The sequence below is a fragment of the Bacteroidota bacterium genome (assembly GCA_018698135.1).
In the GTDB taxonomy this organism is placed as follows: Bacteria; Bacteroidota; Bacteroidia; order CAILMK01; family JAAYUY01; genus JABINZ01.
Genome location: JABINZ010000161.1, coordinates 1 through 57671, shown reverse-complemented (window position 1 = coordinate 57671; position 57671 = coordinate 1). Strand labels below are relative to the sequence as shown.

Below are 57671 nucleotides of genomic sequence, written 5' to 3'. Positions count from 1 at the left end.
TCCTGATACCATGATTGGAAGACTAATTCCTTTTTCGGAAAAAATATTTTGAATGGCAATATAAGCTGCTTTTGCATTCAGCGTATCGAAAATAGTTTCAATAAGCAGTATATCAGATCCACCGTCAATCAATCCTTTTACTTGCTCTTCATAGGCAGCAACAAACTCATCGAAAGAAGCTTCTCGGAAGGCAGGATTGTTTACATCTGGCGACATAGATGCAGTTCTGTTCGTTGGGCCAATGGCTCCTGCCACAAAACGTGGTTTTTCCAGACTTTGTTTTGAATATTCTACACAGAGTTTTTTTGCAATTTTTGCCGATTCAAAATTCAACTCATATACAAGATCCACCATTTGATAATCCTGCATTGAAATTCCATTGGCATTGAATGTATTAGTTTCGATGATATCAGAACCAGCATCTAAATATTCTGTATGAATTTGTTTGATGATATCTGGCTGTGTAATAGATAGGAGATCGTTGTTTCCCTGTACGTCATTCTGAATATTTGTAAATCGACTTCCTCGATAATCTTCTTCTGAAAGCGTATATTTCTGTATCATAGTGCCCATAGCACCATCCAGAACAAGTATTCTGTTTTTAAGGATTTCTTTAATCATTTATTAATATTTCAATCCTTTAATTACTTCAACAACTGCTTTTGTGTCGTTCATGATATAATAATGCAAATAGGGAATTCCCTTATCTAATAAATCCTGACTTTGTTTTATAGCCCAATCAATGCCTATTTGCGTAACATGTTTTGGATTTTTTTGAACCTCGTCAACTAATTCTTCGGGTAAATCCACATAGAAATTTTTTGGAATGCTGGATAATTGTCTGGTCGAGTTTAGAATTTTAATCCCTGGAATAATAGGTGCATGAATGCCCGCTGTTTTACTTTGATCAACAAAAGAAAAATACTTTGAATTATCGAAAAACATTTGTGTGGTAATGTAATCAGCACCTGCATCTGTTTTTTCTTTGAGATGCATGATATCTGTTTTTAAATTGGGCGCTTCAAAATGTTTCTCTGGATAACCTGCAACACCAATTCCAAAATCCAAAGGAACGGAGTTTAATATTTCTTCGAGATATTCGCCCTTGCTGAGGTTTGAAATTTGTTTAACCAAATCGGATGTAAAATGGTTGATACTCTTGTTATTTTCGACTGGCTTTTTGTAATTAGTTTCATCGCCTCTCAATGCAAAAACATTATGAATACCCAGATAGTTTAATTCAATTAACGCATCTTCAGTTTCCTCTTTTGAAAATCCACGAATTAAAATATGAGCAACAGTATCTATATTGAAGCGGTTTTGAATTACTCCACAAATACCAATAGTTCCGGGTCTTTTTCTTCGAATTCTTCGTTTAATATTGCCATCATTCAATTCTTCATAATAGGCTTCTGCTGAATGACTGGTTACATCAATAAATGGGGGATGAAAGGCTTGCAATTCTTCAACAATATTGATGATATCTTGCCCACTACTACCCCTTGCTGGAGGAATAATCTCAAAACTAAATAATGGTTCTTTTGCTTTTTCAATGTGTTCGATTACTTTCATAATCCTATGTCAGTTTTATATTGGATTACAAAGTTACGATAAATAGACGGAGTCGCTATTTAGATTTGATCTTATTTTTGTAGGGTGAGAAAATAAAATTGCCTCCTTTTTCGGTAATCAGAAAAATGCAAATAAACTCTTTTGGATTTTTAAATACTTTTTTGAAATCGGCTGCTTTAGATTCTTCAACAATTCCATGTTCAATTAAGTCTTCAAGAACCGTGGCGTTGATTGTCCATTCTCTTTGATAATCAGCTTTATCCAGTATCACTTCACCTAGATTCACTTCATGCTGATGTGCAATAAAAATAGGGTATTTCGAAAAATTAGCATTAGTAATTTCCAATGCAACTTCCTTAATAGAATTATTATAAAATTCGATGTCTTTTTTTAAACTATCTAATAGAGGGTGTTTATCCATAATTCCTATTTAATTGCAATAATGATACATTCTCAACGTGCAAGGTATGTGGAAACATATCTACCGGTTGTGCTTTGATGAACGAATATGCAGATGTTAATAATTCTATATCGCGTGCTTGAGTAGCCGGATTGCAACTGACATATATTAGTTTTTTGGGTAAAAGATTTAAAATGGCTTCAATAACTTTTTTATGAATTCCAGGTCGGGGAGGATCAATTATTATGGTATCTGCTATGCCATATTTTTCAGCAAATTCAGGAGTTAAGAGATCTTCAACCTGTCCTGCAAAATACTGAGCATTATCAATTTTATTGAATTTCATATTTTCTTCAGCATCCAATACTGCTTCATCAACTGTTTCAATTCCAATTACCTTGTGAACATCTTTTGCAAGAAAAAGCCCGATGCTTCCAACACCAGAATATAAATCATAAATAACTTCATTTTGTTTGAATTGCCCGAATTCCTTAATCACTTCATATAATCGAACAGCTTGTAATGAGTTTGTTTGATAAAATGATTTTGGTCCTAACTTAAATTTCAGGTGATTAATTTTTTCAGTGATGAATTTATTCCCACTATAATGTTTTGCTTCAATGTCGTAAACCGAATCATTCTGTTTGGTGTTTACCATATAAAAAAGAGATGATATCTGTGGGAATTCGGTATGAAGAGTTTGAAGCAATTGTTCCATCTCATCTGTCAATTCTTCACCAAAAACTAGATTAATCATCAAATCCTGAGTTGTACTTGTTCGTACAAAGAGTGAACGTAATTGCCCCCTATGTTTGTATGGATTGAAAAAACTAAAATTCTTCTCTTTTGCATATTCCCGAATGAAGTTTCTGATCTCATTTGAGGGCGATTCCTGTAGATAGCAATGTGTAACATCAACTAATTTATCAAATCGTCCGGGTGCGTGAAATCCAACTGCATTTCTATTTTCAATAGCTTCTTCAGATTCGATTTCAGCCTGAGATAACCACCTGGAAGTAGAAAAGGAATATTCAAGCTTGTTTCGATAATATTCAGTTGTTTTATTGCCAATAATTGGTAAAATGTTTGGATTTTCTAACCCACCGATTCGGGTTAAACTATTTACAACTTGTTGAAATTTGAATTCTAATTGACTATCATAGGCCATATTTTGAATCTTGCAACCTCCGCAAATGTCAAAATGTGAGCAAATTGCAGTTTGTCGATTCTGTGATTTTGTATGCCATAATACTGATTTTGCATCATAAAATCCTTTCCTTTTACGAAGGATTTCTAAGTCAATAATATCTCCGGGTAAAGTATGATCAACAAAAACTACTGCATTATTTATTCGTGTAATCCCCTTTCCTTTAGCAGATAAATCTACTATTTCAATATGTTGAAATACTTCGTTTTTTTTCACCTGTATATATTAATTTGATTTCGGTAGGTATTAGCCTTTTTTTAGCCTCTTTTCAAGTCTTTCTTTTGCTTTTACACAATTGAAAAGCATGTATTTGAAAACTTGAGCTTCTTGAAAACCTGGCTCAACAAATATTTGTTTATTGTAAGGCATAATAAAAACCGTTGTTGGGAATTTAACCTTTGGATCTTCGGAATACATCGAATTAGTCGTAAGATATTTAATCAATTCTAATCCAGTATATGATTCATCACCAACTTGATACTTTATTCCTTCTCTTTTAGGATTAACCTTAGTGCAAATAAAATCATTCTGAAGGATTTTTATTATTTGTGGGTTAACATAGGTTTCCTTTTCCATTTTTACACAATAGGGGCATTTAGTTGTCATCAGATCCACCAGAAGAATTTTCTTTTCATTCTGTGCTTTTTCATAGGCAACATCCCATTCCAACCAATTAATTTCTTGGTTCTGACTGAAAACAAAAGTGCTTCCTGAAAATATAAATAATAAAAGAAAAATTCTCTTCACTCCTTGCGTATTTTAAGAAACGGCAAAGTTAATAAAAATGATCTATAGACTTGGGAAATGAAGGGACAGTAATTTGTGAAATTATTTTAATGCAGTTGCATTGAGTTTTTCGTTGTGATTAACATAAATTTTGAGAAGATGTTTGAATGATTTTGGCTTTTGAAATCCTTCTTCAGTAAACACTTCATTATGCTCTGGGTAATAAAATATTATTGCAGGGTATTTTACTTGCTCATCTTCGGCAAGAAGTTTTAAAAGTTGTTGCGAATTTATTGATTGTCCTTTGTAAAGGAAAGTTTGTCCTTTTTTCTCTGGATTTAATTTTACAGCTACGAAATGATTATTAATTATCTCAACAATTTCAGCATCAGTAAATGTTTCTTTATCCATTTTTTTACACCAACCGCACCATTCGGTGTATAAATCGAGCATGATAACTTTCTCTTCATTTTTAGCAATATCGCAACTCTCATCCCAACTCACCCAATTTACTTTAGGTAATTTAGGTAATTTAGGTGCTTGCGAATAGTCCTGTGCGTGGACAGATACAGCGCCTAATATAACTACTAAAAGGATGAATAAAAGTTTTTTCATGGGTTGCAATACTTTTACATTTTCAATTTTATTTGATGATGTAAATATACAATCTTATAGCCCCCAATGTCAAATTAATTTACAAGAAGTTATCCTTGCAGCAGTTTAAATAGTACATAATCAATGTACTATGGTGACGAGAAAATTTAATAAAAAACTATTTAGTTGGATCTAAATTAATGTATTTATTCAGTATCTGATTAAACTGTGCTGCATTTTTGTAGCCTGGCTCTAAATATAATTTCTTTTCCTTAGTATACAGAAAAACTGTTGTTGGATAACCAGTCCTTTGATTCTGAACAAGCATACCATACAATTGCATTCCTGTGTATTTTTTACCTTCTATATCATATTGGATATTTTTTAATTCCGGATTAAATTTTACAGGAATAAAGTGTTTGTCGATAAGTTTGATAACCTCAGGGTTTGTATAGGTGTCTTTATCCATTTTCTTACACCATCCACACCAATCCGTATACAGATCAATCATTAATATTTTGTCTTTCTTTTTAGCCATTGTATAGCCATCGTTCCAATTTTGCCAGCTAAGTTCATTTTGAGTTTGTGAGAAAGCGAGAGTCGTTGTAAAAATACTGAGTATAGTAATAATTAGAAATTGTTTCATTGTCTATTGTTTTGTCTTCATTTATCAAATACTATTCCATCAAAAATACTTTAGGCAATTTTGCTTTTCAAATATAAACAGATATTTATTTTTATATTGTTATTTACGTTAAAAAGGAATTAAATAGTTAATCCAGAAATTTTGTCAGGTAGTTTTTATTTAGATAATCCAATACGTTTGAACTTCCACCCGTATGGGTATTGATGTAATTTTTAGCATTTTGCCCATAATTTAAATAGGCATTTTCTTTAATCAAATTATTTAATGATAATTCAAAATCATCTGGATGTTTAATTAAAACTGCTGCATCTTGATTTATTAATTCACCTGCTTCAGGAAATTTTTGATGTCCATTCGGGCCAAACATAATTGCATTGCCAAAACTTGCTGGTTCCAGTAAATTATGTATCGATTTATTAAATCCACCGCCAATAAATACTATATTACTCAGGGAATACAGTTTATTCAGTAATCCGATTGTATCCACAATTAATATTCTTGCTTTCGAAATATCTTCTTTCGAATAATTTTCGGTCCAAAGCACACATGCATGCTCACTAAACTCATGACAAATAGATTGAATTCTAGCTGGACTTACATCATGCGGTGTAATGATAATCTTCCAATCATTCAGACTGTTTCTAATCATTTTTTTGATTAGATTCTCTTCTGTTTCATAGGAGGAACCCAGAATCAATATTTTTGATTCTCCTTTAAAATCTACCGCTTTTTGAATCTCATCTATTTTAATCGTTTTAGAAATTTGAAAAACACGATCTATTCGCGTATCAGGAATAACAGATACATGATGAATCTTATTTTTTTCAAGAATTGTCTTACTTTCTTCATTTTGAACGAAAATATGATCGGGAATTCTTAATAAATCAAGGAATATGAACCCATATGACTTGAAAAATATTTGATTAGTGCGAAATAGTGCAGACACAAGAATCAAAGGAATATTCTTGTTTTTTAATTGATTGAAATAGTGAAACCAAAAGTCATATTTAATAAAAATGGCTAAACTCGGATTAACTAATTCAATGAATTTTTTAGCATTATTTTTAGTATCAATTGGCAAATAAGTAATCAAATCTGCTTGCTGATAATTTTTCCTGATTTCAAAACCTGATGGGGAAAAAAAAGTCAGGATTATTTTAAGATTGGGGTGATTTTTTTTGAGTGATTCAATGATTGGCCTTCCCTGTTCAAACTCACCTAAAGATGACACATGTATCCAAATCCTAAATTCATTCTCTGATTTGTGTTCTTGGAGCGTTGTAAATACATTTTTACGACCCACAATCCAACTCTTGGCTTTAGGACTAAATGGAGTACTTATTTTGATGATAAGCCAATAGAGCTTAATCGAACCATTATAAAGCAATATTGACATTAAGCGTAAAAACATGCTACTAATTGATATAAAATTTATCAGGACTTCTGGTGAAGAGAGGTAAGTCCAGGCCAATTGACAAACTATAAAATATATCCATACGATTTACATCAGGAGCAGCCATCATATCGAAATTCAGATCACGTCTGTTTTTGGTAAATCCTTCAGTAATACTAAAAATAGCATGAAAACTACCCAGATTTTTATTGTTAAATCGGTAATAACCAACTTGCTGGATCAAGGTTGCTCCATTTGATAAACGATCATAACCTTTTGCATATTCACCTTCAATTTGATACAGAGGGCCAAAGCTATAGGTGTGAAAAATCTTATGTTGTAAAAATCCAGTACCAATTCCAATAATTAAACCTGAATTTGGATTGGGACCCAATACTGGTATGAGATAAGAGATTTTTGCGTCACAATTAAAACCTCGTAATTCTTGCGCAACAGGAACTAATAAGCCTTGGTTATCAATTAAATAACCTTCACTTGTACTAATGTTTGAAAATATATCATTTTCTTTTACTGTTGTTCCGAACATCAGGTTGGCTGATGTACCCAAAATAATATTGTTGCTGAACTTGAAAGAATAGGATATTCCAAGCTGTGAAAACCCTCCAAACCTATCAGCCATATCTTTATCAGGAATGCTGTAAGAAAAATCAAATCCAACAATTGACATATTTATTGATGAATCTTTGATGCTTGCTTGTCCAAAAGAAGTTGTAGTAATAACTAAAAATGAAAGGGAAATAAAAAACTTTAAGCGTACATTCATTTGATCTGAGATTAAAAATTCTTCGCAAATTTAACTATATATTTGCACATCTTATTTATTCTAAAATAATCTATCAGTAAAAATGAAAATTGCAGTTGTAGGAACAGGATATGTTGGTTTAGTAACCGGAACTTGTTTGGCAGAGTCAGGTAATACAGTTACCTGTGTGGATATCGATATCGATAAAGTTGAAATGATGAAGGCTGGGAAAGTGCCTATTTATGAGCCAGGTTTGGAAGTAATATTCGAAAGAAATATTAAACAAGAACGGCTGTTTTTTACAAATAATCTTAAAGAGGGAATTCAGGATGCAAAAATTATATTTTTAGCATTGCCAACTCCTCCTGGTGAAGATGGATCCGCTGATTTACAATATGTATTAGATGTTGCAGGTCAATTAGGATCTTTATTAGAGAATTACACAGTAATTGTAAATAAAAGTACTGTGCCAGTTGGTACTGCTGATAAAGTGATATCTAAAATTTCGGAAAATGCACTGGTGGAATTTGATGTTGTCTCGAATCCTGAATTTCTGAAAGAAGGCTTTGCTGTTGATGATTTCATGAAACCTGATCGCATTGTTGTTGGAACCCGATCCATGAAAGCCAGAGAACTCATGGATAAATTATATAAACCCTTCGTCAGACAAGGAAATCCTGTTGTTTTTATGGATGAGAGATCATCAGAGTTAACAAAGTATGCAGCAAATTCATTTCTGGCAACCAAAATTACTTTCATGAATGAAATTGCAAATCTTTGCGATTTGATGGGAGCTAATATCGATATGGTCAGAAGGGGAATTGGAACAGATGTAAGAATTGGAAAGCATTTTCTTTATTCAGGTATAGGATATGGAGGAAGTTGTTTCCCTAAAGATGTTCAGGCTCTTTCAAAAACTGCTAATGAATATGGTTACAATCTTGATATTCTGCATGCAGTAATGTCCATTAATGATAAGCAGAAAACTATTTTAATACCCAGAATGAAAGAACATTTTGGCGGATCTTTAAAAGGAAAGAAAATTGCTATGTGGGGACTGGCTTTTAAAGCCAACACGGATGATATTAGAGAAGCTCCATCATTATATATTATTGATGAGCTATTGAAAGAAGGAGCCGAAGTGCATGCATATGATCCTGAAGCCATGCCTAATATAAAAAAGGTAATTGGTGATAAAATCACTTATGGTAATTTCCAATATGATGTTTTAGAAGGAGCTGATTGTTTACTGATCGTTACAGAATGGCAGGCATTCCGAAATCCTAATTTTAGTAAAATTGCTTTAAATTTGAAAGAAAAAGTGATTTTTGATGGTCGTAACTTGTATGAGCATGAAGAATTAGCCGAGTTAGGCTTTACCTACTTTTCAATTGGAAGGAATAAAGCTTTTGAAGAAAGTCAAAAAAATAAATGAGTAATAGAAAAAAAAGAGTTCTCATAACAGGTGCTGCTGGTTTTATTGGTTCACACCTATGTGATAAGTTCATTAAAGAAGATTATGAAGTTATTGCAATGGATAACCTATTAACGGGTAGTTTGAGTAATATTCAACACTTGTTTAAATTAAAAGAGTTCTCATTTCATCATCATGATGTAAGCAAGTTTGTTCATGTGCCAGGTCAATTGGATTATATCCTGCATTTTGCATCACCTGCCAGCCCAATTGATTACCTGAAAATGCCTATTCAAACATTAAAGGTAGGCTCACTTGGTACGCACAATTTATTGGGTTTAGCATTGGCGAAAAATGCGAGATTATTAATTGCATCAACTTCAGAGGTGTATGGCGATCCACAGGTTCATCCGCAAAAAGAAGATTATTGGGGAAATGTAAACCCCATTGGTCCTCGTGGAGTTTATGATGAAGCTAAACGGTTTCAGGAAGCCATAACCATGGCTTATCATACTTATCATCAGCTTGATACCCGAATAGTGAGGATTTTCAATACGTTCGGTGAAAGAATGCGATTAAATGATGGACGCGCATTGCCAGCATTTATTGGTCAGGCTTTACGAGGAGAAGATATAACAGTATTTGGTGATGGACTGCAAACCCGTTCATTTTGTTATATCAAAGATCAGGTGGATGGTATTTACAAATTACTTTTAAGTGATTATGCTTATCCTGTAAATATTGGAAATCCTGATGAGATTACAATTTTGGATTTTGCCAAAGAGGTGATTGAATTAACAGGATCAAAATCTAAAATAGTATATGAATCTCTTCCTGTTGATGATCCTATGCAAAGGCGACCTGATATTTCGTTGGCAAAAGAAAAATTGGGTTGGACACCTCATCATACCAGAACAGAAGGATTGAAAAAAACTGTAGAATATTTCAAATCATTAGCTGAGTTTCAATAGATAATAATGAAGAAGATATTAGTAACCGGAGGAGCAGGTTTTATTGGCTCTCATTTAATTAAGCTTTTTGTCAATAAATATCCAGACTATCAAATTTGTAATCTTGATAAGCTTACTTATGCTGGAAATCTGGAAAATCTGAAAGATGTACAGAATAAGCCAAATTATGCATTTATTAAAGGCGATATTGTTGATTCAGTTTTTGTAAACGAATTATTTGAGCAACATTATTTTTATGGAGTCATTCACTTAGCTGCTGAGTCCCATGTGGATCGATCTATATTGAAACCAAATGAGTTCATTGAAACCAATATAGTTGGTACTTTCAATTTATTAAATGCAGCGAAAGTTTTTTGGGAAGATGAATCTGATCATATCTTTTATCATGTTTCTACTGATGAAGTGTACGGAAGTCTGGGAGACAGTGGGTATTTTGTAGAAAGTACAGCTTATGATCCTCGATCTCCATATTCTGCTTCAAAAGCAAGCTCAGATCATTTGGTGAGAGCCTATCATCATACTTATGATTTGCCTGTTAAGATTTCGAATTGTTCGAATAATTATGGGCCGTTTCAGTTTCCTGAGAAGTTATTACCATTAATGATCAACAATATTAAAAATAATAAGCCACTTCCTGTTTATGGGAAAGGTTTAAATATTAGAGATTGGTTGTGGGTAGAAGATCATGCAAGTGCTATTGACACAATATTTCACCAAGGGAAAGTAGGAGAGACCTACAATATTGGTGGAAAAAACGAGTGGAAGAATATTGATATAGTCAATCTTTTGTGTGAAATTATGGATCGCAAAATGAATCGTAAAAGTGGCGACTCAGCAAAGTTAATTACCTATGTAAAGGACAGAGCAGGGCATGATATGCGTTACGCAATTGATCCAACCAAACTGGAGACTGATTTAGGTTGGGAACCATCTATTACTTTCGAAGAAGGGCTTGAGAAAACAGTAGATTGGTATCTGGATAATGAAGAATGGATGGAGAGAGTTACTTCTGGGGCGTATAAAAGTTATTATAACGAGCAATATACGAAGAGGTAAGCCTACCACCAAGACACCAAGACACCAAGAAATATGAACAAAAGTGAATTGGATAAAATAGCAACAAAAGTTGTCAATGCAGCCTTTGAAGTTCATAAGGAGTTAGGCGCTGGTCTATTAGAATCAGTTTATCACATCTGTTTAGTAAAAGAGTTGAAGAATAGAGGATTAAAAGTTGAGTCCGAAGTGAGAATTCCGGTAGTTTATAAAGGAGAAACTCTTTCTAAGGACTTTTATATTGATATATTAGTTGAAGATGAAATTATAATTGAACTTAAAGCTGTTGAAATAATGCTTCCAGTTCATGAAGCGCAGCTGATAAGTTATCTAAAGCTTGCAAACAAAAAATTAGGATTTCTTCTCAATTTCAACGTTGATTTAATTAAGAATGGAATAAAACGGAGAATCAATGGTTATTTTAGTGAAAAATAAAACTGTGCCTTCGTGCCTCCGTGGTTAAACTCTAACCACCAAGACACCAAGTCACCAAGAATATGGAGAATAAAATAAAGTTAAATCTTAAATAATTAAATAGGAGAATTACGAAGAATCAATATTTATCTTCAATCAATTAAAATCCGTGCCTTCGTGCCTCCGTGGTTAAGCTCTAACTACCAAGATACCAAGTCAACAAGAATATAGAGAATAAAATAAAGTTAAATCTAAAATAATCAAATAGGAGAATTACGAAGAATCAATATTTATCTTCAATCAATTAAAATCCGTGCCTTCGTGTCTCCGTGGTTAAGCTCTAACTACCAAGACACCAAGTCACCAAGAAACAATAAAGTTAAAATGAATATTGGAGAATCAATGGATATCTTAAATAAAAACCGTGTCTTTGTGCCTCCGTGGTTAAGCATTTTATTATGAAAGGAATTATACTAGCCGGTGGAGCCGGCACACGATTACACCCATTAACTTTAGCAGTTAGTAAGCAGCTAATGCCTGTTTATGATAAGCCGATGATTTATTATCCATTGTCTATTTTGATGATGGCAAAAATTCAGGAAATTCTGATAATTTCTACTCCAGAAGATTTGCCAAATTTTGAAAGATTACTGGGAGATGGACGTAGTTTGGGATTAAAATTCTCTTACAAAGTACAAGAAATTCCAAATGGCTTGGCACAAGCATTTGTTTTAGGAGAAGAGTTCATTGGAGATGATGATGTTTGCTTAGTTCTTGGTGATAATATTTTCTATGGAAAGGAGTTGCCTCAAACCTTACAAGCTTGTAATAATCCGGATGGTGGGATTGTATTTGCCTATCATGTTGCTGATCCTGAAAGATATGGAGTTGTAGATTTTGATGAAAATAGGAAAGCATTAAGTATTGAGGAAAAGCCTAGCCAACCCAAATCGAATTATGCAGTTCCAGGTTTGTATTTTTATGATAATTCTGTGGTTGAAATAGCTAAAAATCTTAAACCTTCAGCAAGAGGAGAGTATGAGATTACCGATGTAAATAAAACTTATTTGGAAAAAGGAAAGCTTAAAGTTCAGGTGATTAGTAGAGGAACAGCTTGGCTCGATACTGGAACTTTCCACTCACTCATGCAAGCTTCTCAATTTGTTGAAGTTCTTCAGGAAAGACAAGGAATGAAGATTTCCTGCATTGAAGAAATTGCTTGGAAAATGGGGTTTATTAATTCAGATCAATTGCAAACAATTGCTGAACCCCTTGTGAAAAGTGGTTATGGACAGTATCTGTTGAATATGCTCAAGCAGGAAAGAGAGATGAAGAAATTAAAGAAATAACTATTTCTTTTTAAAATTGTTAATCGTTTTCCAAATGGCAAAACCAATTAGCAAAACGGATAATACCTTTACCACACTAGATATATCCTGAAAATTGACTTTGTTAAAAAGAGGAGCAATAACAACTGGAATAATAATGAGCGGTTTTAATTTCTCTAATCCATATTTTGTCCTGATCGGTTGTAAGATTAAATATACAATTACCACAATTGCAACAATATAAACTACTTCTGTATTCATATTCTCAACGTTAAAAAGATTAGAATGATCTCAAAATTATTCTTATTAATCAGAAAGTTTAGAACAATAGAATCATTCATATCACTGCTGTTTTTTGAAATCAAAAGGCACTTTAAATCCCATCATCAATTCCGAAGATTTTCCTCTAAATTGTTGTATTGCTGAATAACCCTTGTTCTGGTAAAACACCCATGTGTCAATTTGGTTTAATACACTTCCTGTTCCTAATGTATATTCTCCTTTCAAATATAAAATGAGATTTTTTAAAATATAAAAATCAATTTCAATACCAGTTGTGAGTGTTATTATATTTTTATTGGGTCTGGCGAATGTGATTTCCCTGTATAGTGAATCATTTGGATATGCTAAATTATATATGACTACATTGCCACTAAAAGATTCATAATCTCCCGTTATTCTTGAATGAAGTAAGTTCATGCCCAATGATGGAATAATGGTGAAACGGTTCAAAACGGATGGCAATTGATAATGATATTCAAATAGAAGAGGGATTTTGAATAGGTTTGATTCTCCAAACCTTGTTCCCCCACCATAAATTACATCATCTTCATCCATGATATAATACCGATTCCAGAAGTTCTGAGTAGAAATGCCAGTTTGTAGTCCAATATTCTCATGTAGTTTGACCCCAAAATTTATTCCTATTGTGAAATCGGCATAATTAAAACTTGGGAAAGCATAGCGTCCATTTCTTGATGTTATAACATCTTTGCTGGGGATTGAAGAATAATAACGCCACAAGGCACCTGCACCAAACCCTATGTAAAATCGTTTGTTATTTGATTCCTTTACACTTTTTATTCGTTCATTCTTCGTCTCTTTTCTGTAGGATGATTTCTGCCATATATTACTCAGCGGATACTCTAACCCAAATAGTAGCTTTAAATTATTTCCATTTGAAATTAATGACGCTTGTTTCTCAGGTCCACTATTAGTCGAATAAACAATGTTAGTTTCTATCAGTTTGAAAAAGCCACTTTGATAGTTAATAGAACTGGTTAGTCGAACATCTGATTTAAGCTTTAATTTTAACGAGAGTCCAGTTTCTTGCATGAAAAATAATTTTCTGAATCCGGTCAGATCCTGATGAGTTATTTTTAGTGTATCAAGTGGAGAATTTCTTATAGTCGTGCCAGAGCTCTCGCTAAGAAAATCATCATTAATATTGAAGCTAAAACCAATATGAGGAGTGAAAAATAATTTGTCTTTTATAAGGGGAAATGTATATTTAAATCGAAAAGGTATTTGGTAACAAATCAAAGTATTACTGGCCATAATATGAAAATACCCATCCCTTGTATTCGGACCACCATAATATGTAAAACGTGAAAATCCTGTTTCTATCTCAAAACTCTTTTTTATTTCCTGAGCAATTTTAAAGGAAAACATTGCTCCGGGAATTGGTGGATTCCATAGCAAATCACCTTCATCATATAGAGTGTAAAAGTAGGCTTGTAAACCAACTTCAGCTCCAATTTTGGTTTCTAATTGACTAAATGATTGAAAAGTGAATACTGAAAGAAGCAATACAAAGAATAGTTTCTTCATTTTATTAGCTTTTTAACTTGGATGGCATAAATACCACAAATTATAAGCCAACAACAGTATAAATTCTAAAGAATCTCTAAAGCGCTTTCAACACATTCTCAATAGCAACTTCTTTGCTTATTTCAACTAAGAGTTCATTAACCGAAACACGTTTTTGTGCCATCGTATCTCGATAGCGAACGGTAACCGTATTGTCTTCCAAACTTTGTCCGTCAACAGTTATAGCATATGGAGTTCCAATAGCATCTTGCCTTCTGTACCGCTTACCAATACTATCTTTTTCATCGTATTGACAATTGAAATGGAATTTAAGCTCGTTGTAAATCTCAATTGCTTTTTCATCCATTCCATCTTTCTTAACTAAAGGAAGAATGGCCACTTTATAAGGGGCGAGTGCAGCAGGAATTTTCAGAACGGTTCGTTCTGAGCCATCTTCAAGCTTTTCTTCAGTAAATGCATGAGATAAAATGCTTAGAAACATCCGGTCCAATCCAATAGAAGTTTCAACTACAAAGGGAACATAACTTTCTTCTAATTCATTGTCGAAATATTGTAGTTTTTTACCGGAGAACTCTTCATGCTGACTAAGATCAAAATTAGTTCTAGAATGAATCCCTTCTAATTCTTTAAATCCAAAGGGATATTTGTATTCAATATCTACAGCTGCGTTCGCATAATGTGCTAGTTTATCGTGTGTATGTATTCTATAGTTTTCCTCAGGCATACCAAGGGCTTTGTGCCACTTAAGTCTTGCTTCTTTCCAATACTCAAACCATTTCATTTCTTCTCCGGGACGAACAAAAAATTGCATTTCCATTTGTTCAAATTCGCGCATACGAATAATAAACTGGCGAGCGACAATTTCATTGCGGAAGGCTTTTCCAATCTGTGCTATTCCAAAAGGAATTTTCATTCTACCTGATTTCTGTACATTCAGGTAATTAACAAATATTCCTTGAGCTGTTTCAGGTCTTAGATACAATTCACTTGCACCATCAGCTGCAGCTCCCATTTGAGTAGAAAACATCAGGTTAAACTGGCGCACATCTGTCCAGTTTCTTGTTCCTGAAACAGGGCAAGCTATTTCCTGATCAATAATAATTTGTTTCAACTCATCCAGATTATTCTCCTCCAAAGCTTTCACAAAACGATTTCTAATTGCATCTATCTTTTCCTGATTTGCTAAAACACGAGGATTTGTTTCCCTGAATTGAGATTCATCAAATGATTCTCCAAAGCGTTTTGCTGCTTTATCAACTTCTTTATTGATCTTTTGTTCAAACTTATCAATCTGACCTTCAATTATTTCATCAGCTCTATAGCGTTTTTTTGAATCTTTATTGTCAATTAAAGGATCACTAAAGCCGTCCACATGTCCGGAAGCTTTCCAGACTTTTGGATGCATAAAAATGGCTGAATCAATTCCAACAATATTTTTGTTTAACTGAACCATTGACTTCCACCAATAGCTTTTAATATTATTTTTCAATTCTGCACCAAGCTGTCCATAATCATAAACTGCAGCTAGTCCATCGTATATTTCACTTGATTGAAAAACGAATCCGTATTCTTTACAGTGACTAATTATTTTTTTTAAATTGTCTTCTTGATTTGCCATAATTATTGTTTCTAGTAACTGGTTTATTATTACTTCTCAACTGCTTTAATAAAATTATTCAGCATTTTTCCTAATGTCTCAGTTCGAGAATGAATATCCTCATAAATTGCTTTATTTGTTAATGATCCTGTTTCAAATAGTGTTTCCAAGTGATCTAGCGTTTCATCATTTGAAGAAATTGAAAGTTTAAGAATCTAATATAATCATTTCTGTATCTTCTTCTTCTATATCCTTCAACAATGTTGGATCTAACTGATTTGCTTGATCTGCGAATTTGACTTCCTTCCTCATACATTTCAAATTTAGCAGCTCAGTCAGTGTCATTTTATGAATTTGAATTAAGTTTTCTTTCGCAAGTTTCCAAATTTCAAGATTTTTATAACTCATAGCTTAAATTTATCGATCTACCAGCAGCCAGCAACTAGATACCAGTATTATACGTTAAACAAAAAATGCAACTGATCCCCATCCTGCACAATATAATCTTTGCCGACTACATGAAATTTGGCTGCGTCTTTACAAGCTTGCTCTGTTTTTAACTCCACATAATCTGTAAATTTTATCATTTCAGCACGAATAAAGCCTCTCTCAAAATCTGAGTGAATGGCACCGGCAGCTTGAGGTGCTGTGCTGTTTTTAGGTGTGGCCCAAGCTCGTACTTCCTTTTTACCAACAGTGAAAAATGTGATCAGGTCCAGTAAATGATAAGCAGAATGAATTAATACATTTACTCCAGGTTCTTTCAATTCATACATCTCCATGAATTCGTTTCGCTCCTCGTCATCTTCAATTTCAGCTATTTCTGCTTCCAGCTTTGCGTTTAAAATAACAATTTCGGCATTTTCCTCTGCAATTGACTCTTTCAATGCATCAACATGCTTATTCCCATTTAATCCGGCATCATCAACATTGGCTACATACAGAATTTTTTTCCCTGTCAAAAATGAATAATTCTTCAGCATTTTCCATTCTTCAGGAGTGAATTTCATTTCTCTAACAAATCCTCCTTCATCCAAATGCTCTTTGACTTTCTCCAATAGCTGAATTAATTGGGCTATTTTTTTATCACCTCCCTTGGCTGCTTTTCTATTACGTTCAATTGATTTTACAGCAGTCTCGAGATCTTTTAACTGTAATTCAAAATCAAGTTCTTCCTTATCTCTAACAGGATTTACAGATGTGTTAATGTGAACTATATTGTCATTATCAAAACAGCGAATGACATGAATAATTGCATCGCTATGACGAATGGAATCTAAGAATCCATTTCCCAAACCTTCGCCTTGACTTGCTCCTTTTGCTAAACCTGCAATATCAATAAACTCAACTGTATTGGGTGTTGTTTTGTGTGGCTGTTCCATTTCGCTCAACTTGCTCAATCTGCTATCAGGAACATCTACCACACCAATATTTGATTCGGTTGTTGTATAGGGGAAATTTTCAATTGCCGTTTCATTCCCGGTTAAGGCCTTAAATAATGAGGATTTTCCCACATTTGGCAATCCAACTATTCCACAAGGTAATACCATAAATCCATTTTTTTAGAAAGTGCAAATTTAAGCTATCCTATTGGCATATGCTTGGTTTTATTTGGAAATAAACTTAAAAAAACGGAGAGTAAAAAAGATTAATTTGTCGAATTAATCTCCTTATAAATTTTTACATTCGTGAGGTATAATTTAAATCAACTAATTATTGCTGGCTGCTAAATTTATTCAAAGGAATCAGTAATATTTCAATACAATAACTATGACAAGTGTATTAGGACATCTCGAGCCAAAATCAGTTTGGAAATATTTTGAAGAAATCTGTAAAATCCCTCGTCCATCCAAAAAAGAGGAAAAAATAATAGCCTATTTAGTAGACTTTGCTAAGGCGCAAAAGCTTGAGTACAAAACAGATGACCTCAACAATGTTTTGATTTCGAAACCAGCAACAAAGGGTTTTGAAAATAGGAAAACAGTTGTTCTACAATCGCATCTGGATATGGTGGGTGAGAAGAATTCAGATACAAAACATGATTTTGAAAAGGATGCTATCCTTCCTCGGATTGATGGTGAGTTAGTTTATGCAACAGGAACAACTCTTGGTGCAGATGATGGAATTGGCATTGCAGCTCAAATGGCAATCCTTGTTGCAGATGACATTCCTCATGGACCAATTGAGTGCTTATTTACTGTAGATGAAGAGACTGGTTTAACAGGAGCATTCGGATTACAGCCTGGTTTTTTTGAAGCAAAAACTTTAATTAATTTGGATTCAGAAGATTGGGGTGAAATCTTCATTGGATGTGCTGGAGGTAGGGATACTAAAGCCGAATTTACATTCACAAAATATCCTGTTCCTTGCGCCATGTCCTTTTACCGTATTGCAGTAACTGGATTACAAGGAGGACATTCAGGAGATGAGATCCATAATGGTTTAGGAAATTCAATCAAAATTGTTAATCGTTTTATACTCGAAACAAGAGAAAAATATAGTGTTTTTGTTGCAGATATAAATGGTGGTAATGCGAGAAATGCAATTCCACGTGAAGCATTTGCAACTCTTTTAGTAAATGAAAAACATGCTGCTGATTTTGAAGATTTTGTTAAAATATTCAACAAAAACCTAAGAAATGAACTTTGTGTAACAGCTCCCGATTTAAAAATCGAAGTGGAGAAAACGGAGAAACCAGAGTTTATTATTGATCTTACCACTCAGGCTAAACTCAGTATGGCCATTGCTGCATGTCCTCATGGAGAGCAGGCTTGGAGTCAAACATTAGATAATTTAGTTGAAACGTCAACGAATTTAGCCACGATTAAAACAGAAGGAGATAAAGTATTAATTGGAACGAGTCAGCGAAGTTCAATCCAGTCAAAGCTGGATGATATGGTACATACTGTGCAATCTGTTTTTAAGTTAGCAGGCGCAAAAGTGATTTCCTCAGATGGCTATCCGGGTTGGGAACCCAATCCGGATTCTGAAATAGTCAGAATTAGTGAAGCTTCTTATAAACGCCTATTTAATTCAGATCCAGAAGTGAAAGCCATACATGCAGGTCTGGAATGTGGACTTATTGGTGTGAAATATCCCGGTATTGATATGGTTTCTATTGGACCAGATATTAAAGGAGCACATACTCCAGAGGAGAGAATCAATATTCAAACAACGATTGATTTTTGGGAGTTGCTTCTAGATATGTTGAAGAATATTCCTATAAGATAGTGTAGGACCGAATTTCCTGCCAGAAGTCAGGCTGGTATTCGGTCTTTGTCCGATTGAAAATCGGACCTACAATAGTTGATCTAAGACTGGCAGGTTTTATATATCATAGCAAACGAAACCATGAGTTTTGAAATTGACCAGACCTATCTGGTTGAACAAAACCTGATAGGTCGAAAGGAGAAAGTCTTTTGCCAAAAGTTTATTGTTTATTCAGTTGTTCAACCTAACAGGAGCAAGGCCACCTGTTAGGTTAAGTGTATTTCTTATTAAATCATTGATGGGGAGGAGCATTATTTGAGGATGATAACTGTTCTTTAGTCGTAGGCTGACTTAAAGTCGTACTACGACATATGGATCAAACCTCACCGGTTTCATTTACAAGTGAACTACAAAACAAGATTTTTGGATTGCACGAACGTAGGTCCGATTTGAAATCGGACTTTTTTCTTCATATTTGACCGAACATAATTCGGTCCTACATTAATCACTCGAAAATTATTGTCTTGTAAGTGATTTTAGTCGTAGGCCAACTTCAAGTCGCGCTAAGACTGATCCTGAAAAGAATCAGTCCTATCTGGTTGAATAAAACCTGATAGGTCGAAAGGAGAAAGTCTTTTGCCAAAAGTTTGTTGTTTATTCAGTTGTTTAACCTAACAGGAGCAAGACCACCTGTAAGGTTTGAATGAGTTATTCTTAGTCTGTAGCGCAGGCCTTTTGAGCGTTGGGGACTAAGGATTGAATAGAAAAAAGCATTGAGCTAGTCCGATTGCAAATCGGACCTACATTAGTTTTTAAATATCTCCTTATTCAATACCCCATACCCATTAAAGCTGCTACGTGCGGTGAAAAGTATTGTTAGGATAACAGAAACTGTTGTAACAACAAATATGGCTATAACGATTGTTATTTGATATTTTACAGCCAGCATTGGACTTGAACCTCCAAGTATTTGTCCAGTCATCATACCCGGAATAGACACAATCCCAAAGGTTGCCATGCCTGCAATAAATGGATTAACCGCGCTTTTAAAACCTTCACGGAAAAAGGGAAGGATAGCTTCCAGTCTGGTTGCTCCCAGTGAAAGTTGGTACAGGTATCTATTCTCGTTACGCTTAATACTTTTATAAAAACTACTAACACCCACAATATTACTCCGCAGAGAGTTCCCGAGTATCATTCCACCAATCGCAATAAGGTATTTAGCATCAAAAATATTTTCAAGATTTAGGATGACAATATTGAAAAAGAAAACAATAGATAGCGTTGTAATAGCTAAACTCATAAAACTTGGGAAGAGCAAAACTTTGTACTTTAAATCAGAATTGCGAATCATAGAAACTGAAGCTACCAGAATCATGAACATTAGCCAAGCTATATTTATTAATGAATTATTTAATTCGAATAAATATTCAAGGAACAATCCCACAAGTATCAATTGAATGCCCATTCGGAAAGAAGCAATCAATGTGCGTTTGATAATTCCGATTTTAAACCACCACGAAAAGACAATAGGAATTATGATCAAGGCAAAGCCTATAATCAGGGGAAGTGTATTTATATCTACTGTTTTCATTCTAATTAATGCCTAAAGTTTGGAGTGCCTAAAATGCCTAAAGTTTGTAGTATATCATTTTTTTAACTCTAGGCACTTTTAACTTTAGTTCACTTATTACTTTTTAATCTAAACTCTTTTACTCCATTTCGATTCAACCATTCCTTGTCATGACTAATTATAATGGCAGTGTGCGTGCTTTGAATAAAATAGTCAATAACAGTTTCCTGTGCTTCTGCATCTAAACCAGCTGTAATTTCATCCAGAAAGAAAAAATCTCGATCCAATAAAATAGAAATAATAATAACAACCCTTTTCTTTTCCCCACCTGATAATTCTTCAAAATCCTTGTTTAGGGTAGATTCATCTAACCTAAAGTCATGTAACAGTTTCGTAATTCTGCTTTCTTTTGGTTTCTGCTTGATGTTAGCTTTCAAAGCGAAAATATCCTCAATTAATTGACTTACTTTTCCTTCTCCTATATCGCTGTCCTGAGAAATATAACCAATGCTTCTCCTGAGTTTCCAAATGTTTTGGGTTGAAATAGTTTCATCATTAAATTTTATTTGCCCCTTAAACTCAGGGATAAAACCTAAAATAAGTTTGAGTAAGCTGGATTTTCCAATTCCAGATGGTCCACTAATAACAAGCTTTTCCCCTTTATTAATGGATAGATTTAAGTTTTCAAACAATGTTTGATCTTTAAATCCCAGGCTAATATTTTGTAGCTCCAAATAAGGCACTTTGCTTATTTCTTAATTTTTCTAACAGCGTCAATGATAGTTCCATCAACCCATTTTATGGCTGCCACAACTTCTTCCTCAAACTCAATTTTGGCTGGAACTCCACAAATATCTTCAGCTTCTTTTTTCAATTCTTTAATTGTTTTTATGGGTAAACCAGAATCTTTTGTTGCTTCAATCAAATCTTTTCGCAGTGGATTGATAGCAATTCCTCTTTCAGTAACAATCACATCAATCAATTCACCTGGTCCACACACCGTAGTCACTTCATCACGAATAACAGGAATTCTATCTCTAAAAAGTGGAATAGGCAAAACAACAGTTTTTGATAATAAACAATTTTGCCAACCTCCAATTCCGTGAAGAAGTACTCCATCGGAATGAGTTACCACATTAGCATTAAAATCCAGATCAACTTCTGTTGCTCCCAAAATAACAATATCTACTAAGGTATTGAAGTTTCCTTTTCCATGATAATTATAGGATGTGAATGGACTGGTATCTGTATGATTTGGATTTTCACGCATAGAACGAACGCCTTCCAAATCAAAGGTTTGTCCATCAAGGATGTAATCTATCAAGCCTTCCTCTAACATTTGAACGAGGTATTTATTGGAACCACCACGAGCAAAACGAGCTTTTATGCCTCGCTCACGCATAATGTCTCCAAAAAAGTTCCCGATGGATAAAGCTGTACCACCAGCACCAGCCTGGAAAGAAAATCCATCTTTAATCAATCCTGCTTTGTCACAAAACTTTGCGGTCAATTCAGCTAAGAAAAGACGGTCAGGACTTTTTGTGATTTCCGTTGTTCCGGATACGATTTTTTCAGGTATTCCAACTTGGTCAACTTCCACTGTATAGTCGACATTGTTTCCCTGAATTTGCCATGGAATACAGGGGAATGGAACCATATTATCAGTTACCACAATAACTTTGTCGGCATATTGGGAGTCTGCAAGAGCAAAACCCAACAATCCACAGGCAGAAGAACCATTTACACCATTGGCATTGCCAAATGGATCAGCAGTAGGAGCTGCAATAACAGCAATATCAATATGAACATCTCCGTCTTGAATAGCCTGATATCGTCCTCCATGCGAACGAAGGATTCCTGTACCCTTCATTTTACCTTCTGAGGTAAATCGACCCAGAGGACCATTCATACTACCTTCGATATGGTGAATAACACCTGATTCTAAATATTGGATTAAATGAGCATGGCAAGGGAATGATGCCGAAGGAACCCAAACTAAATCTTTGAGACCCATTTCAGCAGCAATATCAAATACCTGATTGGCAATGATATCACCATTCCTGAAATGATGATGCGTGGAAATAACCATTCCATCCTTTAATCCAGATTTAACTAATGCATCTTTTAAACTTGGCTGACGTTTATCTCCATCTGCTGGATAATCGGCAACGCTTCTGATAGGAAGTTGTGCTTTGAAGCCTTCAGGTTTGTACTTTCCAACTCCCTGAAAAGGAATTTGCTTTTTACCATTTATTTCGACTGGAACTAATCTTCCAATGGCATTTTTAACGAGTTTCATGATGTTGTTCTTTAAATACTATTATCAGATTCTTTCCAGTTTTTATCTAATTTTCCCAGTAAAATTGCTGTTTCAATTAATTTGAGAGCTCTTTTTACCACAGGAGGATCAATCATTTTTGAACCTAAAGAAACCACTCCTAAACCTTTTGCAGTAGCATCATCAAATGCTAATACTATTTTCATGGCTTTTTCAAGTTCATCCTGATCAGGAGCATAAAATTCATGTATCACAGGAATTTGTCTAGGATGGATACAGCCCATTCCTTCAAATCCTAATCCTTTTGATTTTAGAATATTCTGTTTTAATGATTCCATGTCATCAACATCTGAAAATACAGAGTCGATCGCTTGAATACCTGCTGCTTTTGCTGCATTTACTAAAACTGATCTGGCATAAAATGATTCGTTTGCTTCCAAGGTTCTTTTTGCTCCTAGATCAGCCGTATAATCTTCTAGACCAATAGCAAGCGAAACAATATTATCTGATGCTGTAGCAATTTCATAAGCCTTAATAACACCTAAAGCACTTTCAATAATTGGCATATACCAAATAGGGTAATCAATTCCTTTTTCTTGTTTGATTTGAGCTATCCTCTCATCAACTTGTTGTATTTGTTCTGCACTTTCCACTTTTGGAATCAGAATCAGGTTTACATTATGAGGAATAATGAAATCTAGATCTTCAAGTCCAGTCGGAATCTGGTTGATACGCACCATTCGTTCCACGCCATAAAAATTGCATGAGCGTAAGGCATTTCTTACCAGATAACGCGCATCATGTTTTTTATCCGGAGCAACGGAATCTTCCAAATCCAGAATAATTCCATGCGCTTTATGAATTCCGGCATTTATAAATAATTTAGGAGTATTGCCTGGCAAGTATAATCTTGAAAAGCGTATCTGATCTTTTTCAGTTTGATAAATATTAGGTTCAATTATATCAAGTAGATATTCTTTATCCTGCTTTTTAAGTTTTTGGATGGCCGCTTCTAATCGAGCTGCTATTACAAATTCAAGAGCTCCTTTATCTTCAATATATACGATTGCATTTTCAATCTCAAAATGAGCAAGTACAGAATTGGCTAGAGATAATATTGAATCTCCATATAGCACATCAACTTTGCTTTTAAGCTCAATTTGAAGTCCTCCTGATTGTGTAAGTTCTATTTCAACATAACAATCTGACTTAACATCATCTCCTTTATTGCCTGAGCAAACCTTTAATTGACTCATTATAATATTTTAAACGATTTAAAACGTAGTTGAATACTAGGCCAAATTATCAAATACAAATGAATTGAGATATGATAAAGAGAAAAAACTTAAAATGCTTAAATATCACTTTGATAAGAATTAAATTCGTGGGAGTTTGAATTCAATTTTTTTAGGTGAACCATAGTATTAGCAGAAGGCGTTTTGTTTATTATATCAGTTTGTTAGCTGTTATTATACAGTTGCCAATTTCCGCTTGTAAACGGATACTTCATCTCGGAAATTATAATCTTTCTGATGAAGAATTATTGACTTTGAATCGGATATTAAATCTATTGTTACCTGAAAATGAAAATTCTCCTGGAGCCAATTCTATTTCAGCATTAACTCATATCAAATCTGTCTTGACAGACAATACAATAAAATCATCTCAAAAGCAAACCATAAAGAATGGTATTCGATGGGCTGATGATGTATCTAAAAGGCTTTTTGATAAAGAGTGTAGAGAACTGCAAAATATGAACATTGAGGAAGTATTGCGAGAAATGGAAACGTTTAAAAAGGGAAAGAAGTTTTTGTCTTTGCTATTGACATACACTTTTGAAGCAATGCTGGGTGATCCTATTTATCAAATAAACGATGATCAAAAAGGCTGGAAATGGCTTCATCATATTCCCGGAAATCCGAGACCAAGTTTAATGAATAAATACAAGCCCAATGAGTAAATACTTTGATGTTTGCATAATTGGAAGTGGGGCAGGAGCAGGACCTATTGCTTATGAAATGGCAATGACTGGTAAAAGTGTTGTTGTTATCGAGAAAGGGGGCTGGTATAATGAACAGGATTTTTCTAAAGATGAGATAGGAACATGTAGAAGAGACCATTATGTGCCTAAATTAGAAGATGAACCTCACGTAATTGAAGATTTTATTAAAGGAAAGTGGAAAGCAGAATCAAATGCAATATCAGGTGGAAGTTTTTGGAATGGGAATATTGTAGGAGGTTCCTCCAATTTTATGAGTGGCTATTTTCATCGGATGAAACCTGTTGATTTCAAGCTGCTTTCTGAATTTGGTGCAATTGAAGGTGCAAATGTGGTAGATTGGCCAGTTTCCTATGAAGAAATGGAGCCTTATTTTGCTAAGGTTGAAGAAATTGTTGGGATTTCTGGTAAAGTAGTTAATCATCCTTCACAGGAGCCACGCTCAACCAAAGACTTTCCATTTCCTTCAATGATAGATCATCCTTTTGCTAATTGGATTGATGAGTCGTCTAAAAGATTGGGTTATCATCCATTCCCTATGCCAAGAGCCATTTTAACGAAAGCACATAATCAGCGAAACGCTTGTTATTATTCTGTGTTTTGTGGTAGTTATGGATGTAATTCAGGAGCAAAAGGAAGTTCACGTGCTGCACTCTTGGATGTGGCATTTAGAACAGGAAATTGTGAAATCAGACCTCACTCAATGGCCTACAAACTTGTTTCAGATTCTAGTGGAAAAGTAACAGAACTTGAATATTTTGATAAAGAGGGAATTGTTCAAAAAGTACATGCGAAAGCGTTTGTGGTAGCTTGTCAAGCAATAGAATCGAGTAGACTATTGCTCATGTCTGTAGGGCCAAAGCACAAAAATGGTTTGGGAAATAATTCAGGACAAGTTGGGAAGAATCTTATCTTTTCGGCAGGAGGAATTGGCAGAGGTGATTTTTATTTCAAGGATTTTACTGAATCACAGGTTAAAGAGTTACAAACACGAGGGCCATTTGTGAACAGAGCTTTGCAGGATTGGTATGTAATTGATGATCCAAAATTAGGCCGGATAAAGGGTGGAACCGTAGATTTTTTACATGAGCATCCTAATCCAATTCGAAAAGCAAATAAACTTAAGTATGGAGATCAGGGTAAATTAGTATGGGGTCAGGAATTGAAAGATAAACTCGAGTTTCGTTTTAATGAAATGAAGCAATTGCAGTTTGAAGTATTCAATGATTGGCTGCCGACTGATGATTGTTTTGTATCACTTGATCCAAAAGTGAAGGATAAATGGGGGTTGCCAGTGGCAAAAGTTCGGATTGGAAATCATGAACATGATATTAAAGTTGGAAAATATCTGGCAGAAAAAAGTGAGTTACTTTTAAAAGAGATGGGTGCTCGGAATATTACTTCCAGCATCAGTGGTTCTCCACCACCGAACTTAATGGCAGGAGGGTGTAGGTTTGGAGATAATCCGAAATTTTCGGTTTTGAACAAAAATTGTCAGCTACATGATGCTGAAAACGTATTTGTAACAGATGGCAGCTTTATGCCAACAGGAGGTAGTGTAACGTATACATGGACAATTTATGCAAATTCATTTAGAGTAGCTGATATTATTAAATCCAGCCTGTGAAGAGAGCAAAAAAAAACTGAGAACTAGCTCAGTTTTTATTATTCTGGATTAAGAATTTTTATTCGCCTTCTCCACATTTACCTTCACCACACTTGGCTTCTGCTTCTTCAGTAACTTCACCTTCTGGAGCTACATCAGCATCACCTTCTCCACATTTGCCTTCTCCGCATTTACCTTCACCACATTTGGCTTCTTCTTCAGCAACTGCTTCAACATCAGCTTCTGCGTCAGCGTCTTCTATTGTTTCTTCAGTAGCATCTTCATCTGCATTATCGCAAGATGTCATTATAGAAGTAGTAAATGCAACCATTGCAAAAACTGCAAGGAATGCGAATAGATTTCTGAATTGTTTTTTCATAATGAATTATTTAGGATTATTTATTTATGCGAATATAGAGATGTTTAAAAGAAATTCAAAGTAATTTAGAAATAATCTTAATAGAAGTATATTCTAATTAGTGTGAATCAGCTTTGAATATTGTTGATTGTTCTTAATAAACACCAGATTATTAAGTCCTTATGATGTTATTTGGGCTAAAAAAATCAAAATATGTTATGAATTGATAGCTTGTTTTAGTCTAGCTGAGAAATAATTGTAGTAAGTTGATGCATCTTCTCCTTTCCTTTCAATTATATTATCATGACTTAAAACAAAAGTTGAATGCTCTCCAAATATTCTTGAAAAATATATTTCAAATTCCTCTCCTTGCTTATTTTGCATAATCAGATAAAGAAGCTTCGGATTTACCTTTTTTGCTTTCAATTCTTTAAAACAGATAGGACAATAAATATCGAATTCCTCCCCTTTCTCAAAATCAATGGTTTCGTGATAACGCAGCGAATAATTACCTACCTGCGGGTCTAAAATTAAAAGTCCATTGTGTTTAGTTTTGTGAGATTTAATGGTGAGAATTAGCTCATTATCGATTTTGAGCTGTGCCCTGCAATGCGGACATAAGTAATTCATTTCCATAGCATTGTTTTTTTGATTTTCAAATGTTATTACAATATACAATATACATTTTAGATAACCAAATATTTAGATTATAAAATTTGCAAAATGTTTTTTGACTGCTAAGAATTACAGCAGTTTTGATGTAAGGAATAAAGACAAATGAAAGTGGAAAATCCTGTGAAATTTGAATGCCAATTGAGAATGGATAATTGTGCTAATGTTGAGATAATAAGCAGATAATGTTTAATATAACATGACTTTATTCATATTGGAATTCGCTCCGGATTGCATCGAAAGAAAATAAATACCTGGACGGTGATTAATGGACGGCATCCACTTTAAGTCATGAGCACCAATGAAGCTTTTATTTTCAATTATTGTTTCAACAGCTCTACCATGCATGTCGTATAACTTAATCGTAATTAATTCCTGACTTCCTAATTCAATATGCAGCCAGGAGCCATTCTCTCCAATAGGATTGCTTAATACATTCAAATCAAAAATTTCTTTGTCATCAGGTATATAGAAATAGATAGAGTCGATATTATTGATTTTAAAAAGACCACCAGATACACTTCCTGCCCATATTTTTTTATTTGATTTTACATTGGGATCTATCATGATGGTTCTGGTTCTTCCGCCTACATTTTGAGGTCCTCTTTCTGTCCAAATAACTGACATGCTTTCGTCTTTCAATACACCTGTATATAATCCTCTACCATGGGTTGCAGCCACAACAGTATTATCTGAAGGTCTCATTTTCAGCATATCAACTCGCGTTAATGGAATTCCTGAGTACATAGGTTCCCAAACAGTTGAATTCCCATTTAATTTCAAGGTGTAAAAAACGCCCAGTTCTGTTGCAATGTAACAAGCTCCTTCAATTTCAGGGTGAAGCAAAGCCCAGCGCACAGGCAAATCGGGTAAATCTCCATCATGATGCTGCCAGCTGGCTGAATCGGTTAAAGCTCCTTTGCATTCCCAAATGTTATTAATTCCATAATTGGAAAAAATGACAATCAAGTGATTGGCATCTTTGGGATTAACAAAAATATTTGAACAATAAGCATCAGGTAAATCATTATCAGGGTTTATCCATACTGGTCGGACATTTTCATCGCTGATATGTGCATTATCCAATCTATAAATTTTGCCTCCACTTTTTCTGCCTAAAAAAACATGATGTGCTACATTTTGAGATACTCCAATTGCTGTTAAGTCTCCCCAGTTATAACTTGCTTTTTTCCAATCTTCTTTACTCGCAGTGGATGCATTTTTAAGTCGCCACAAACCTCTTTTACTAGCCTGATAAATAATTTCCGGATCAACCGGATCAATTTCTATTGGATTGATAAACTGGACATTATCATCAGTAATAAAACCATTTGTAATGGTATCAGGAATTCCTGTTCCACCATCTGTATATCGATACATTCGTCTATACTGCGTTGTGGTGTACATGATATCGCCATTATTCGGATTAATAGCACAAAAACTGCCATCGGCTCCCGATATGGCTTTGAAGTCTGATATGCCCTCATCTAAAATCATTAAACTTCCATTATCTTGAGTTCCTCCAATAATTTTGAGGTTTCCTGCTTCAGGATGAATAGATGCAGCATAAAACTGTGTTACATTAAAAGTATTATTCAAATTGTATATGGTGGGTTCATCTGAGGTGAAATTATCTGAACGCCATATTCCTCCATCATTTCCAAAATACGCTGTGTCGGAGTTATGAAAAACAATTTCATGTTGGTCTACATGAACATAATCATCGTTACTTCTTTTTCCTGAAGTTAGTTTTTTCCAGCTATCTCCTCCATCCTGAGTTCGCCAGATATATAAGCCACCTGCGACAACAATATCTTCATTATTTGGATCGACTTCAATAATTAAATCATACCATCCCTGATTTTTTGCCAGCTTCCTTTCGCCACCTGGATTTTCAGTTTCTTCCCATGTTAAGCCTTTATCATCGGATCGATAAAATCCAACAATTAAATGTTTATCAGCAGAGATACTACTTGTCGGCACGGCATAAACTACATCATCATTTGATGGTGCTGTTGCCAATTCAATTCTATATACAGCGGTTGGGAAACCTACCATTCTTGACTCAAAAGATCCACTATCGCCTGTTTCTGAATAATAAATTCCATCTTTTTCGAAAATGCCCATGCTAACAAAAACGCCACCTTCTTTAGTCAATTCAATATCTGCAGCTCGATTGCTTTTACTTCCAGAAGAGCTTCCCAAAACTTGTTGCCAGCTATTTCCTCCATCAACAGATCGTTGTAATCCACCATTTCGTGTACTGACATAAACATGGCTTGTAAAGGGGTGTACAACAATATCCTGACAATAATGAAATGCATTTGTAGTGGTGGATGGCAATTGAATCCATGAATCGCCACCATCAGTCGATTTCCAGACGCCAGCTCCTCGACCAGCATCAGCATTGAACCAGCCTTCTCCTGTACAGAAATAAAAAACCTTCGTATTTCTTGGATCATAGGTCATCTTTGTAATGCATAGATTCGATAAATAGTCATTAAATGGTTTCCAACCTTTTACATATAAATTCTTTGCTTGAATATATGATTTTGATATTTTTCCTTGATAATTTAAGGACTGGTAAGCTTTGTAAATTGCATCTCCAGGTACTTCTCCTGTAATTGGGTTTTTAATTTTATCGAACTCCTGCTCAAATGCTAATTGAGGGAAAGATGGGCTTTCCATTTCTTCTGAAAGTTCTTCACTAGAATGGGAAATAAAAACATTAATAAGTGTAACCAGTATGATCGAGGTAAATAGTAATATTGGAATCAGGCGTATAATTCTTCTGCTTAACATGATATTATTTTGTGTTGCAAAAATACAACTTCTGGATATTTAAACTGCTTTGAAAACAAGGGCTTTCAAAAACACTTATATCCATTATATTTGTAGCTTACAAATAGCTAAAATAAACTATGGATTTAAAGGATTTTATTGCAATCAAAGGAAAAAGTGAACTTTTTAGAGTCATTAATAAATCTCCCAAAGGGATAATTGTTGAAACGCTGAACGAAAAAAGAACCAAATTTAAAGTTCAACCTAACTTACATGTATTGGTGCTAAACGACATCACTATCTTTTCAACTGATAATTCTGATATTTTTCTATTGGATGTTTATCTGAAATTTTTTGAAAAAGGTGGATTGAAATTGGAATTAAATCAGAAATCTGAACCTGAAGCAATTTATTCTTTTTTCCGTGAACATGTTCCAAATCACGATCAAGAAAAGGTCTATATTTCAGATATGAAGAAAATGTTACGTTGGTATCATATCATATGTGAATTTTATCCTGACGTGATTGAGAATCTGAAAAAAGAAGAGGAAGAAAATATAGAAGAGGGCAAAGATGCTAGTGCGGAAGCTAAAAAAGAGCCTACGAAAAAAACAGGTGCAAAGAAAGCTACTTCGGTGAAGAAGGCAACACCAAAAGCACCTTCTGTCAAAAAACCAGTGGTCAGAAAAGCAGCTAAGTAAATTGTTATTGAATAAAATAGATTAATGGAACATAAGAAAAGAAGAAGAGTAATAACCGCTACACATAGAAAAGATTCAGAATCATTTCCTGGTTGGATGAAATTTGAAATAACCATGGAAAACGAGGATGGTAGTCAGGAAACAATACCAGCCTATGGTAAGGATTTACAGGATGCATTAAATCGAATAAACCATGATTTGCGTGTTAATAAAATAATGCGAATGATTAAATCCATTCCTCAATGGATTGCATTAGTTTTATGGTTTGCGTATCTTGGAATATTATCAGCTTGGTCAAACAGAAACGACACATGGCACGTTTTAATCATTGGAATTGGAATTTTGTTGTTAATTGGAACAATTCTGACCTTTTGGTTCAGAAAACGAAATGTGATTAAGGAATAATAAAAAATATAATTTTATTCACCCCTCTGATGAGGGGTTTTTTGTATAAAGACATGGGAATAAAGCTAAACTCAAAAAAGCGCTCTTTTTTACCTTTAACTATATCACTTGAAAACTGGGAAGACATAAAATCTTTCTATGAAGAACTGCAACAACGGCAAATCAATTCTGCTGAAGATCAGCACACATGGCTTGCAGATAGGAGCGAAATAGATGCTTTTGTAAGTGAAGATATAGCCTGGCGCTATATTAAATTTACTTGCAATACATTGGATGAGGATATAAAAAAAAGATATGATTATTTTATAAACGAAATCCAACCACATCTTGCTCCCATATCAGATCAACTCAATAGAAAGTTTATTGATTTTTATAACGTAGAATCAGCTCCCTCTGAAGCCTATCAAATACTTTATCGGTCGATAAAGAACAGCATTGAACTTTTTAGAGAAAAAAATATTCCTTTATACACAACTATTGCCAATGAAGGACAAAAATATGCCCGTATTACATCCAAAATGATGATTGAGCATGAAGGTGCTGAACTAACATTGCAGCAGGCTGCTGCATTCCTTGAAAACCCTGACAGAGAGATTAGGAAACAGGTTTTTGATAAAGTAGTTGATGCCAGATTGAAAGATGCTGCTGAAATAGATGAATTGTATAGCACACTTGTTAAACTTCGTCAAGAAGTTGCGGAAAATGCTTCTTTTTCAAATTTCAGAGATTATAAATTCATTGATCTTGATCGTTTTGATTACAGCATTGAAGACAATTTAGAGTTTCATAATTCAATTCGGGATGAAATTGTTCCTTTAATAAAATTGATTCAGGAAAGAAGACTGAATCTCATGGACGTGAAGGAACTGAGGCCTTATGATAATGATGCTCCTATTCCGGGGGAATTAAGAATTACTGCATTTGAACAAGTTGATGAATTGGTTGATAAAACCATCACAGGTTTTAATAATTTGGGTTTCAATCTGGGCGAATATATTGGCATTATGAAAAGCAATGGCTTTCTTGATTTAGATTCAAGAAAAGGCAAGGCTCCCGGAGGTTATAATTATCCTTTGGCAGAAACTGGAATTCCGTTTATTTTCATGAATGCAACAGGACGCCAGCGAGATTTGGTAACCATGATGCACGAGGGGGGGCATGCTATTCATTCATTTGTAAGCAGAGATTTAGAATTAACATATTTCAAACATACACCATCTGAAGTAGCTGAACTAGCATCTATGTCCATGGAATTGATTTCTATGGATCAGTGGAAAGTGTTTTACAAGGATGAAAAAGAATTCAAACAGGCTGTTCACAAGCATCTGGAAGATATATTAATGGTTTTGCCTTGGGTTGCAATAATTGATAAATTCCAACATTGGGTTTATACACATCCTACTCATTCCATAACTGAACGTGATGAGGAATGGATGTCCATATTGAAAGAATTTGGGACAGGAATAGTCAATTATGATGGATATGAGGAGTATTTGAAGAAGTCCTGGCAAAAGCAATTGCACTTGTTTGAAATTCCTTTCTATTATATAGAATATGCTATTGCTCAATTGGGAGCTATTGCTGTTTGGAAAAACTACAAACAAAATAAGGAACAAGGTTTAAATTCGTATATGGAAGCCTTGAAATTAGGTTATACGAAATCGATTCCTGAAATTTATAAGACTGCTGGCATTAATTTCAGCTTTTCAAAATCGCACTTAAAAGAATTGGCGAATTTTGTTAAAGAAGAAATAAAAAAATATGAGTAAGCAGTATTTATAGCGGTTTGAGTCACTTTATATTTAGCCATATTAAATAATTAATAATATATTTCAGATGAAGATTATTTGTGTCGGAAGAAATTATGTCAAGCACATAGAAGAGTTAAAAAATGTTGTACTTGAAGAGCCTGCAATCTTTTTGAAACCAGATTCTGCTTTGATAAAAGGAGAGCAAGTATTTGAAATGCCTTCATTTTCATCCAATATTCATCATGAATTAGAATTGGTTCTTAAGATTGATAAAAAAGGAAAAAATATTTTATTGGAGGATGCTTTAAACTATTATTCAGAAATTGCTCTTGGTCTTGATTTTACAGCCCGAGATATTCAGGATAAATTGAAAGATAAAAAACTGAGTTGGGAGCTTTCAAAGGCCTTTGATAATGCTGCAGCAATTGGGAAATTCGTTTCACTGAAGCAATTAAGTAATCCTGAGCAAATACAATTTCATTTAATTAAAAATGAAGACCTGGTTCAGAAAGGAAAATCAACAGAAATGATTTTTAATTTCGATTTCATTATTTCGTTTATATCCAGATTTTTCACCTTGGAAACTGGAGACCTAATTTACACGGGGACACCCGCAGGTGTAGGTCCAATTGCATCAGGCGATATTTTAAGAGGGTATTTAGATAACAATTTGAATTTAGAGCTCAAAGTCAAGTAATGAAAATCAAATTTTTCCTTTCCCTTATCTGCATCAGCTTAATTCCCATACTTTCTGTTGGTCAACATACATATCCTCAAAATGATTTTATTTCGCCTGTGCCAATTCCGATTTCTCTTTCAGGTAACTTTTCTGAATTAAGACGAAGTCATTTTCATGCAGGATTAGATATTCGAACTGGAGGACAGGAAGGCGTTCCCGTTATTGCCATTGCTGATGGACTTGTTTCGAGAATAAGCATCTCAGCATCAGGTTATGGGCGAATGCTATTTCTGGAGCATGATAATGGTTACACCTCTGGTTATGCGCATCTCTCAGCCTTTAATCCTGATCTGGCTGTTTTTGTGAAAAAGATGCAATATAAAGAGGAGAGTTTCGAACTGAATTTGTATCCACCATCCAAAGAATTCAGGTTTAAACAAGGAGATACTATTGCTTTTTCGGGTAATTCAGGTCATTCTTTAGCTCCACATCTTCATTTCGAGATTAGAGAAACTGAATCAAAATGGTTGATAAATCCCCTGTTATTTGGCTATAAACTGGAAGATAATATTAAGCCAAGGATGCTGCGGGTGCGATTGTATCCTTTAGATAACCTCAGTGCTATACAGGTAGAATATTATGGAAAAAACGGTACATATAATAGAAACTATTTCAAACCATTTGTTCTACGCTTAATTAAGTCGAATGGAGACTACAAGCTAAGTGGCGTTAAGGCAATTCGCGCTAAGGGAAAATTTGGGATGGCTGTTGAATGCAAGGATCAGATCAATGGTTCAGGTAATATCCTCGATATCTACAAGCTCTATTTGGCTATTAACGGACGGACAATTTATTCTCAAAAAAGGGATTTTTACAGTCCTGATCATACACGTTATATTAATGCCCATAGAGATTATGAAGCAAAAGTAAGTTTGCATAAAAATTTTCAGCGGCTTTTTGTTTTACCAAATAATAAGTTGGCATTTTATGATATACTAGATAACAATGGAATCGTTAACATGAACTTTGGTGACAGTTTAAATATACAGGTAACCGCTATTGATTTTTTCAAAAACCAAGTCGATTTGAAATTTCTGCTTCAATATTTTGACCTAGCAGATAGTTTGATTCCACAGGACACTGATACCAACTTTAAGAAAATCTTTTATTTCGACAGACCCAATATTTTCAAAACAGATGATATTGAGTTGAGTTTTCCTGAGTTTTCTTTTTATGAGGATATCAAATTTCATCACAGTATGCGAGATGGGCGGTCAAATATGTATTCCGATATTCATACTATTCATAATTATAAAGTAGCCGTTCAATATTATTACACTATACGTATTAATGCAGAAAAACTACCAGAGCAATATCAGCCTAAAGCTTTAATTGCGCAGATTGGAGCAAATGATTCATACTGGACAATTGGAGGTGAATATCAAAATGGCTTTGTTGTAGCTAAAAGCAGAGAATTTGCCGATTATGCCATTATGGTGGATACGATTGCACCTGTAATTCAAACACTAAATTTCTGGAATAACTCCAATTTAACCTGGAAAAAGGATATGCGTGTAAGCATGTATGATAGATTATCTGGAATAGAATCCTATCGGGCAAGCATTGATGGAAAGTGGATTTTGATGGAATACGATAAGAAAAGAAAACTTTTACTGCATACATTTGATAATAGGGCTGACGGAAAAGAGCATTATTTTAAATTGCTCGTTACTGACAAGAAAGAAAATACCCGGGAGATTAACATTAAATTTATTAGATGAAACTTAAAATAGGGGATATGGCTCCTGCGATAAAAGCCAACAACCAAAATGGAGAAGAAGTAAACCTTTTAGATTTCAAAGGAAAGAAAGTTGTTCTATACTTTTATCCAAAAGATAGCACCCCTGGTTGTACCCAAGAGGCCTGTAATTTAAGAGATAATTACAATACACTTATTAAGCAAGGTTATGTTGTTTTAGGCGTCAGTCCTGATGGTGAGAAATCTCACTTGAAGTTTATCGAAAAGCATGAACTTCCTTTTGATTTATTAGCCGATACAGAAAAGAAAATCCTAAACGATTATGGGGTTTGGGGCGAAAAGAAAATGTATGGCAGAACCTATATGGGTGTTATCCGTAGCACTTTTGTGATTGATGAAGAGGGAAAGATTGAAGACATCATTGAGAAAGTGAAAGTAAAAGATCACACTGCCCAGATATTGAAGTAGGCTTTTATCTCACAGGATTCATTTACGAGTGAACTACTAAACAAGATGTTTGGATTACACTAATGTAGGTCCGATTTGCAATCGGACTATTTTTTTCCTATTTGACCGAATGAAATTCGGTCCTACATTATTTACAGGAAAATTACTTTGTTGTAGGTGATTTTAGTCGTAGGCTGACTTAAAGTCGCAAACGACTGATCCTGAAAAGAATCAGACCTATCTGGTTGAATAAAACCTGATAGGTCGAAAGTAGAAAGTATCCAGTCAAAAGTTTATTGTTTATTCAGTTGTTCAACCTAACAGGAGCAAGGCCACCTGTTAGGTTTGACTGAGTTTTGGGTATGTGTCCCTTTCAGGAGACACTGATTCTAACCAACAGGCAGGAAAGCTTGTTTTCATGAGTACATCCTATGGGTTCGATTAGTGTCTCTCGAAGAGGACACTGATGAAACTAGACTCAGTAAGCCTTTCGAGGACACTGCATAGACATTGTGGTTTTATTTCTTGATAATCTTAATTGAATAATCAGACTGTGTTTTATCTGTATAGAATAGGATGGTATAAACACCCTTTTGCAAAGCTTCTAAATTCCACGTAAGAGGACTTTCTTCAACTTTTATTCTTTGCATTATTTGTCCGGAAGTATTAATAATTGCAGCTTTAACAGATGTTTTGAACCGATGTTCAATTATTAATTGATCGATAACAGGGTTTGGATATGCTTTAATTGCAAATGAACTCTCATTAGGTATAGAAGCAGCAATATCTTCTTGGAGTTGAATCTCTTCAAAGATGGTATCTTCAGCTTGAATAATTTCAGTAAAAAAATATCCTTTTGAATTATTCAGCAATTGGTCAAATGCTTTCAATGTCTCCTTCTTTGTATTATTCACAAACCAGGTTTCATCATCATCTTTTTTTTCTATTTCAATAAGTTCAAAACTAGCTTTTACAAATTCTTTATCCGATAATCCCCAGAATGAATTTTCAAAATTGTAAATACTATCTCCATCAATACGGAAACTATTTATTTCCCAATATTCGGTTTCTTTATCAAACTTAAAAAGATAGTAATCTCCTTTTCTCCTTTTTATTTGTCCAAGATATAAAGTGTCTTTAAGATTTTCTAATATGAGGAATGAACTTTTCTTTATCCGAATAAATGTGATTGTATCGAGAACAAGTTTATCATTTTCTGTGTACTGAAAAATGTAATCTCCCTGCAATTCATAAGGTGTAACACCTTTAACTTTATTTTTAAATTTTATATCTGTTACTTCGGATGCAATGCATGAAAACAAAGTAAACAGGATCAGTGTATATTTTAAAATGGGTTTTTTAATTGTCAGTACTTTCTTAGGATTATAAAAATAAGTAATAGGTAAAATTAATAAAGCGATTAGATCGGTATAATCTATAACTCTTCCAATTGTTAAAGGCAATAAGGAATTTGAAAACTCAATAATTCCAGTACTCAATGAACTTTTCCAAAATATGAAAAGCAATGCTGATACAAGGAAAATATGCTTCTTCCATTTTCCAATCAGAAAATAAATGAATGTTGTAAAAACGATCAAGCCTGCAAAATCGCTTAGCTTTCCAGTAATAAGTCCCGGATATAAGTCTTTTAAAATGAAATCATTTAGAAATAAAATACATAGGGATATTAAAAACAAAGGCGAGAGTATAAGATTAAATCGATTGTTCATGATTCATTGTTTTAATCCTTTTAAAACGAAGAAATCAAATTATTATTTTCGTAATATGATTATTGTCCTGCAGGCGTATATCCGGTAATTCCACTGATAACTAATCTTACTTCGGCTGCATCTAATCCATTTGCAGAAAAGCGCCCTTTATCATCTGTATTTATTGTTTTAAGTAATTGGTTATCTTCATTGAATATCTTAACAACTGCATCATCTAAAGGATCGTCAAAATAATAGAATTTACCACTTACTTCAGCATCAGGACCACTGATAGGAAAATAACTGACTTCCACAACAAAGTTCCCTTCAGGGCTATCGGCAAATTGGAAATTCCCTCTACCATCAGTCATGCTACGAGCAAAAACAGCATAACCGGGAACTTTTTTTAAGGTGACATCAACATCTTTAATGGGCGAACCGGAAGATGAAACACTTCCTTTAATTGCATATTTTTCAGCTAAAATAAATCCGAGACTTATTGCCAAAATAAGGATTACTAATAGTTTCTTCCCCATAATTGTGTTTTTAATTGTATATCAAATGTATACAAAGAAATTTGATTTATTAATTCTGTTCAAAAACGAATCAATCAATCACAAACGCCTGTTGAACTATCTTATCTTTTCCACTCAATTGAAGTAAATACATACCCTTGGTGGAAACACCACTCTCTACAGAATAAATATTGTCAGCATATTGATTTTCCATTTTTGATTCATAGATAATCTTTCCTTGCATATCTAATATTCTAAGCAATTCGAATTCATTACGATCTATTTTTAATTCAAAATTCCCATTATTAGGATTTGGAAATAATAGAATTTCAGGGCTTTGTTGGACCTCATTAATGCTGTTTACCACCGATAAAGTTTTCGTTATATCATTGGATCCACATCCATTAGCAACCTGTAAATTGACCTGATAGTCTCCTGCATCTTGAAATTTATGCACACAACTAAAATTCATGGTATCTATATTTCCATCTCCGAAATTCCACCCAAAAGTATTTGCTAGTGTTGAATTGTTTGTGAATGTATAATATAAACCAGAATCTTTAAAACTGAAGTCTGCAATAGCTGCATTTGTATGGATGTAAGCTATAACTGGGATTCGTTCACTCAGACATTTCTCCAATTCTGAAAGCTTCCAATCGTAAAAGAAATAGTAATAACCTGTTTGTGCTGCTGTGCTACCTGTAATACTTATTGTATTTGGTATGGTGTAAGGATAATTTGCGCCTGTCCGATTTCGGAACAAATTACAAGCATTTCCAGTAACTAATTTTAAGTTGGTTCCAACAGGAATGTTAAAATCTAAATCAATTCTGCTTTCGCCATCTTCAATATATAGTGTTTTGGTAGCCAATACAAAGTCGTTTGCATCTTTAAGTTCAATAGTTCTGTTAGCTGCACCACTTGCATAAACAACAACGGAGTGAAGATGCATAGGTTTCCATGTGCTGAATACCAAACCATGTTCGTTGTTGTAGGAGAAGTTTCCTCCAGTGCCAATGTTGTTGTCAGGGGCTCCAAATCGATAACTCTTTGCATTTATCTGGGCATAATAGGTTGTTGTTTCCGTAATAGGAGGGCTGTAGAAATAATTTCCCAGTGCAAGTAAATTGCCACCAGTTAAGGAATCGTACCATTCGATCATACCACTACCATTGGCTCTTAGTTTTACACTTCCATTTCCACAATTCGATCCATTCACAACATAAGGAGCTTCAGGAAACTGTACATCGATATAATCTTCTCTGGTGAAACTGTCAGAACCATATGCATTCCATGAAATAAGTTTGACTGTATAAACACCATTTTCAAGATAGCTGTGTGACGGATTTTGATCTGTTGATGTATTGCCATCTCCAAAATTCCACAACCAATTGTCTGGTGCGTTTCTTGACATATCGTTGAAACTAACTACACCATTACAACTTTCCTGACTCAAAGCATAAAAATTTGACAGAGGAGCAGTGTTGGATTGATTACAGAAGAAAATAAGTTCATAACCCGTTTTTTGCATAGCTTCATCTGTAATTTGCCTGATGGTTATTGATCCGGTAGTGGATGTAATTTGACCACTATTTGGGAGGCTATTTCCAGTGTATGATCCAATAAGAGGAGCATAAATGTTTGCTCCATCATAAATTTTCAGATAATCATAATCCAATTCAAAATCAAAACTTTTAAACTGAAGTGTCACTGAACTGGCTCCAGTAGGTGATATGGTTATACTTCCATCTGTATTGTTTGAATAATCTGATGTTCCTCCATTATCATAAAGAATTCCATTGCAGTTAGTAATAACAGAATTCCCTGAATTGGGGCTGAAGAATTCACAATTTTCATTGATTTCTACTTCTAGTTCCCACTCGCTTATTCCTGCAGCACCAGTGGTTTTTAAACTGATGGTTTTGCTACCTGCAGTAGAATAAACTATTTGGTGAGGACCTTCTGTTGTAGCATTAGCAGGTGTTGCATTTTGTCCAAAATCCCAATAATATGTTGTAATATCTCCACTTGAATTGCTAGTTACAGTCAGTGGATTATCTATGCAATTATTTGAGCTGCTTATTTCAAATCTTGATTTTGGGCAACCACCAGTAATTGGTATGATGGCTATGTATGGTGCATAATTATGTTTTGAAATTGTTAAATAAGCCTGACTCCCTGCTAGTGCATCAAAATTTAAGGTAACATTACCATTGGTTAAGGTGTCCATGGCAATAATCTCCCCATCACAAACCAAAGTAACTAAAGCATCAGCTAAGCTACAATTTGAGATACTAAATGAAGTTGAATTACAAATAATGCTGTCATTGTGTGTGACTGCAGTTATGAGTTGTGGATTCTCTGTAAAAATACGCATGGCAGGATCACCAAAATAATGGAACAATTCAAATGTATATTTATTGGTTCCCCATGTTTCAACCATTCTTAATAATCCCTGGTTTAAAACATCTCCCATGGTAAAAATATCTTCATGATCACTTAAAGTAGGATTGCCAATTCCCTGACTTCCTGTAAAGTTTGGAATGAGGCCGGGGTTCGACCATATGGCATCAAAAAAACCAAGCGTTAAAGCATCGTTGTATCCAGAATAGCTAACATAAGCCGCGGCAAAAATACCTGCTGCGCCTCCATTGTTATGACGTAAAAATGCTTCTGCAAAACACTCAGGTAATTGATATTCTCCGGTATTGCAGTTGATACTAAATACGATAGGAAGTTTTTTTCCATTGGAAAGCAATGACTTGACATCACTTGTTTTGAATTGAGGCATATGCCAGCCAAGTCCTCCAGAATAGCCATGGTCTCGGTGTAATACATAAAAAGCACCAGCATTGATATTAATGGCAATGTCGGTTTTTGATCCATTCCATTCAAAACCGGGTTTAAGTAATGAGGAGTCGAGGGCTTCTCCTGCTGCATAATATGTATTGTTCCAATATTGAGGAGTGATATCAATATCTGTGGCATACACACGTTTCACATCTTTTCCGATCTCATTTTCAATATAATCTTTTACATTTTCGCTGGTTAATGAAAATCTTCTGTCAGCATATCCATTTTTATCATCATCTTGATATTGTGCACAATTTAAACCTGTATGGTAGAAATCATAATCGTTATAAGGTTTTCTTTCATAATCAATGATTTTTCGAATGGTCAGATTGGCTTCTCCAGCATAGGAAACTGATATTCTTCCATGTGCAATGTCGGGCATGTAATCATTCAAGCCATCCATACAAGCAAAATATAGATCTGTATGGAATTCATCATTTGATGGTGAAAGGATATTGTCGCCCGGTACATCTTCATTGTCACCTATAATTACAAAATAATCTGGTTTGGGATCCCAGGAATCGTAGCGGGTTTTAATTTCATTGCGCACATCATCAGCTGTCCAAAATGATTTTGAAATAACTTCTACACCATATCCCAGTTGCATTTTCCATTGTGCTAAACTATCAGCGGCTTGTTTGTATTTTGAATGAGTAATGATTATATAACTTTTTGATTCTCCTCTCATCTGATCGGCAAGAGCTCTTGTATAATCATTTTGTCTAATTTCATTTTTAATTGAGAAATCATTAAGAATGAAATTAGGTATGGTTTTGAGGTAATTATTGGAGGATCGTTTGTCAATAAATCCAGATTGTTTCTGAAACTCGATTTTATACTTAATTTTTGAATAAACAATTATTTTTCCTTCAGCAGGATTGAATTGAATAGGACACAATTGAACAAAAGCCATATTCATTCCTCTTATTTTGTTTATTTCAACCACATCTACCGGAACATTTGGATAATTGATGTTGGAATTATAAAAATCTTGATCTATTTCAAAAGTTGGTTCGGGATCTCCCCATCGTCCTGTAGCTAACCTCAATGAAGGGTAGATCATGTAATTATCGTATTCCTGTTTCTCAGCAGAAAGAATTTTAATAGAGACATTTTCAGTCCCAAGTGGTAAGGCAATTATATCAGTATGTGATGGAAGAGCTGGCTTGCCTCTTTCTTTTAAATTTGTAAAACCTTTGATGTGAAGATTCTGGAAATCCATACCATTATCTGCTATTTGGCTTACAAATACACCCGGGAATTGATATTCAACGATTAAACCATTGTTGTCTTTTTCATCAACACTTCTGACGGGCATTTTATCATTAAATAATGATTCGTTTTGGTTGAATGAAAGAAAGTTTGTTTGAGCGAATACGAAACTTGAAATAAGCAGTAAGGCTCCTAATAGGTTAGCTTTTTTTATCATAAATGTGTTTTTGCCTTTATTTAGTTACAGCAAAGCATTTCACTATATGCTGTATCTATTCGCAATATATAAATTAAGTCAAATATTTTGAACACTAAATACAATATTTATTGTGGAAAAAGAGAATAATAGGAGAGGTGAAAATGCAATGAAAAAAGACTAGGCTTTTTTAAGTGTAAAGCCAAATGTGGTTCCTACTTGCATGCTGCTTCGAACGTTTATTTGTTGACCGTGCGCTTCAATTATATGTTTTACTATGGCAAGACCTAAGCCACTGCCACCTTCACTTCTTGACCTTGCTTTATCTACACGGTAAAAACGTTCAAAAAGTCGAGGAAGGTGTATTGGTTCAATTCCATTGCCATTGTCAGTAACTTCGATTAAAATATTATCATGCATATCATAAAAGCCGATCAAAGTTTTCCCTTTTTCTTTTCCATATTTTAATGAATTAGATATAAGGTTTGTTAATACTTGTTTGATTTTATCAATATCTGCAAATACATAAAAACTCTTATTACAACCATCTTTGAAGGCCATGGAAATAGTATGTCGTTTTGCTTGAAATTCTAAGGAATCAAAAATTTCACCACATAATTGATGAATATCAAATTTTTGAGGGTCAATATTCAATTCTCCGGTTTCCAAACGAGAAATTATATCAAGATCGTTAACAATTTCAGATAAATTATCCAGATTCTTGGCGGCCTTGCTTAAATACTTTTGATTTATTGATGCATCATGAAGTCCTCCATCTAAAAGAGTATGTAAATAACCCTGAATGTTGAAAATAGGGCTTTTGAGTTCGTGAGACACATTCCCTAAAAACTCTCTTCTGAATGTTTCGGTGTTTTTAAGCTGTGCCAGTTCAATGTTTTTACTTTTTGCCCAATCAACAACTTCCTCACCAATTTCAGTAATTATATCATTGCGAATATCAATTTTAGCAGGAGATTCCTTTTCTTTAAGTTTTAAATTATTGATGGTTTTATAGATCAGTTTAATTTTCCGATAGATGAAAAATTCCAAGGTATAGGCAAAAACCAGATAGGAAACAAGCCAGGTAATGCCAATCACTATCAAAAACATATACCATTCGCTAATGTTGAATATAATATGAATTAATAAATATATAATGCCGATTAAAACAGAAACAATTGATGAATTAAGTAAGGATAATTGTAAGGGAGTTAGGTTCTTCATTTTCATTATGGATTCCACTTTGGGAAATTAGTATTTATTTGCCTGATTATTCATATTCGAATTTATATCCAACTCCTTTGATCGTCTTGAAATATTCATTCCCTAATTTCTCCCTCAGTTTTCGAATATGAACATCTATGGTTCGGTCTCCAACGATTACGTCTTCTCCCCAAATTGTTTTAAGAATATCATCTCTGGTAAATACTTTTCCGGGATTTGAACTAAGATAAGATATTAGTTCAAATTCTTTTCGAGGTAAAACTATATCAGTTCCATCTTTGACAACCAAATAGCGTTCCCGATTAATAATTATATTTCCAAATTGTTGAATTTGAGAGTCTTCAGTTTTGCCTACAGCATTTCGCCTAAGTAAAGATTTTACCTTACTGACAAGAATTTTGGGTTTTATAGGCTTTACTATATAATCATCAGCCCCTGCTTCCAGCCCTACAACATGAGAATAATCTTCTCCTCGGGCTGTGAGAAATGAGATAACCGTATTTTTTAATTCCATTATGTTTCTGAGTTCAGTGCAGGTTTCAACACCATCCATGCCCGGCATCATCACATCTAAAATAATTAAGTCAGGAATAATTTTTACAGCTTGCTTAATGGCTTCGTATCCATTTGATGCAGTATGTACTATATAATCTTCTTTCTCTAAATTGTATGTAAGAAATTCTAAGGTATCGCTGTCATCATCCACTAGTAAAATGGTGTTGTTTTGTATACTCATTAATAAAGTTTATAACTGTTTTTCAAGTACATTTCCCTTTAATATAACAGATCAAAATTATTATTAATTATCTAATCAAAATAGATTTAAGATTATTAAAACGTTAAATCTACTTAAATAGCTTGAAGTAAATGCATGTTAAATTCTTGAAAAGAAGCAGGGTTTCGAGTTTAATCTAAAACGCAAATTGTTTTCTTAAAAGCAATAATGAGTATAAAGTTGATAACTTCAATTAAAAGTCATCATCAATTTCTTCAACATCAGTATCCGTTGATGATATTTCATCATGCGAATGACTGCTGCCTCCAGGATTGTGTCTTCGACTTCTATAATCTGTTGATCCAGATCGTTTGTAATATTTAATAAAGCCAAAAAGCAATCTTTTTGATGTATTCAAAGTTTCCAGCATAGATTCGAGTAATTCATCATCTATATAGCCCATTCTATTTGCGAGATAAATATGAGATTCTACCTCATAAATCAGGTCGCGTGAACGGAATAAATGACGTAATGATTCTTTACCATGCTTTCGGCTGGCTGCAGCAGAAACATTGGCCGGAATGTTGGTTACGGTCCTTCTTATTTGGGCTGATAATCCGTATTGTGCTTGGTCGGAGAAATCAGCAGAAATTTCATAACAACGTTTGGCCAGCTCGATTGCTGCCTTCCAAACTTCCAGTTCTGTAATCTGCATCATAGCGGTAAATTAAGTAAGGTGTTAAGTAATCTTCTTATAGAAAGGTAGTTTTACAACTTTAGCTTGTAAAAACTTATTTCTCGATTGAATTAATAATTCTGTATCTGCTTTAGCAAAAGGTTTTGAAACATATCCCATTGCAATATTTCTACCTGAGTAAGGCGATTGAGTTCCCGAAGTGATTTCTCCAATAATCTCTTGATCACTATTAAAAATCTCCATATGCTGACGAGGAACACCTTTATCAAGTAATTCAATTCCAACTAATCTTTTGCTAACACCTTCTTCCTTTAATTTCAAATGAAAATCTTTCATCATGAAATCTTTGTTGAATTTAGTAATCCAACCTAAACCTGCTTCGATTGGGGAGGTTGTATCATCAATATCGTTTCCATAAAGGCAGAAACCAACTTCAAGACGCAAGGTGTCGCGTGCTCCTAAACCAATTGGTTTTATACCAAATTCTTCACCAGCTTCAAAGACTTTGTCCCATATCAGCCCCATGTCTTCATTTTTGCTATACAATTCAAATCCTCCTGAACCAGTATAGCCGGTAGCAGAAATTAAAACGTCTGGAATTCCAGCGAAAGTTCCATATGTAAAAGTGTAATAACTTATTTCTGCTAAATTAATATCTGTTAATTTCTGAAGAGTTTTAGTAGCACTTGGTCCTTGAACAGCAATTTGAGCAATATTTTCTGATATATTTTTTAGCTCAACATCAAATTTTTCTGCTTGTTTTGAAACCCAAGCCCAATCTTTATCAATATTTGCTGCATTAACAACAAGTAAATACTTGTCTTTATCTTTATGGTATACCAACAAATCGTCAACAATACCTCCTTTATCATTGGGAAAACAACTGTACTGAATTTTACCGGCTTCGAGAGCGGCAACATCATTAGATGTGACAAATTGAAGAAAATTCAGTGAATCTTTGCCTTCAACTGTAAATTCTCCCATATGAGACACATCAAAAACACCAACTTTATCTCTAACAGTTATGTGTTCAGCTTTAATTCCTTCGTAGTAAACAGGCATATTATATCCTGCGAATGGGACCATTTTTGCTCCAAAAGCAATATGTTTTTCAGTTAATGCAGTAGGTTTCATGTAATTGAATCAAATTAATAATTATAAAGTTGTTAATATTTTGTGTGATTAGTAGGTATTAGGTATACAAATATCGATTTTTTGCATAAATAATAGCTTTTTAAAAAATAAAAGTTCAGGAATTAATTGTAATTATCAAAAAAATACAAATAATAATTTCACTAGCTGAGTTTTTTAAGTGCTTTCCACCACCTCTCCGGAATTTCACCTTTGGTTGCCAATTCATAATCTTTATAGGAACAGGGGAATAGTTCTTTGCCAATATAGTTTTTCTTTTTGTGGCTTACAGGCACCTCCATCCACCAACGATTGCTTTTCTTACTCTTGTAAAAAACCATTTCATGTACATTGTCCTGATCAGTTGTCATGTATTTTACATAGTTATTGCTATCGTTGAATTTGCCTTCAGTAATTCGATGGTAAACACCATCAGTAAAATACCAGATCATTTGTGCGATCAGGTGTGCCGATTGTCCACGTTTATCCTTCATTGAATTGAATTCATAAAATGCAGCTGAAGCAAGATTGTTACTGGCACCAGCAATTCTGCAAATACGACATGCTTCTTCAGCAAATAATCCACTAGGCGATGGTGAGTTGCAAGCTGATGAATCAGATTGCCTGATAGCGGATATATCAAAACTCAGTAAATCACCACTTCGTACAATGGGTTCTATTTCCTCAAAGGAATCTCGAATTTTCCCCAAGCGAATAAAATCAAAATGATAGTTTTCTAATAATTTTAAAACTCTGCTATCGGTTTGATGTGATTGATAAGCCAACTGACAAAGATTGAATAAATAAGGTGGCTCTTTCATTAATATTTTTGAAAGGTAATTGTCATCTTTAACATCTCCTTCATCATCCAGATTTAAGTCTATTCTGGAATCAACACTTATAATATTCACATATCGTTCAAGATACTCAAATGCCATGTATTGTGCATAAGTTAATTCCTGGCTTGAACCAATTAAAATGGGTATCAATCCTGCACCAATAATTTCACTTAAAGTGAAACCCAGTTTTTCTTGAATTCGTCCATCTTGATAGTCAAATATGAAATTTCCCAAATCAACAAAAACAGATGCGTATTCAATTTTCGTCATCGAATAGAGGAAATTTCTAACATGATTGGCTTCGTATTTTGATTCTTCGGAAACAATGCCAATCAGGGCAATTTTCTTCCCATCCAGTAAAGGGAAACTTTGATCGAAAATGGACAGCTTGTTTATCCAACAATCAGATGAATAGTTTTTAACATCAAGTTCATCGGCAATGTGAACGGGAACGAAATTATCACTCAGACTCATGATTTCATTTTAAGATAACAAAGCTACAAATCAATACATATTTTCAATTCGAGAATTATTCACAGATGAATTTCTATTACTTCAATTTGACTCTCAAAAAATCCTCCATTATTCACTAATTTCGAGCCTTAAGATTAAAGGTTCATATGATACTGATTAGCGGAGCTACAGGATTTCTAGGTTCATATTTATTATTCAGACTGGTAAAGGAAGGGCATCAAGTCCGAGCTATTAAACGTTCAAGTAGTAATTTGAAACAGGTAAAACTTGCTTTTGATTTTTTGAATCAAAATGAATTTTCTGATTTTGAAAGCTACAATCAGCAGATAGATTGGGTGGATGCTGATTTAACTTGTCTTGCTGATTTGAAAACTTGTTTTCATGGGATTGACGAAATCTTTCATTTGTCGGCAATAGTGAGTTTTCAAGGAAAAGAAAAAGATTATTTGTTGAATGTCAATGTAGGCGCAACAAAAAATATGACGGATCTTGCTTTAGAAAACGGAGTTAATAAGTTCCATTTTGTAAGCTCCATTGCTTCTCTTGGAAGGGGGGATAAGGAAACCATTGATGAATCTGAATTTAGCCATCATAAAAAACAAGGTTCCGTTTATGGCATTAGTAAGTATATGTCGGAATTAGAGGTTTGGCGCTCGTATAAAGAGGGATTGAAAGGTGTTATTGTTAACCCAGGGGTTGTAATTGGACCAGCAGTTGAGGAAAATGAGGTCTCGAAAATATTCCGTCTCATTCAAAAAGGATTTAAATATTATACAAAAGGTGTAAATGGTTATATAGATGTAAGAGATGTTGCAGATTTTTTGTATGAATTGAGTCGTGATGAAAAATTGTATAACGAACGTTATATTTTGGTTTCTGATAATGTTAGCTACAAAGAACTATTTCAGCAGATGTATAAACATTTTGAAATACCGACCAAAGCAAAAGAGGCAAATTATTTTTTGAGTTATTTGGTTTCTATCCTTGATCGATTTCGGGCTTTTATAAGCCGGTCGAATGCCATAATTACACCTGAATTGTTGAAATTGGCAACTAGTCGATATTATTACAATAATTCAAAAGTTATAAATGCACTGAAAAAAGATTTTATTGAAGTAGAAAAATCAGTTGCAGATACATGTCAATTTCTTAAAAAAGTTTAGGTGGATTTTAAAATAATTTCAGATTATAAACCACAGGGCGATCAACCAGCAGCCATCAGTCAATTAACAAAGGGATTGATGCAAGATGAGAAATATCAGGTTTTGTTAGGAGTAACAGGTTCAGGTAAGACTTTTACCATTGCCAATGTTATTCAGGAGGTACAAAAACCAACTTTGGTATTGAGTCATAATAAAACCTTAGTGGCTCAGCTATATGGAGAGTTCAAGCAGTTTTTTCCAGACAATGCAGTTGAGTATTTTGTTTCCTATTATGATTATTACCAACCAGAAGCTTTTTTGCCTGCCAGTAATACATACATCGAAAAAGATTTAAGCATCAATGATGAAATTGAGAAATTAAGACTCAGAGCAACCTCTTCGTTATTATCAGGTCGCAGAGATGTGATTGTGGTGGCATCGGTTTCATGCATTTATGGTATTGGTAATCCAGATTCCTTCAAAGAAGCAACCATAACATTAAATGTGGGTGATGAAATCAATAGAAAACAGTTTCTGCTTCGCTTAATAGATAGCTTGTATGTACGCACCAATACTGAATTGAATAATGGAACTTTCCGAGTTGCAGGTGATGTGGTGGATATTTTTGCATCTTATGCAGAAGAGGCATTTCGTGTCAGTTTTTTTGGAAATGTAATTGAAAAGCTGGAGGCAATTCACCCCAAAACAGGACGAAGATTAGAGAAATTAGAAACTGCAGTTATATTTCCCGCAAATTTGTTTGTTACTCCACCCGATGTCATCCAAGTTGCACTGGATGAAATCAGAAATGATCTTTTGACTCAGACGTCTTATTTTGACAGTATTGAAAAGCATTTGGAATCGAAAAGACTTAACGAACGAGTGAATCTGGATATTGAAATGATCAAAGAACTGGGTTATTGCTCAGGAATTGAAAATTATTCACGATATTTCGACAGACGGCAACCTGGCGATCGTCCATTCTGTTTACTTGATTATTTTCCTAAAGATTATTTAATGATTTTGGACGAAAGTCACGTGAGTCTTCCTCAGGTAAAGGGCATGAATGCAGGCGATTTTTCTCGCAAAAGTGTGCTGGTGGATTATGGCTTTAGATTACCTGCTGCAGTGGATAATCGACCTTTGAATCTTACAGAATTTGAAAGCGTTCAGAATCAGGTGATTTATATGAGTGCCACACCAGGGCCTTATGAATTAGAAAAGACAGGAGGTTCAGTAGTGGAGCAAATTGTTCGTCCAACCGGATTAATAGATCCAATTATTGAAATAAGACCTTGCCAAAATCAAATAGATGATTTGCTTGGCGAAATTGATTTACGAGTTAAACTAGACGAAAGAGTATTGGTTACCACACTCACAAAACGGATGTCTGAGGAGTTAAGTAAGTACTTGATTAACTTAGGTATACGTGCCAGGTATTTGCATTCAGAGATTGTGACCATAGAACGCATTGAAATACTTCGCGATCTCCGTCTGGGTAAATTTGATGTGCTCATAGGGATAAACTTATTGCGGGAAGGATTAGATTTACCAGAGGTATCTTTGGTAGCCATATTGGATGCTGATAAGGAGGGTTTTCTGCGGTCTGAAACATCATTGACTCAAACAGCAGGAAGGGCAGCACGTAATTTAAATGGGAAAGTAATCATGTATGCCGACAGGATTACAGGTAGTATGCAACGAACCATTGATGAAACAAATAGAAGGCGTGAAAAACAATTGCAGTATAATTTGGAGAATAATATAACTCCAGCTAGTATCAAAAAGTCGGTTGCACAGATTTTGGAGCAGACATCCTTAGCTGATTCAAAAAAACCACATCCTATGTATTATAGCGATCCTGCTAATTTGAATTTAGTCGCAGATCCGATTATTTCCTATATGAATCAGGAACAATTGGAAAAATCTATTTCAGATACGGAAAAGAAAATGAAAAAATCTGCAAAAGAACTTGATTTTATTATGGCTGCACAATTCAGGGATGAGTTGTTTGAGTTGAGAAAGATTTTAAAGGATAGATTTTAAAAGAATAAATGTAATATGGAAAATAACAGTATAATTCGTAGTCTTAGATACACATTTGATTTAAGCGATGCCAAGATGATCGAAATATTTGGATTGGCTGATTTTAAAGTCAGCAGAACGCAAGTTTGCGATTGGTTGAAAAAAGATGATGCAGAAGGATATGAGGAATTAAGTGACAGCCAATTAGCCATTTTTTTGAACGGATTTATTAATGATAAAAGAGGTAAGAAGGAAGGTGCTCAACCAGAACCTGAAATCAGGTTAAATAACAATATTATTTTTAGAAAGTTAAAAATTGCATTGGACTTTAAGGATACCGATATTTTAGAGATTCTTGATTCGATGGATATGAAAATCAGCAGGCATGAATTAAGTGCTTTTTTCCGAAAGCCTGGTCAGAAACAATTTAGAAATTGCAATGATCAGATATTACGTAATTTCATGAATGGAATAAAGCTTAAATATCGATCAGATCCAGCCTGATTTATTTAGTTCAATCCATTATAATAGCTAATCATTTTAGCTATATCCTCTGGTTTTCTAAATTTTAATTTGTTTTCCTTTCGATAGGTCTCAACTTCCAAGGATTTATCTTGAACAAGTGAATTAATTGTTTTCTTTTTTCGTGGTAATTCATCAACTTTTCCATCAATGATAACAAAAAGCTTAATGGTTTTAACATACCTTCTTTCTTTGTGTCCAACATCTAAGGCTACATTGTAATCCGATTCAATAATTTTTACAGCTGGTTTTTCTAGTAAAGTGATTTTACCACTGCTAAGTGTTCTGAAAAATCCATGCATATATTCACTCAGTTCAAATTGCATGCAATTTACATACATATGTAAGTGCTTATTTTCATCGACAAAGGAAAAGGAATCTATCACTGATGTATGAACAATTCTAATCATGGAATCAGCATCAATTTCAATAATTTCAGAATTGATATCGTATTTACACTTCACGTTATTTATAGTATATTCTGAATTATAATACAAGGTAGTGGATGTCCATTTATCGTTCAAATAAACTGCACTAGGAATATCAATTATTTTTGGTTTAATCTCTTTAAAGAAAACATTACTTCCTGCTGAACTAAATGTCTCGTTATGAGGATTGATTTGTGGAAATGCATAAACGCTGATTAATACAAATGTTATTAAAATAATATGTTTTTTCATTTGGCTTTATTATTGATCTAAAGAGTTTGATGGTTTATATATCAATTGATCAAATATATGCATAAAGCATTAATCGAAGAATTGATTTTACACGGAAAATTATTCAGAAAAGCGGATGCCAAATAGCTTTTTGAGCTATGAAAATATTTTGAATGAGATTGCTTCTTACCTGTTAAAAAGTAGCTCCCGATATTTTGGCATTGGCCACATACGGTCATCAACAATGAGTTCCAGACGATCGATATGAGAACGAATTTTGCCCAGATACGGTATAACCACTTTGCTGTAATAGTTTGCCTTATCTAGTATTTTTTCCATATTATTCGCTTTTTTCCTTTCCTCTTTCATTTGGTCAACCAACATTTTTGCCTGACTAATTCGGTGGGATATTTCTTTAATTGTTTCCATTTGAAGTGCTGAAACAGAATTGAATTCGTCAACCGTGCAAACTTGTTTTATCCCTTTGACATTCTCAATTAACTTGGTTTGATAATTAATACACGTTGGAATTATATGATTTATAGCTAAATCACCTAAAACCCTTGATTCAATTTGAATCTTTTTTGTAAATCGCTCTAAGCGAATATCAAAACGAGCGTTAATTTCAACTTCGCTTAAAACATTGGTTTTGGTAAATAAAGCCTTGGCTTCTTTTGTGATGATAGCTGAAAAAGAATCAGGCACGTCTGTGATATTTGATAATCCTCTTTTTTCTGCTTCTTTTACCCAATTGTCGCTATATCCATCGCCTTCAAAACGAATTCTCTTGGATTTTATAATATAATTGCGCAAAACCTGAAAAATAGCTTCATCTTTTTTAACTCCTTTTTCCCGGGCTTTATTCACATCTGTCATAAATTCATTCAGCTGATTGGCCATTACGGTATTAAGTGTAATCATTGGATTTGCTGTATTGGCAGATCCTCCAACAGCTCTGAACTCAAAACGATTTCCTGTAAATGCAAATGGAGACGTACGGTTACGATCAGTATTGTCAAGTAATATTTCTGGAATTTTACCAACATCTAACTTAAGACCTGTTTTTTCATCAGGCGACATTTTCTTATTACTAACACGATTCACTATTTCATCCAGCATTTTGGTTAATTGCTGACCAATGAATACTGAAATAATTGCTGGTGGCGCTTCATGTCCTCCAAGTCGATGGGAATTGCCACTAGACATGATGCTTGCACGAATTAAATCCTGCCAATCGTGAACAGCTTTCATTGTATTAACAAGAAAAGTTAAAAACTGTAGGTTTAATTTTGGTGTTTTGCCTGGCGAAAGTAAATTAATGCCTGTATTGGTTGCTAAGGACCAATTGCAATGTTTGCCACTACCATTCACCCCTTTGTATGGTTTTTCATGGAATAGAACACGGAAGTAGTGATGTTTGGCTATTTTTTCCATGATGTCCATCAATAATTGGTTGTGATCAACTGCCAGATTCACTTCTTCAAATACAGGAGCACACTCAAATTGGTTTGGAGCTACCTCGTTATGCCTTGTTTTAATTGGAATTCCCAATTTATAGGCTTCTATTTCCAATTCCTTCATAAAGGACATGACACGCTCAGGTATTGATCCAAAGTAATTGTCGGCCAATTGCTGATCTTTTGCAGAAGCATGACCCATTAAGGTGCGTTTTGTAAGCATCAAATCAGGACGAGCATGATAAAGTGCTTCATCAACGAGGAAATATTCCTGTTCCCATCCCAGTGTGCCAATTACTTTCGTTACATTTCGATCAAATAACTGACATACTTTAACTGCGGCAGAATCAAGAGCTGTAAGCGAACGTAACAATGGTGTTTTATAATCCAATGCTTCGCCTGTGTAGGCTACAAAAATAGTTGGAATACATAGTGTTGTTCCAATAACAAATGCTGGAGATGAAGGATCCCAAGCAGTATAACCTCTGGCCTCAAAAGTATTTCGGATTCCACCACTGGGGAAACTACTGGCATCAGGTTCTTGTTGAACGAGTTTGTCGCCACCAAAACTTTCAATTACGCCACCATCTTTTGTTGGTTGAAAAAATGCATCGTGTTTTTCGGCTGTTGTTCCATGCAAGGGTTGGAACCAATGAGTATAATGAGATGCTCCACGATCAAGTGCCCATGATTTCATTCCGGAAGCAATTTGTTCAGCTACTTTTCGATCAATTTTACTTCCACTTTCAACTGCATTTTTAACACTTTCATAAGCTTCTTCAGACAAATATTCTTGCATTTTCTTTAAATCAAAAACATTGACAGCAAAATATTCTGAAGTTTTTACAGAAGGTAATTTAACATCAATAGCTTTTCTTTTCCTGATGTCTTCCAAGGCACTAAAACGTAAATATGACATTTCTATGTATAGTTTAATTTTACTCAAAAATACATAAATATCAGAGATACCCCTTTAAAAAATTGTGAACAATTGGTAAAAGTGATAAAAATTACGAACAGAGTATATTGAATAGGGGGGTGGTGCTTAAAAAAAAAGTGTTTTTCGCAAATCTTAGCTTTCGAGTTTCTTTAAAAGCTTTAAAAGTCTTTTCTTTTGAGATTCTTTCTCCAGCTGATCCAAGCGAATAGCAATTATTGTTTGAAATTCATTTTTGCAAGAACTATCAATTATTTCGAATCCTTTCTCAGCATACATAGGGAATTGATTATGCGGGCTATTCTTCAATACTTTTAGGTATAAGTTTGTACACTCGCTTTTATAAGTGTTTATTTTTGCCAGATTGACCAAGATGATGACAGCAGCATCTTTAGTAATTACAGATCCCTCATCAACTGCGTTTAATATTTTATTCAAATGAGGATATAATTGTTTTGCCTCAATATTTGAGATAGAACTCAATGCACACATACTACCCCAAATCATCCGGTTGTTGGAGCTGTTTAATAAATCAAGAAAATCATTTAAATAAGGCAAAATTAGTTCAGGTTTTACATATCCAATTTCATAAAGTACTTTAATACTATCACTTTGAATGCCCCTGTTTTGATAATTGAGCCTCTTTACAAGTTCTTTGATCTCTTTTTCATCCTTGTTGTCAGCAATCAGTTTTGCTCTTTCTTTATTTGAAAGTTCATCGTTTTCATCAAGCACGCTGGCTAAATCTGTAAATATACTCATGGTTATTTCTCAATAAGGATTCTTTTTCAAAAAATTTTAAATTTATCATGATATGAAAAAATAAAAATTGTTTTTATTTCCAACGCTCAAGTTTTGGGATATTCAAAGTGAAAAAACCTCCCATAAGGCCGGGGAACCCATTTCTTTAAGTTTTCCTTTTACTAAGGTTTTCATTTGATTGACATCAATATCAGGATTGGTAAACTCTCCATCCTGAAAACAATGACTACAATACATTATTGATTTTGTTCCATCCAAATTTGAGCCTCCTCCGGCTTCATCCTTCTTTAACGGCATCCCACAGCTTTGGCAGGATTTATATGTTTTTTCCATTTTGAGGTGTTTATATTCATTTCAAAATTACTTAGCAAGAGTTTAATTTCAGTTTAATTTTTGATATTGTATTTTCACAATTGTCTTATGCTAAATTTGTTTAACGTATATCCTTTATTCCCACCGACATATTTAGGCCACTGAAACCTTACTAGCCTCCTAAAAACAATCCTGTAAGTTCTGGAGTCCTTCTTAGTGATAGGTTTTCAATTACTTAGAGGGCTTATTGGGGTTTGTGAGGCGTATACGTACGGAAGCGGTATGCTGGTATGTGAACTGAAGAAGAACATAGGTGTTTTGTGCTATAAGATAACGATTTACTCGCATTTTTTATATAAATAATTAAACAAAAGTTCCAAGAATCGCTACGCTTAATCTTGAACCAGTTTTTGTTTTTACATGCTTGGACTAGTTGGCGTTGGTTACCCTACCTACTTTAAATATCTTATTTTATAATCTGAATAATCTATATAATCCTTTAAAATTTCTCCACCAGGTGCAATTAGTATTTTATTCTCATTTTCATATGTTGTTAGATATGATCCAAGAATCCCATTTTCTTTAGAACATAGTAGTATAACATCTAATGGTCTATCTAAATAATAATATGTCTCTTGAAATCTAAATACATATACTTCTATGCCTTCCTTCCAATTTACAATTTCCTCTACAGAAGCTTTTATAGAATACTTTTTATCTAAAATAGTTATTGGAATAGTATAATCCTCATTTAATGATTTCTTAAAATCAAAATACCTTAAATTATTTATTGAAGGATCTTTAACATTTAAGTAAAAAGCATCATTTTTAAGAAATAATTCTCCTCGAGAATCAATGGTGCAATCTTTAAGCATTATATATACATATGCTTGATACACGCATTTGCTAGAATCTTTTCCTGTAATTTTTATTAAAGGGGGGCGTTCGGAGTTAGGATTTATGACTATTTCAAATTCCTTACAATTTCTTTTACAACATATAATTCCTGCAAATATAAGTATTCCATAAAATGCCAATAAAATATTTATTTTGTTTGACATATTACTGCTCTTTTTGCTATCGAATTTTTATACTTTGTTTCATTTTGAACTTCCTCATCAGATGGTGAAGAAGTTGTCCATTCGCCATAGTAATCTTGATGATCTAGTTCATTTTTATCTTCACCAATGTTTTCTCCTTTTAATACTTTTAATCCATGATATTCTTCGTGATTTAAAGTTTTTGCAGCTTCATTAATCGGTATTTTTGCAATATATGATTCATCTTTTTCCCAATTAAACTTAGTTGTTTCTTTCCTAATTCCAATTAACATCAATGTCTTGCCCTTATTTTCTGAAAAATGTTCTTCTATTTTATCCACACTAACATTTCTAAACGCTGCCGGGTATCTTTTCTTGACTCTTTCATAATGATCAGCTGATTTTATCTCTTTGTGAAGTCCTTCATCTAAAGCGTCTTTGGGAATACCAAAATATACGACATCAACTTTATCTTGATCTTTGAGTGTTGTATGAAATTCACAACCAACTGGTGTTTCTCTTTCTACTTCAAGAACAGTTCTAAAATCTGATGAAAGGGAGCTATGGTAAAATACTTTTTCAAGTCCTTCTAATTCAATAAATGCAATAAGACTATTTTCGCTAAATGCATAAGGACTATTATAAGCATACTTAGCAGCCAACGGGTCCACTGCAAAGAACCTCCCAATCCTTGGATCCTGCATTCTGTATTTGAAGTTGACGGAATTTCCTTCTCCTTTGATTTCATCATCTATTTCCTGCCCCTGGAAACCCGAACCTATAAGTACTAACACCCTTTTAGTAATTGGTTTCCAATTACTTAGGGAGCCCATCAGAATTTGTGAGGAACGTTTTGACGGAATATTATCTATTATGTCGAGTCTAATGCAGCCCATAGCAACCATAAAGTTATCAAATTTATCCATCTTTAAGGTACATTATTTGCGCATTTATTGGCTATATTTGTGTTAATTGCTTTATCGAATATTCAAAATTGTTTCATGAAAGTCATTTTAGATATTAAAGACAATAAGGCACTTCATCTACTTGAAGTACTTAAAAGCTTGCCTTATGTGAAGATTACTTTAGAAGAGGATATTCCAGAAGAACATAAGGCCATTGT

At 34.1% G+C, this 57671-nt stretch carries 50 protein-coding genes and 2 pseudogenes (1 of these 52 running past the window's edge); 17 read left to right on the top strand and 35 right to left on the bottom strand.

All coding sequences use genetic code 11. The annotated features are described in order from the left end of the window. The 9 genes from metH to HOG71_10810 form a co-directional block, all read right to left on the bottom strand. On the bottom strand, nucleotides 1–621 hold the 5' portion of the coding sequence (gene metH / locus HOG71_10850) for a methionine synthase (GenBank protein MBT5991335.1). 3033 nt of this gene lie to the left of the window's left edge; only the first 621 of its 3654 coding nucleotides appear in the window; it begins with the start codon at nucleotides 619–621; its stop codon lies beyond the left edge, outside the window. 3 nt (nucleotides 622–624) lie between these two features. Then, complete coding sequence (locus tag HOG71_10845) at nucleotides 625–1572, bottom strand: methylenetetrahydrofolate reductase [NAD(P)H] (protein MBT5991334.1); 948 nt, start codon at nucleotides 1570–1572, stop codon at nucleotides 625–627. A 55-nt stretch (nucleotides 1573–1627) separates the two neighbouring features. Continuing rightward, on the bottom strand, nucleotides 1628–1993 hold the full coding sequence (locus tag HOG71_10840) for a hypothetical protein (protein ID MBT5991333.1): 366 nt from the start codon (nucleotides 1991–1993) through the stop codon (nucleotides 1628–1630). Beyond that, a complete protein-coding gene (gene rlmD / locus HOG71_10835; protein ID MBT5991332.1) occupies nucleotides 1986–3401 on the bottom strand; it encodes a 23S rRNA (uracil(1939)-C(5))-methyltransferase RlmD in 1416 nt (471 codons plus the stop codon). The genes HOG71_10840 and rlmD overlap by 8 nt, the downstream gene beginning before the upstream one ends. A gap of 24 nt (nucleotides 3402–3425) precedes the next feature. After that, on the bottom strand, nucleotides 3426–3926 hold the full coding sequence (locus tag HOG71_10830) for a DUF255 domain-containing protein (protein ID MBT5991331.1): 501 nt from the start codon (nucleotides 3924–3926) through the stop codon (nucleotides 3426–3428). Nucleotides 3927–4007: 81 nt separating this feature from the next. After that, nucleotides 4008–4520: a DUF255 domain-containing protein gene (locus HOG71_10825; GenBank protein ID MBT5991330.1), complete on the bottom strand. Its 513-nt coding sequence runs from the start codon at nucleotides 4518–4520 to the stop codon at nucleotides 4008–4010. A gap of 157 nt (nucleotides 4521–4677) precedes the next feature. Then, a complete protein-coding gene (locus HOG71_10820; GenBank protein MBT5991329.1) occupies nucleotides 4678–5145 on the bottom strand; it encodes a DUF255 domain-containing protein in 468 nt (155 codons plus the stop codon). Between the two features lie 127 nt (nucleotides 5146–5272). Then, entirely contained in the window at nucleotides 5273–6556 is a 1284-nt protein-coding gene (locus HOG71_10815; GenBank protein ID MBT5991328.1) for a 3-deoxy-D-manno-octulosonic acid transferase, read from the bottom strand. A gap of 4 nt (nucleotides 6557–6560) precedes the next feature. Then, nucleotides 6561–7322 carry a hypothetical protein gene (locus tag HOG71_10810; GenBank protein ID MBT5991327.1) on the bottom strand — a complete coding sequence of 254 codons (762 nt, stop codon included), beginning with the start codon at nucleotides 7320–7322 and terminating at the stop codon, nucleotides 6561–6563. Between the two features lie 82 nt (nucleotides 7323–7404). Between HOG71_10810 and HOG71_10805 the strand changes: the two genes are divergently transcribed. From HOG71_10805 to rfbA, 5 genes are all read left to right on the top strand, one after another. Continuing rightward, nucleotides 7405–8736, top strand: a complete 1332-nt coding sequence (locus HOG71_10805; protein ID MBT5991326.1) for a UDP-glucose/GDP-mannose dehydrogenase family protein — start codon at nucleotides 7405–7407, stop codon at nucleotides 8734–8736. Then, the gene (locus HOG71_10800; protein ID MBT5991325.1) at nucleotides 8733–9686 is read left to right on the top strand and encodes an SDR family oxidoreductase; all 954 of its coding nucleotides are present in this window, start codon (nucleotides 8733–8735) and stop codon (nucleotides 9684–9686) included. The genes HOG71_10805 and HOG71_10800 overlap by 4 nt, the downstream gene beginning before the upstream one ends. 6 nt (nucleotides 9687–9692) lie before the next feature. Continuing rightward, entirely contained in the window at nucleotides 9693–10742 is a 1050-nt protein-coding gene (gene rfbB, locus HOG71_10795; protein MBT5991324.1) for a dTDP-glucose 4,6-dehydratase, read from the top strand. A gap of 33 nt (nucleotides 10743–10775) precedes the next feature. After that, nucleotides 10776–11174 carry a GxxExxY protein gene (locus tag HOG71_10790; protein MBT5991323.1) on the top strand — a complete coding sequence of 133 codons (399 nt, stop codon included), beginning with the start codon at nucleotides 10776–10778 and terminating at the stop codon, nucleotides 11172–11174. Between the two features lie 437 nt (nucleotides 11175–11611). Further along, on the top strand, nucleotides 11612–12502 hold the full coding sequence (rfbA, locus tag HOG71_10785; protein ID MBT5991322.1) for a glucose-1-phosphate thymidylyltransferase RfbA: 891 nt from the start codon (nucleotides 11612–11614) through the stop codon (nucleotides 12500–12502). Here the strand turns inward: rfbA and HOG71_10780 are convergent, their stop codons facing one another. The 5 genes and pseudogenes from HOG71_10780 to ychF all read right to left on the bottom strand — a co-directional run bounded on the left by HOG71_10780 (nucleotide 12503) and on the right by ychF (nucleotide 17458). Beyond that, the gene (locus HOG71_10780) at nucleotides 12503–12742 is read right to left on the bottom strand and encodes a hypothetical protein (protein ID MBT5991321.1); all 240 of its coding nucleotides are present in this window, start codon (nucleotides 12740–12742) and stop codon (nucleotides 12503–12505) included. It lies immediately after the preceding gene. Between the two features lie 81 nt (nucleotides 12743–12823). Beyond that, nucleotides 12824–14311, bottom strand: coding sequence for a hypothetical protein (locus HOG71_10775; GenBank protein ID MBT5991320.1), 1488 nt, complete (start codon nucleotides 14309–14311; stop codon nucleotides 12824–12826). Between the two features lie 76 nt (nucleotides 14312–14387). Further along, nucleotides 14388–15929 (bottom strand): glycine--tRNA ligase, encoded by a 1542-nt coding sequence (locus tag HOG71_10770; protein ID MBT5991319.1) that lies wholly within the window; start codon nucleotides 15927–15929, stop codon nucleotides 14388–14390. A 29-nt stretch (nucleotides 15930–15958) separates the two neighbouring features. Then, nucleotides 15959–16316 (bottom strand): annotated as a pseudogene (locus tag HOG71_10765) (four helix bundle protein). Between the two features lie 47 nt (nucleotides 16317–16363). Further along, nucleotides 16364–17458: a redox-regulated ATPase YchF gene (gene ychF / locus HOG71_10760; GenBank protein MBT5991318.1), complete on the bottom strand. Its 1095-nt coding sequence runs from the start codon at nucleotides 17456–17458 to the stop codon at nucleotides 16364–16366. Nucleotides 17459–17678: 220 nt separating this feature from the next. Between ychF and HOG71_10755 the strand changes: the two genes are divergently transcribed. Next, nucleotides 17679–19139: an aminoacyl-histidine dipeptidase gene (locus HOG71_10755; protein ID MBT5991317.1), complete on the top strand. Its 1461-nt coding sequence runs from the start codon at nucleotides 17679–17681 to the stop codon at nucleotides 19137–19139. Nucleotides 19140–19923: 784 nt separating this feature from the next. Here HOG71_10755 and HOG71_10750 read toward each other — a convergent pair. The 4 genes from HOG71_10750 to HOG71_10735 all read right to left on the bottom strand — a co-directional run bounded on the left by HOG71_10750 (nucleotide 19924) and on the right by HOG71_10735 (nucleotide 24225). Beyond that, nucleotides 19924–20712, bottom strand: a complete 789-nt coding sequence (locus HOG71_10750; GenBank protein ID MBT5991316.1) for an ABC transporter permease — start codon at nucleotides 20710–20712, stop codon at nucleotides 19924–19926. An 89-nt stretch (nucleotides 20713–20801) separates the two neighbouring features. Next, on the bottom strand, nucleotides 20802–21383 hold the full coding sequence (locus HOG71_10745) for an ABC transporter ATP-binding protein (protein ID MBT5991315.1): 582 nt from the start codon (nucleotides 21381–21383) through the stop codon (nucleotides 20802–20804). 56 nt (nucleotides 21384–21439) lie between these two features. Continuing rightward, nucleotides 21440–22990, bottom strand: a complete 1551-nt coding sequence (citF, locus tag HOG71_10740) for a citrate lyase subunit alpha (protein MBT5991314.1) — start codon at nucleotides 22988–22990, stop codon at nucleotides 21440–21442. Nucleotides 22991–23001: 11 nt separating this feature from the next. Beyond that, the gene (locus tag HOG71_10735) at nucleotides 23002–24225 is read right to left on the bottom strand and encodes a citrate lyase ACP (protein ID MBT5991313.1); all 1224 of its coding nucleotides are present in this window, start codon (nucleotides 24223–24225) and stop codon (nucleotides 23002–23004) included. Nucleotides 24226–24380: 155 nt separating this feature from the next. Here HOG71_10735 and HOG71_10730 point away from each other — a divergent pair, with 155 nt between their 5' ends. After that, nucleotides 24381–24929, top strand: a complete 549-nt coding sequence (locus HOG71_10730) for a hypothetical protein (protein MBT5991312.1) — start codon at nucleotides 24381–24383, stop codon at nucleotides 24927–24929. After that, complete coding sequence (locus HOG71_10725; protein ID MBT5991311.1) at nucleotides 24922–26595, top strand: GMC family oxidoreductase; 1674 nt, start codon at nucleotides 24922–24924, stop codon at nucleotides 26593–26595. The genes HOG71_10730 and HOG71_10725 overlap by 8 nt, the downstream gene beginning before the upstream one ends. A 58-nt stretch (nucleotides 26596–26653) precedes the next feature. On the opposite strand, the gene HOG71_10720 is transcribed toward HOG71_10725, so the two are convergent. The 3 genes from HOG71_10720 to HOG71_10710 form a co-directional block, all read right to left on the bottom strand. Further along, on the bottom strand, nucleotides 26654–26953 hold the full coding sequence (locus tag HOG71_10720) for a hypothetical protein (GenBank protein MBT5991310.1): 300 nt from the start codon (nucleotides 26951–26953) through the stop codon (nucleotides 26654–26656). 195 nt (nucleotides 26954–27148) lie between these two features. After that, the gene (locus HOG71_10715) at nucleotides 27149–27568 is read right to left on the bottom strand and encodes a hypothetical protein (GenBank protein MBT5991309.1); all 420 of its coding nucleotides are present in this window, start codon (nucleotides 27566–27568) and stop codon (nucleotides 27149–27151) included. 225 nt (nucleotides 27569–27793) lie between these two features. Then, nucleotides 27794–30406 carry a T9SS type A sorting domain-containing protein gene (locus HOG71_10710; GenBank protein ID MBT5991308.1) on the bottom strand — a complete coding sequence of 871 codons (2613 nt, stop codon included), beginning with the start codon at nucleotides 30404–30406 and terminating at the stop codon, nucleotides 27794–27796. 119 nt (nucleotides 30407–30525) lie between these two features. Between HOG71_10710 and HOG71_10705 the strand changes: the two genes are divergently transcribed. From HOG71_10705 to bcp, 6 genes are all read left to right on the top strand, one after another. Next, the gene (locus HOG71_10705; protein ID MBT5991307.1) at nucleotides 30526–31086 is read left to right on the top strand and encodes a DUF5606 domain-containing protein; all 561 of its coding nucleotides are present in this window, start codon (nucleotides 30526–30528) and stop codon (nucleotides 31084–31086) included. Between the two features lie 24 nt (nucleotides 31087–31110). After that, nucleotides 31111–31491 carry a hypothetical protein gene (locus HOG71_10700; protein MBT5991306.1) on the top strand — a complete coding sequence of 127 codons (381 nt, stop codon included), beginning with the start codon at nucleotides 31111–31113 and terminating at the stop codon, nucleotides 31489–31491. A gap of 53 nt (nucleotides 31492–31544) precedes the next feature. Beyond that, a complete protein-coding gene (locus tag HOG71_10695; GenBank protein ID MBT5991305.1) occupies nucleotides 31545–33260 on the top strand; it encodes a M3 family oligoendopeptidase in 1716 nt (571 codons plus the stop codon). Between the two features lie 67 nt (nucleotides 33261–33327). Further along, nucleotides 33328–33939 carry a fumarylacetoacetate hydrolase family protein gene (locus HOG71_10690; protein MBT5991304.1) on the top strand — a complete coding sequence of 204 codons (612 nt, stop codon included), beginning with the start codon at nucleotides 33328–33330 and terminating at the stop codon, nucleotides 33937–33939. Further along, nucleotides 33939–35702, top strand: coding sequence for a M23 family metallopeptidase (locus HOG71_10685; GenBank protein MBT5991303.1), 1764 nt, complete (start codon nucleotides 33939–33941; stop codon nucleotides 35700–35702). Before HOG71_10690 ends, HOG71_10685 begins: the two co-directional genes overlap by 1 nt. Further along, nucleotides 35699–36148, top strand: coding sequence for a thioredoxin-dependent thiol peroxidase (bcp, locus tag HOG71_10680; GenBank protein MBT5991302.1), 450 nt, complete (start codon nucleotides 35699–35701; stop codon nucleotides 36146–36148). Before HOG71_10685 ends, bcp begins: the two co-directional genes overlap by 4 nt. Before the next feature lie 497 nt (nucleotides 36149–36645). Here bcp and HOG71_10675 read toward each other — a convergent pair whose 3' ends face one another. The 8 genes from HOG71_10675 to HOG71_10640 all read right to left on the bottom strand — a co-directional run bounded on the left by HOG71_10675 (nucleotide 36646) and on the right by HOG71_10640 (nucleotide 47692). Then, complete coding sequence (locus tag HOG71_10675; protein ID MBT5991301.1) at nucleotides 36646–37857, bottom strand: T9SS type A sorting domain-containing protein; 1212 nt, start codon at nucleotides 37855–37857, stop codon at nucleotides 36646–36648. 59 nt (nucleotides 37858–37916) lie between these two features. After that, entirely contained in the window at nucleotides 37917–38372 is a 456-nt protein-coding gene (locus HOG71_10670) for a carboxypeptidase regulatory-like domain-containing protein (GenBank protein ID MBT5991300.1), read from the bottom strand. 70 nt (nucleotides 38373–38442) lie between these two features. Beyond that, entirely contained in the window at nucleotides 38443–42633 is a 4191-nt protein-coding gene (locus HOG71_10665) for a PKD domain-containing protein (protein MBT5991299.1), read from the bottom strand. A gap of 159 nt (nucleotides 42634–42792) precedes the next feature. Then, the gene (locus tag HOG71_10660; protein MBT5991298.1) at nucleotides 42793–43836 is read right to left on the bottom strand and encodes a sensor histidine kinase; all 1044 of its coding nucleotides are present in this window, start codon (nucleotides 43834–43836) and stop codon (nucleotides 42793–42795) included. 46 nt (nucleotides 43837–43882) lie between these two features. Continuing rightward, nucleotides 43883–44572, bottom strand: coding sequence for a response regulator transcription factor (locus tag HOG71_10655; GenBank protein ID MBT5991297.1), 690 nt, complete (start codon nucleotides 44570–44572; stop codon nucleotides 43883–43885). 232 nt (nucleotides 44573–44804) lie between these two features. Next, entirely contained in the window at nucleotides 44805–45269 is a 465-nt protein-coding gene (locus HOG71_10650; GenBank protein MBT5991296.1) for a four helix bundle protein, read from the bottom strand. Between the two features lie 21 nt (nucleotides 45270–45290). After that, on the bottom strand, nucleotides 45291–46382 hold the full coding sequence (gene gcvT, locus HOG71_10645) for a glycine cleavage system aminomethyltransferase GcvT (protein ID MBT5991295.1): 1092 nt from the start codon (nucleotides 46380–46382) through the stop codon (nucleotides 45291–45293). A gap of 161 nt (nucleotides 46383–46543) precedes the next feature. Beyond that, nucleotides 46544–47692: a hypothetical protein gene (locus HOG71_10640; GenBank protein MBT5991294.1), complete on the bottom strand. Its 1149-nt coding sequence runs from the start codon at nucleotides 47690–47692 to the stop codon at nucleotides 46544–46546. Between the two features lie 146 nt (nucleotides 47693–47838). On the opposite strand from HOG71_10640, the gene HOG71_10635 reads away from it, so the two are divergent. Genes HOG71_10635 through HOG71_10625 form a run of 3 tightly spaced genes read left to right on the top strand, consistent with a single transcriptional unit; the run spans nucleotide 47839 to nucleotide 51363 of the window. Further along, complete coding sequence (locus tag HOG71_10635) at nucleotides 47839–48855, top strand: NAD-dependent epimerase/dehydratase family protein (GenBank protein ID MBT5991293.1); 1017 nt, start codon at nucleotides 47839–47841, stop codon at nucleotides 48853–48855. Further along, nucleotides 48856–50880, top strand: a complete 2025-nt coding sequence (uvrB, locus tag HOG71_10630; GenBank protein ID MBT5991292.1) for an excinuclease ABC subunit UvrB — start codon at nucleotides 48856–48858, stop codon at nucleotides 50878–50880. It begins immediately after the preceding gene. A gap of 15 nt (nucleotides 50881–50895) precedes the next feature. Beyond that, the gene (locus HOG71_10625; protein MBT5991291.1) at nucleotides 50896–51363 is read left to right on the top strand and encodes a DUF1456 family protein; all 468 of its coding nucleotides are present in this window, start codon (nucleotides 50896–50898) and stop codon (nucleotides 51361–51363) included. A gap of 5 nt (nucleotides 51364–51368) precedes the next feature. Here the strand turns inward: HOG71_10625 and HOG71_10620 are convergent, their stop codons facing one another. From HOG71_10620 to HOG71_10595, 6 genes and pseudogenes are all read right to left on the bottom strand, one after another. Next, nucleotides 51369–52061: a hypothetical protein gene (locus HOG71_10620; protein MBT5991290.1), complete on the bottom strand. Its 693-nt coding sequence runs from the start codon at nucleotides 52059–52061 to the stop codon at nucleotides 51369–51371. A gap of 165 nt (nucleotides 52062–52226) precedes the next feature. After that, on the bottom strand, nucleotides 52227–54416 hold the full coding sequence (locus HOG71_10615; GenBank protein ID MBT5991289.1) for a glutamine synthetase type III: 2190 nt from the start codon (nucleotides 54414–54416) through the stop codon (nucleotides 52227–52229). A gap of 153 nt (nucleotides 54417–54569) precedes the next feature. Further along, nucleotides 54570–55196, bottom strand: a complete 627-nt coding sequence (locus HOG71_10610; GenBank protein MBT5991288.1) for a hypothetical protein — start codon at nucleotides 55194–55196, stop codon at nucleotides 54570–54572. Between the two features lie 73 nt (nucleotides 55197–55269). Next, nucleotides 55270–55529 (bottom strand): annotated as a pseudogene (locus HOG71_10605) (hypothetical protein). 431 nt (nucleotides 55530–55960) lie between these two features. After that, entirely contained in the window at nucleotides 55961–56569 is a 609-nt protein-coding gene (locus tag HOG71_10600; protein ID MBT5991287.1) for a hypothetical protein, read from the bottom strand. After that, nucleotides 56554–57474 (bottom strand): hypothetical protein, encoded by a 921-nt coding sequence (locus tag HOG71_10595; GenBank protein ID MBT5991286.1) that lies wholly within the window; start codon nucleotides 57472–57474, stop codon nucleotides 56554–56556. The genes HOG71_10600 and HOG71_10595 overlap by 16 nt, the downstream gene beginning before the upstream one ends. Between the last annotated feature and the right edge of the window lie 197 nt (nucleotides 57475–57671).

Coding starts and splice junctions, on each gene's coding strand:
- HOG71_10845 (MBT5991334.1), bottom strand. CDS start 1,572: ATGAAAGTAATCGAACACATTGAAAAAGCAAAAGAACCATTATTTAGT.
- HOG71_10840 (MBT5991333.1), bottom strand. CDS start 1,993: ATGGATAAACACCCTCTATTAGATAGTTTAAAAAAAGACATCGAATTT.
- HOG71_10825 (MBT5991330.1), bottom strand. CDS start 4,520: ATGAAAAAACTTTTATTCATCCTTTTAGTAGTTATATTAGGCGCTGTA.
- HOG71_10820 (MBT5991329.1), bottom strand. CDS start 5,145: ATGAAACAATTTCTAATTATTACTATACTCAGTATTTTTACAACGACT.
- HOG71_10815 (MBT5991328.1), bottom strand. CDS start 6,556: ATGTTTTTACGCTTAATGTCAATATTGCTTTATAATGGTTCGATTAAG.
- HOG71_10810 (MBT5991327.1), bottom strand. CDS start 7,322: ATGAATGTACGCTTAAAGTTTTTTATTTCCCTTTCATTTTTAGTTATT.
- HOG71_10805 (MBT5991326.1), top strand. CDS start 7,405: ATGAAAATTGCAGTTGTAGGAACAGGATATGTTGGTTTAGTAACCGGA.
- HOG71_10800 (MBT5991325.1), top strand. CDS start 8,733: ATGAGTAATAGAAAAAAAAGAGTTCTCATAACAGGTGCTGCTGGTTTT.
- rfbB (MBT5991324.1), top strand. CDS start 9,693: ATGAAGAAGATATTAGTAACCGGAGGAGCAGGTTTTATTGGCTCTCAT.
- HOG71_10790 (MBT5991323.1), top strand. CDS start 10,776: ATGAACAAAAGTGAATTGGATAAAATAGCAACAAAAGTTGTCAATGCA.
- rfbA (MBT5991322.1), top strand. CDS start 11,612: ATGAAAGGAATTATACTAGCCGGTGGAGCCGGCACACGATTACACCCA.
- HOG71_10780 (MBT5991321.1), bottom strand. CDS start 12,742: ATGAATACAGAAGTAGTTTATATTGTTGCAATTGTGGTAATTGTATAT.
- HOG71_10775 (MBT5991320.1), bottom strand. CDS start 14,311: ATGAAGAAACTATTCTTTGTATTGCTTCTTTCAGTATTCACTTTTCAA.
- HOG71_10770 (MBT5991319.1), bottom strand. CDS start 15,929: ATGGCAAATCAAGAAGACAATTTAAAAAAAATAATTAGTCACTGTAAA.
- ychF (MBT5991318.1), bottom strand. CDS start 17,458: ATGGTATTACCTTGTGGAATAGTTGGATTGCCAAATGTGGGAAAATCC.
- HOG71_10755 (MBT5991317.1), top strand. CDS start 17,679: ATGACAAGTGTATTAGGACATCTCGAGCCAAAATCAGTTTGGAAATAT.
- HOG71_10750 (MBT5991316.1), bottom strand. CDS start 20,712: ATGAAAACAGTAGATATAAATACACTTCCCCTGATTATAGGCTTTGCC.
- citF (MBT5991314.1), bottom strand. CDS start 22,990: ATGAAACTCGTTAAAAATGCCATTGGAAGATTAGTTCCAGTCGAAATA.
- HOG71_10735 (MBT5991313.1), bottom strand. CDS start 24,225: ATGAGTCAATTAAAGGTTTGCTCAGGCAATAAAGGAGATGATGTTAAG.
- HOG71_10725 (MBT5991311.1), top strand. CDS start 24,922: ATGAGTAAATACTTTGATGTTTGCATAATTGGAAGTGGGGCAGGAGCA.
- HOG71_10720 (MBT5991310.1), bottom strand. CDS start 26,953: ATGAAAAAACAATTCAGAAATCTATTCGCATTCCTTGCAGTTTTTGCA.
- HOG71_10715 (MBT5991309.1), bottom strand. CDS start 27,568: ATGGAAATGAATTACTTATGTCCGCATTGCAGGGCACAGCTCAAAATC.
- HOG71_10710 (MBT5991308.1), bottom strand. CDS start 30,406: ATGTTAAGCAGAAGAATTATACGCCTGATTCCAATATTACTATTTACC.
- HOG71_10705 (MBT5991307.1), top strand. CDS start 30,526: ATGGATTTAAAGGATTTTATTGCAATCAAAGGAAAAAGTGAACTTTTT.
- HOG71_10700 (MBT5991306.1), top strand. CDS start 31,111: ATGGAACATAAGAAAAGAAGAAGAGTAATAACCGCTACACATAGAAAA.
- HOG71_10695 (MBT5991305.1), top strand. CDS start 31,545: ATGGGAATAAAGCTAAACTCAAAAAAGCGCTCTTTTTTACCTTTAACT.
- HOG71_10690 (MBT5991304.1), top strand. CDS start 33,328: ATGAAGATTATTTGTGTCGGAAGAAATTATGTCAAGCACATAGAAGAG.
- HOG71_10685 (MBT5991303.1), top strand. CDS start 33,939: ATGAAAATCAAATTTTTCCTTTCCCTTATCTGCATCAGCTTAATTCCC.
- bcp (MBT5991302.1), top strand. CDS start 35,699: ATGAAACTTAAAATAGGGGATATGGCTCCTGCGATAAAAGCCAACAAC.
- HOG71_10675 (MBT5991301.1), bottom strand. CDS start 37,857: ATGAACAATCGATTTAATCTTATACTCTCGCCTTTGTTTTTAATATCC.
- HOG71_10670 (MBT5991300.1), bottom strand. CDS start 38,372: ATGGGGAAGAAACTATTAGTAATCCTTATTTTGGCAATAAGTCTCGGA.
- HOG71_10665 (MBT5991299.1), bottom strand. CDS start 42,633: ATGATAAAAAAAGCTAACCTATTAGGAGCCTTACTGCTTATTTCAAGT.
- HOG71_10660 (MBT5991298.1), bottom strand. CDS start 43,836: ATGAAGAACCTAACTCCCTTACAATTATCCTTACTTAATTCATCAATT.
- HOG71_10655 (MBT5991297.1), bottom strand. CDS start 44,572: ATGAGTATACAAAACAACACCATTTTACTAGTGGATGATGACAGCGAT.
- HOG71_10650 (MBT5991296.1), bottom strand. CDS start 45,269: ATGATGCAGATTACAGAACTGGAAGTTTGGAAGGCAGCAATCGAGCTG.
- gcvT (MBT5991295.1), bottom strand. CDS start 46,382: ATGAAACCTACTGCATTAACTGAAAAACATATTGCTTTTGGAGCAAAA.
- HOG71_10640 (MBT5991294.1), bottom strand. CDS start 47,692: ATGAGTCTGAGTGATAATTTCGTTCCCGTTCACATTGCCGATGAACTT.
- HOG71_10635 (MBT5991293.1), top strand. CDS start 47,839: ATGATACTGATTAGCGGAGCTACAGGATTTCTAGGTTCATATTTATTA.
- HOG71_10625 (MBT5991291.1), top strand. CDS start 50,896: ATGGAAAATAACAGTATAATTCGTAGTCTTAGATACACATTTGATTTA.
- HOG71_10620 (MBT5991290.1), bottom strand. CDS start 52,061: ATGAAAAAACATATTATTTTAATAACATTTGTATTAATCAGCGTTTAT.
- HOG71_10615 (MBT5991289.1), bottom strand. CDS start 54,416: ATGTCATATTTACGTTTTAGTGCCTTGGAAGACATCAGGAAAAGAAAA.
- HOG71_10610 (MBT5991288.1), bottom strand. CDS start 55,196: ATGAGTATATTTACAGATTTAGCCAGCGTGCTTGATGAAAACGATGAA.
- HOG71_10600 (MBT5991287.1), bottom strand. CDS start 56,569: ATGTCAAACAAAATAAATATTTTATTGGCATTTTATGGAATACTTATA.
- HOG71_10595 (MBT5991286.1), bottom strand. CDS start 57,474: ATGGATAAATTTGATAACTTTATGGTTGCTATGGGCTGCATTAGACTC.